General features: G+C 61.5%; 51 protein-coding genes, 2 pseudogenes and 1 riboswitch (1 of these 54 cut by a window edge). Of the genes and pseudogenes, 19 read left to right on the top strand and 34 right to left on the bottom strand.

Annotation, left to right across the window (positions count from 1 at the left end; translation table 11 throughout):
• The 9 genes and pseudogenes from ACREXZ_RS27830 to rfbB all read right to left on the bottom strand — a co-directional run.
• Nucleotides 1-390, bottom strand: a pseudogene (locus ACREXZ_RS27830) (hypothetical protein); the annotation flags it as partial.
• A gap of 53 nt (nucleotides 391-443) precedes the next feature.
• Entirely contained in the window at nucleotides 444-3,161 is a 2,718-nt protein-coding gene (locus ACREXZ_RS27835) for a glycosyltransferase (RefSeq protein ID WP_431767353.1), read from the bottom strand.
• A gap of 25 nt (nucleotides 3,162-3,186) precedes the next feature.
• The gene (locus tag ACREXZ_RS27840; protein WP_431767354.1) at nucleotides 3,187-3,933 is read right to left on the bottom strand and encodes an ABC transporter ATP-binding protein; all 747 of its coding nucleotides are present in this window, start codon (nucleotides 3,931-3,933) and stop codon (nucleotides 3,187-3,189) included.
• An 11-nt stretch (nucleotides 3,934-3,944) separates the two neighbouring features.
• A complete protein-coding gene (locus tag ACREXZ_RS27845; RefSeq protein ID WP_431767355.1) occupies nucleotides 3,945-4,727 on the bottom strand; it encodes an ABC transporter permease in 783 nt (260 codons plus the stop codon).
• Between the two features lie 65 nt (nucleotides 4,728-4,792).
• Nucleotides 4,793-5,713 (bottom strand): glycosyltransferase family 2 protein, encoded by a 921-nt coding sequence (locus ACREXZ_RS27850; RefSeq protein WP_431767356.1) that lies wholly within the window; start codon nucleotides 5,711-5,713, stop codon nucleotides 4,793-4,795.
• Nucleotides 5,695-6,588 (bottom strand): dTDP-4-dehydrorhamnose reductase, encoded by an 894-nt coding sequence (gene rfbD, locus ACREXZ_RS27855; protein WP_431767357.1) that lies wholly within the window; start codon nucleotides 6,586-6,588, stop codon nucleotides 5,695-5,697. Before rfbD ends, ACREXZ_RS27850 begins: the two co-directional genes overlap by 19 nt.
• A gap of 8 nt (nucleotides 6,589-6,596) precedes the next feature.
• Nucleotides 6,597-7,148, bottom strand: a complete 552-nt coding sequence (rfbC, locus tag ACREXZ_RS27860; RefSeq protein WP_431767358.1) for a dTDP-4-dehydrorhamnose 3,5-epimerase — start codon at nucleotides 7,146-7,148, stop codon at nucleotides 6,597-6,599.
• A complete protein-coding gene (rfbA, locus tag ACREXZ_RS27865) occupies nucleotides 7,133-8,026 on the bottom strand; it encodes a glucose-1-phosphate thymidylyltransferase RfbA (protein WP_431767359.1) in 894 nt (297 codons plus the stop codon). The genes rfbC and rfbA overlap by 16 nt, the downstream gene beginning before the upstream one ends.
• Nucleotides 8,027-8,036: 10 nt before the next feature.
• Complete coding sequence (rfbB, locus tag ACREXZ_RS27870; RefSeq protein ID WP_431767360.1) at nucleotides 8,037-9,098, bottom strand: dTDP-glucose 4,6-dehydratase; 1,062 nt, start codon at nucleotides 9,096-9,098, stop codon at nucleotides 8,037-8,039.
• 436 nt (nucleotides 9,099-9,534) lie between these two features.
• Between rfbB and ACREXZ_RS27875 the strand changes: the two genes are divergently transcribed.
• Nucleotides 9,535-10,401 (top strand): symmetrical bis(5'-nucleosyl)-tetraphosphatase, encoded by an 867-nt coding sequence (locus tag ACREXZ_RS27875; RefSeq protein WP_431767361.1) that lies wholly within the window; start codon nucleotides 9,535-9,537, stop codon nucleotides 10,399-10,401.
• A gap of 81 nt (nucleotides 10,402-10,482) precedes the next feature.
• On the opposite strand, the gene ACREXZ_RS27880 is transcribed toward ACREXZ_RS27875, so the two are convergent.
• The 10 genes from ACREXZ_RS27880 to ACREXZ_RS27925 form a co-directional block, all read right to left on the bottom strand.
• On the bottom strand, nucleotides 10,483-11,400 hold the full coding sequence (locus ACREXZ_RS27880) for an NAD-dependent epimerase/dehydratase family protein (RefSeq protein ID WP_431767362.1): 918 nt from the start codon (nucleotides 11,398-11,400) through the stop codon (nucleotides 10,483-10,485).
• An 87-nt stretch (nucleotides 11,401-11,487) separates the two neighbouring features.
• Entirely contained in the window at nucleotides 11,488-12,300 is an 813-nt protein-coding gene (locus ACREXZ_RS27885) for a 2OG-Fe(II) oxygenase (protein ID WP_431767363.1), read from the bottom strand.
• A gap of 63 nt (nucleotides 12,301-12,363) precedes the next feature.
• On the bottom strand, nucleotides 12,364-13,146 hold the full coding sequence (locus tag ACREXZ_RS27890; protein WP_431767364.1) for a lysophospholipid acyltransferase family protein: 783 nt from the start codon (nucleotides 13,144-13,146) through the stop codon (nucleotides 12,364-12,366).
• Nucleotides 13,147-13,151: 5 nt separating this feature from the next.
• Complete coding sequence (locus ACREXZ_RS27895) at nucleotides 13,152-14,429, bottom strand: dihydroorotase (RefSeq protein ID WP_431767365.1); 1,278 nt, start codon at nucleotides 14,427-14,429, stop codon at nucleotides 13,152-13,154.
• A gap of 49 nt (nucleotides 14,430-14,478) precedes the next feature.
• Nucleotides 14,479-15,498 carry an aspartate carbamoyltransferase catalytic subunit gene (locus ACREXZ_RS27900; protein ID WP_431767366.1) on the bottom strand — a complete coding sequence of 340 codons (1,020 nt, stop codon included), beginning with the start codon at nucleotides 15,496-15,498 and terminating at the stop codon, nucleotides 14,479-14,481.
• A gap of 89 nt (nucleotides 15,499-15,587) precedes the next feature.
• On the bottom strand, nucleotides 15,588-16,124 hold the full coding sequence (pyrR, locus tag ACREXZ_RS27905) for a bifunctional pyr operon transcriptional regulator/uracil phosphoribosyltransferase PyrR (protein WP_431767367.1): 537 nt from the start codon (nucleotides 16,122-16,124) through the stop codon (nucleotides 15,588-15,590).
• Complete coding sequence (gene ruvX / locus ACREXZ_RS27910) at nucleotides 16,111-16,551, bottom strand: Holliday junction resolvase RuvX (protein ID WP_431767368.1); 441 nt, start codon at nucleotides 16,549-16,551, stop codon at nucleotides 16,111-16,113. Before ruvX ends, pyrR begins: the two co-directional genes overlap by 14 nt.
• Complete coding sequence (locus ACREXZ_RS27915) at nucleotides 16,548-17,126, bottom strand: YqgE/AlgH family protein (protein ID WP_431767369.1); 579 nt, start codon at nucleotides 17,124-17,126, stop codon at nucleotides 16,548-16,550. The genes ruvX and ACREXZ_RS27915 overlap by 4 nt, the downstream gene beginning before the upstream one ends.
• A gap of 195 nt (nucleotides 17,127-17,321) precedes the next feature.
• Nucleotides 17,322-18,740 (bottom strand): hypothetical protein, encoded by a 1,419-nt coding sequence (locus ACREXZ_RS27920; RefSeq protein WP_431767370.1) that lies wholly within the window; start codon nucleotides 18,738-18,740, stop codon nucleotides 17,322-17,324.
• Between the two features lie 210 nt (nucleotides 18,741-18,950).
• The gene (locus ACREXZ_RS27925; protein ID WP_431767371.1) at nucleotides 18,951-19,121 is read right to left on the bottom strand and encodes a rubredoxin; all 171 of its coding nucleotides are present in this window, start codon (nucleotides 19,119-19,121) and stop codon (nucleotides 18,951-18,953) included.
• A 211-nt stretch (nucleotides 19,122-19,332) separates the two neighbouring features.
• Between ACREXZ_RS27925 and ACREXZ_RS27930 the strand changes: the two genes are divergently transcribed.
• On the top strand, nucleotides 19,333-20,193 hold the full coding sequence (locus ACREXZ_RS27930; RefSeq protein ID WP_431767372.1) for a hydroxymethylpyrimidine/phosphomethylpyrimidine kinase: 861 nt from the start codon (nucleotides 19,333-19,335) through the stop codon (nucleotides 20,191-20,193).
• 442 nt (nucleotides 20,194-20,635) lie between these two features.
• Complete coding sequence (gene cysC / locus ACREXZ_RS27935; RefSeq protein ID WP_431767373.1) at nucleotides 20,636-21,247, top strand: adenylyl-sulfate kinase; 612 nt, start codon at nucleotides 20,636-20,638, stop codon at nucleotides 21,245-21,247.
• A gap of 105 nt (nucleotides 21,248-21,352) precedes the next feature.
• Here the strand turns inward: cysC and groL are convergent, their stop codons facing one another.
• The 5 genes from groL to ACREXZ_RS27960 form a co-directional block, all read right to left on the bottom strand.
• On the bottom strand, nucleotides 21,353-22,993 hold the full coding sequence (groL, locus tag ACREXZ_RS27940) for a chaperonin GroEL (RefSeq protein ID WP_431767374.1): 1,641 nt from the start codon (nucleotides 22,991-22,993) through the stop codon (nucleotides 21,353-21,355).
• 42 nt (nucleotides 22,994-23,035) lie between these two features.
• Complete coding sequence (gene groES, locus ACREXZ_RS27945; RefSeq protein WP_007178996.1) at nucleotides 23,036-23,326, bottom strand: co-chaperone GroES; 291 nt, start codon at nucleotides 23,324-23,326, stop codon at nucleotides 23,036-23,038.
• Between the two features lie 309 nt (nucleotides 23,327-23,635).
• A complete protein-coding gene (locus ACREXZ_RS27950; RefSeq protein WP_431767375.1) occupies nucleotides 23,636-24,013 on the bottom strand; it encodes a hypothetical protein in 378 nt (125 codons plus the stop codon).
• Nucleotides 24,014-24,057: 44 nt separating this feature from the next.
• A riboswitch (SAM-I-IV-variant riboswitch) is annotated at nucleotides 24,058-24,167 on the bottom strand.
• Between the two features lie 93 nt (nucleotides 24,168-24,260).
• Nucleotides 24,261-25,055: an aldolase gene (locus tag ACREXZ_RS27955; RefSeq protein WP_431767376.1), complete on the bottom strand. Its 795-nt coding sequence runs from the start codon at nucleotides 25,053-25,055 to the stop codon at nucleotides 24,261-24,263.
• 18 nt (nucleotides 25,056-25,073) lie between these two features.
• Nucleotides 25,074-25,778, bottom strand: coding sequence for a haloacid dehalogenase type II (locus ACREXZ_RS27960; RefSeq protein WP_431767377.1), 705 nt, complete (start codon nucleotides 25,776-25,778; stop codon nucleotides 25,074-25,076).
• A 118-nt stretch (nucleotides 25,779-25,896) separates the two neighbouring features.
• On the opposite strand from ACREXZ_RS27960, the gene ACREXZ_RS27965 reads away from it, so the two are divergent.
• From ACREXZ_RS27965 to ACREXZ_RS27975, 3 genes are all read left to right on the top strand, one after another.
• A complete protein-coding gene (locus tag ACREXZ_RS27965) occupies nucleotides 25,897-26,754 on the top strand; it encodes a LysR family transcriptional regulator (protein WP_431767378.1) in 858 nt (285 codons plus the stop codon).
• Between the two features lie 108 nt (nucleotides 26,755-26,862).
• On the top strand, nucleotides 26,863-27,489 hold the full coding sequence (locus tag ACREXZ_RS27970) for a DUF2239 family protein (RefSeq protein ID WP_431767379.1): 627 nt from the start codon (nucleotides 26,863-26,865) through the stop codon (nucleotides 27,487-27,489).
• Between the two features lie 31 nt (nucleotides 27,490-27,520).
• Nucleotides 27,521-28,003 carry a DUF1330 domain-containing protein gene (locus ACREXZ_RS27975; RefSeq protein WP_431767380.1) on the top strand — a complete coding sequence of 161 codons (483 nt, stop codon included), beginning with the start codon at nucleotides 27,521-27,523 and terminating at the stop codon, nucleotides 28,001-28,003.
• A 57-nt stretch (nucleotides 28,004-28,060) separates the two neighbouring features.
• Here ACREXZ_RS27975 and ACREXZ_RS27980 read toward each other — a convergent pair whose 3' ends face one another.
• The 3 genes from ACREXZ_RS27980 to ACREXZ_RS27990 form a co-directional block, all read right to left on the bottom strand.
• Entirely contained in the window at nucleotides 28,061-28,726 is a 666-nt protein-coding gene (locus tag ACREXZ_RS27980) for an O-methyltransferase (protein ID WP_431767381.1), read from the bottom strand.
• Nucleotides 28,727-28,757: 31 nt separating this feature from the next.
• The gene (locus ACREXZ_RS27985; protein WP_431767382.1) at nucleotides 28,758-29,162 is read right to left on the bottom strand and encodes a VOC family protein; all 405 of its coding nucleotides are present in this window, start codon (nucleotides 29,160-29,162) and stop codon (nucleotides 28,758-28,760) included.
• Between the two features lie 311 nt (nucleotides 29,163-29,473).
• Nucleotides 29,474-30,295 carry an alpha/beta fold hydrolase gene (locus ACREXZ_RS27990; protein WP_431767383.1) on the bottom strand — a complete coding sequence of 274 codons (822 nt, stop codon included), beginning with the start codon at nucleotides 30,293-30,295 and terminating at the stop codon, nucleotides 29,474-29,476.
• A gap of 371 nt (nucleotides 30,296-30,666) precedes the next feature.
• Between ACREXZ_RS27990 and ACREXZ_RS27995 the strand changes: the two are divergent.
• The 5 genes and pseudogenes from ACREXZ_RS27995 to dapA all read left to right on the top strand — a co-directional run bounded on the left by ACREXZ_RS27995 (nucleotide 30,667) and on the right by dapA (nucleotide 37,137).
• Nucleotides 30,667-32,094 (top strand): annotated as a pseudogene (locus tag ACREXZ_RS27995) (FAD-binding oxidoreductase).
• A gap of 53 nt (nucleotides 32,095-32,147) precedes the next feature.
• Complete coding sequence (locus ACREXZ_RS28000) at nucleotides 32,148-33,245, top strand: ABC transporter substrate-binding protein (RefSeq protein ID WP_431767384.1); 1,098 nt, start codon at nucleotides 32,148-32,150, stop codon at nucleotides 33,243-33,245.
• A 31-nt stretch (nucleotides 33,246-33,276) separates the two neighbouring features.
• Nucleotides 33,277-34,374: an ABC transporter ATP-binding protein gene (locus ACREXZ_RS28005; protein WP_431767385.1), complete on the top strand. Its 1,098-nt coding sequence runs from the start codon at nucleotides 33,277-33,279 to the stop codon at nucleotides 34,372-34,374.
• A gap of 144 nt (nucleotides 34,375-34,518) precedes the next feature.
• Complete coding sequence (locus ACREXZ_RS28010) at nucleotides 34,519-36,198, top strand: ABC transporter permease subunit (protein WP_431767413.1); 1,680 nt, start codon at nucleotides 34,519-34,521, stop codon at nucleotides 36,196-36,198.
• A gap of 33 nt (nucleotides 36,199-36,231) precedes the next feature.
• On the top strand, nucleotides 36,232-37,137 hold the full coding sequence (gene dapA / locus ACREXZ_RS28015) for a 4-hydroxy-tetrahydrodipicolinate synthase (protein WP_431767386.1): 906 nt from the start codon (nucleotides 36,232-36,234) through the stop codon (nucleotides 37,135-37,137).
• Between the two features lie 22 nt (nucleotides 37,138-37,159).
• Here the strand turns inward: dapA and ACREXZ_RS28020 are convergent, their stop codons facing one another.
• Entirely contained in the window at nucleotides 37,160-37,993 is an 834-nt protein-coding gene (locus ACREXZ_RS28020) for an IclR family transcriptional regulator (protein ID WP_431767387.1), read from the bottom strand.
• A 123-nt stretch (nucleotides 37,994-38,116) separates the two neighbouring features.
• Here ACREXZ_RS28020 and ACREXZ_RS28025 point away from each other — a divergent pair, with 123 nt between their 5' ends.
• From ACREXZ_RS28025 to pilV, 4 genes are all read left to right on the top strand, one after another.
• Nucleotides 38,117-39,259, top strand: coding sequence for an alpha-hydroxy acid oxidase (locus ACREXZ_RS28025; protein WP_431767388.1), 1,143 nt, complete (start codon nucleotides 38,117-38,119; stop codon nucleotides 39,257-39,259).
• 79 nt (nucleotides 39,260-39,338) lie between these two features.
• Nucleotides 39,339-40,583, top strand: a complete 1,245-nt coding sequence (locus ACREXZ_RS28030; RefSeq protein ID WP_431767389.1) for an alpha/beta hydrolase — start codon at nucleotides 39,339-39,341, stop codon at nucleotides 40,581-40,583.
• A 360-nt stretch (nucleotides 40,584-40,943) separates the two neighbouring features.
• On the top strand, nucleotides 40,944-41,414 hold the full coding sequence (gene pilM, locus ACREXZ_RS28035; RefSeq protein WP_431767390.1) for a type IV pilus biogenesis protein PilM: 471 nt from the start codon (nucleotides 40,944-40,946) through the stop codon (nucleotides 41,412-41,414).
• A complete protein-coding gene (gene pilV / locus ACREXZ_RS28040; RefSeq protein ID WP_431767391.1) occupies nucleotides 41,393-43,051 on the top strand; it encodes a shufflon system plasmid conjugative transfer pilus tip adhesin PilV in 1,659 nt (552 codons plus the stop codon). The genes pilM and pilV overlap by 22 nt, the downstream gene beginning before the upstream one ends.
• 333 nt (nucleotides 43,052-43,384) lie before the next feature.
• On the opposite strand, the gene ACREXZ_RS28045 is transcribed toward pilV, so the two are convergent.
• Nucleotides 43,385-44,377 carry an alpha/beta fold hydrolase gene (locus ACREXZ_RS28045; protein ID WP_431767392.1) on the bottom strand — a complete coding sequence of 331 codons (993 nt, stop codon included), beginning with the start codon at nucleotides 44,375-44,377 and terminating at the stop codon, nucleotides 43,385-43,387.
• Between the two features lie 62 nt (nucleotides 44,378-44,439).
• Nucleotides 44,440-45,570 carry an alpha/beta hydrolase gene (locus tag ACREXZ_RS28050; protein ID WP_431767393.1) on the bottom strand — a complete coding sequence of 377 codons (1,131 nt, stop codon included), beginning with the start codon at nucleotides 45,568-45,570 and terminating at the stop codon, nucleotides 44,440-44,442.
• A 118-nt stretch (nucleotides 45,571-45,688) separates the two neighbouring features.
• Here ACREXZ_RS28050 and ACREXZ_RS28055 point away from each other — a divergent pair, with 118 nt between their 5' ends.
• The 3 genes from ACREXZ_RS28055 to ACREXZ_RS28065 all read left to right on the top strand — a co-directional run bounded on the left by ACREXZ_RS28055 (nucleotide 45,689) and on the right by ACREXZ_RS28065 (nucleotide 47,976).
• A complete protein-coding gene (locus tag ACREXZ_RS28055) occupies nucleotides 45,689-46,570 on the top strand; it encodes an NmrA family NAD(P)-binding protein (protein ID WP_431767394.1) in 882 nt (293 codons plus the stop codon).
• A 44-nt stretch (nucleotides 46,571-46,614) separates the two neighbouring features.
• Entirely contained in the window at nucleotides 46,615-47,346 is a 732-nt protein-coding gene (locus tag ACREXZ_RS28060; RefSeq protein ID WP_431767395.1) for a GNAT family N-acetyltransferase, read from the top strand.
• A 75-nt stretch (nucleotides 47,347-47,421) separates the two neighbouring features.
• Nucleotides 47,422-47,976: a TetR/AcrR family transcriptional regulator gene (locus ACREXZ_RS28065; protein WP_431767396.1), complete on the top strand. Its 555-nt coding sequence runs from the start codon at nucleotides 47,422-47,424 to the stop codon at nucleotides 47,974-47,976.
• Between the two features lie 535 nt (nucleotides 47,977-48,511).
• Here the strand turns inward: ACREXZ_RS28065 and dsr1 are convergent.
• The 4 genes from dsr1 to ACREXZ_RS28085 form a co-directional block, all read right to left on the bottom strand.
• A complete protein-coding gene (dsr1, locus tag ACREXZ_RS28070) occupies nucleotides 48,512-52,339 on the bottom strand; it encodes an anti-phage defense-associated sirtuin Dsr1 (protein WP_431767397.1) in 3,828 nt (1,275 codons plus the stop codon).
• A 539-nt stretch (nucleotides 52,340-52,878) separates the two neighbouring features.
• Complete coding sequence (locus ACREXZ_RS28075; RefSeq protein WP_431767398.1) at nucleotides 52,879-53,292, bottom strand: hypothetical protein; 414 nt, start codon at nucleotides 53,290-53,292, stop codon at nucleotides 52,879-52,881.
• A gap of 7 nt (nucleotides 53,293-53,299) precedes the next feature.
• Nucleotides 53,300-53,755, bottom strand: a complete 456-nt coding sequence (locus tag ACREXZ_RS28080; RefSeq protein ID WP_431767399.1) for a hypothetical protein — start codon at nucleotides 53,753-53,755, stop codon at nucleotides 53,300-53,302.
• A 164-nt stretch (nucleotides 53,756-53,919) separates the two neighbouring features.
• Complete coding sequence (locus ACREXZ_RS28085) at nucleotides 53,920-54,852, bottom strand: LysR family transcriptional regulator (protein ID WP_431767400.1); 933 nt, start codon at nucleotides 54,850-54,852, stop codon at nucleotides 53,920-53,922.
• A gap of 110 nt (nucleotides 54,853-54,962) precedes the next feature.
• On the opposite strand from ACREXZ_RS28085, the gene ACREXZ_RS28090 reads away from it, so the two are divergent.
• Nucleotides 54,963-56,338, top strand: the 5' portion of a protein-coding gene (locus ACREXZ_RS28090; RefSeq protein ID WP_431767401.1) for an aldehyde dehydrogenase family protein. Its footprint extends 58 nt past the window's final position; only the first 1,376 of its 1,434 coding nucleotides appear in the window; its start codon is at nucleotides 54,963-54,965; its stop codon lies beyond the right edge, outside the window.

A 56,338-nucleotide genomic window follows, 5' to 3' on the forward strand; every position in this document is an offset into this window, starting at 1 on the left:
CAAATTGATGTCGTGAGGGCGAGCTGCACCCAGCAACGCAAAATAGGCCGGCTGCGGCTCCAGATTGATGCCGTGCCACCCGTGATCATAGAAAAGCCTCGTGACCGAAAAATCCACGGGATCAGCGGCTCCGACATCGATATAGAACCCGTTGCGTACGTGCCCAAGCGCACGCCACAGCATGATGTCTTCCTGGTTCTGCGCAAAGGAGATCATTGTCATGAAAAGGAGATCATCGTCATGAACGGTCAGGCCGTAATGTTGGTTGTCCCGTGCAACATAGCTATCACGACTGGCTACTGACGCACAGGTGACGACGAGCGGCCGCACATCTTGATGTACACGGCGGGTTGGACTGCCAGATGCAATGCCCGCACGCGCATACTTCATGATACCAGCTAGGAATTCTCACTTGAATCGGCTCGCACGCGTGTTTGTACCTCTCACGCCAACGGTTCAACGCGAGGCGGCCATGCAAGGCTGAAGTCTTCGTAATCCAACGTCAGGTTCGGGTTGTAAGCTGGATCCCTCATCAACAGATCACCCCAACGTCGCTGCATGTAGGTAATTCCCGCTGCAAACCGAGGCTGCTTTTGAGGATTGTCATCGTAGCCTTGCATTGCCGATTCGTGACGACGAAGTTCGGCGTGCGGCGTCCAAACGTTGCGATAGCCGGCTTCCAGGATGCGCAAGCAAAAGTCGATATCGTTGAATTCGATTGCCAGGTCTTTTTCGTTTAGCCCACTCACTTCCAGATAGATCGATTTGCGTACGACTAAGCAAGCGGCCGTTACCGCGGAATATGAACCGATTAACCCGGTTCTTCCAAAGTAACCATAGCTCGGCCGTTGAGCAAGCCTGTTGGCATGTCCGGCCACTCCTCCGACACCGAGCACAATACCGCCATGCTGCAATCTGTCGTCCGGGTAAAACAGCTTAGCCCCGACCGCTCCCACTCCCGGTTGTATCGCAAGGCTTACCATTTCGGAAAGCCAACCCGGTGAAATGACCTCGATATCGTTGTTGATCAGGCCGACTACCTCCCCTCTGGCCTGCGAAACAGCCGAATTATTCAATGCTGAATAGTTGAAAGGGCCGTCATCACGCAGCACTCGGATGCGGACATCCTGACCTAGCGATTCAAAATAGCGCAGCGCTTCGGGATCGTCTGAACCGTTGTCGACTACGATGATTTCGTAGTTCGCGTAAGTGGTTTTGCCGACAATGCTATCGATGCATCGACGTATCAGGTTCAACCCGTTCCTTGTCGGAATGATGAGGCTAACCAGCGGCAGCGTTGCCGGTAACGAATAACGTGCTCGATAGCCGATCCTGATCCACTCGATGTCCCCTGCCGCCCCTTGCCTTGCAAAGTGCTCACTGAGAGCGCGTTCGCCAGCCAGTGCCGCATAGGGTTTCGCATTCGCACCCGCAGCCGTGCTTTCGGCGTGGACGCGCCAGTGGTACAACACGCGCGGAATGTGATGAATCGCATCGACACCCACATGCTCGATGCACCGCAGTACGAGGTCGTAGTCCTGCGAGCCCTCAACGCCAATGCGGAAGCCCCCCACCGTATCCAACAGGGGCTTATGATAGACGCCGAGATGACTGAAGAAATTCTGCGAGTAAAACAAGTCCAGGTTCCAATCGCACTTGAAATATGGGTCGTGACGACGACCGGAAGCGTCGATCTTGTCCTCGTCTGAATAAATCATCCGCACCGAAGGATTCGCAACGATCGCATTTGCCACGCAGTACAACGCGTGCTCCGGCAACAAGTCATCGTGATCCAGGAGAGCAACCCAGTCACCGACAGCAAGCTGTAGTGCGCTATTGGACGCCGCGGAGATATGTCCATTCTGTTCGCGAAATATCACCTTGATCCGTGAATCTTCGCGAGACAACTGCTCCAACAGAGGACGAATTGCTGGATCGGTGGATAGATCGTCGGCAATGCAGAGTTCCCAGTTGGGATACAACTGGTTACGTATCGATTCGATCGCCTCCTTCAGCCATTCCGGCTTCGGGTTATATGTCGGCATCACCACCGAGATAAGCGGCCTGTCAGACATTGCCGCGATCCGCTGTAGAATCGCCGCGCGCTGCTCGTCGTCTATGCAGTCGTAGCGCTGAATCCACTGATCATAGTTGTTGCGCTTGGCGCTCTCTGGCGATAAATCTCTACGCTGGCGAAGTCCGCTGCGCAAACCCGAAAGCCCCTCCCTACGATACACGCCGAGCACTTTGTGGATTGCGGGCTTAAACCCACCGCTTGCACGCAAGGCGCGCCTCGCAACTCCCGTTAGATGCCATATCCGGAACAGGTTGGTTCCAAGCCAACGCAGCGGCACCGTCGTACGCCAACTGATGGATTGAAGCAAAACATCTATGTCTCGCTGAAGCCTGGCGAGGCTTGCATCGCGTCGGGCAACATCATCCTGTAAGCAAAGAACCTGCCGCTCAAATCCCCTGACGTCTTGCTGCAAATCAGAAATCTCACTCGCCTTCCCAGCAATTTCCTCTTCGAAGCTAGCGACCCGCGTCTGGAAGGTGTCTTGCCCCGCGACAACGCAATGCCCCAAGCTGTTTCGGGCGGCAGGTAACTTACGCACGACGCACATCGAGTTGACGAACTCGACCGAATGAATCGATTCCAGCAACTTGAAAAACGCGATCGAGGAATACGAGTGATACAGATCGCCGTCGAGTTCTTGCCCATAGCTGCGATGGAGATCTTCGACAATGAAGATGCCGCCGTCTTCAAGTTTCGGGAAGTAGCGCAGGAGGGATCTGACAACGTCGCCCGAGGTATGCGAACTTTCGTCAATGACAATATCGAAACGCTCTGCGTGGCTAGCGATGGTCCGTTCGGTCTCGTCCAGATTCGCGTCGCCGACGACCACCGAAATTCTCGGGTCCAGGTAACTCAGGTCTGCACGATCCGGGACAGTATCGCAGCCGACTAGTTTGTTCGCATTTCCAAAGAATTCTGACCATATTTCAAGCGACCCGCTATTCTGGATTCCAATCTCAAGAAGATTGATCGGCCGGTCGCGGTATGAAGCAAATAGCCGATCGTACTCTGAGAGGTAAAGTGACCATTTGTCCGACACCTTTCCACGATGGCGCAGATATAGCTGTTCCAATGTCTTCATCATGGGTGAGCCTCAGAGACCTGCTCGCTCAACCCTGTACTTCGTATTGGGACACCACCTCTTCCACCGGACCGAATGCGCGCACGCGGCCGCCCTCCATCCACAGAGCCTTGTTGCACACTTTGCGGATTTCCGAATTCGAATGCATCGCCAGCACGACGATTTCGGCTCGGCTGTGCAGGTCCGCGAGTCTATCTTTTGCCTTCTGCATGAACGATGCGTCACCTGCCCCCATCACTTCATCGAGCAGTAGAATCTCCGCATCAACTGCGGTCGATACTGCAAAAGCCAGTCGCACGCGCATACCGCTCGAATAGGTACGTAGCGGCAGGTCAAGATAGTCGCCGAGTTCCGAGAACTCCCCGATCGACTGCTGCTTTGCGCGGATCTCCGCATCCGACATGCCGAGAAGCAGGCCCCGCAAGCGAATGTTTTGCATTCCGGTCGAGTTCTCGTCCATCCCGAGACTGATGTCCAGCAATGGCACTACCTTGCCTGCGCTGACAACCGACCCGTACGTCGGAGAATAGATACCCGCCATCATGCGAAGTAGCGTGGACTTGCCGGCACCGTTACGGCCGATCAAGCCGATCCGGTCGCCCTTGTCGAGACGAAGATCGACGCTGTCGATCGCGCGGACGACGACCACACCGTCGGTGTCCTCTGCGATGGTGTTCCTGCGTCCCATGCGCAGCACCGTCTTCTTCAGTGAACGGCCTTGCACGTCATAGATAGGCAAGTCGAGCGTCGCGCCCTTGAGTTCGATATACGCCATGATTTGCCTTCTTAGACCCAGTACGGAATGCGTTTCAAGTAACGGCCAGTCAATGCGAGCGCAAAGAGCCAGCCAAAGACGGCCATGCCGATCGTCACTGCCCATGTCATGGCACTCGGCATTTCACCGATCAGCGGGGCACGCACCAGTTCGATCAGATGCGCGAGTGGATTAAAATCGACGATTGCCGAGAAGCGAGTCAACGCGTTCGGTCGATACATGACCGGTGTCACGTAGAACGCGATCTGCATCAAAGCGGCGACGATTTGCGGCAAATCACGGAAACGCGCAGACAGCAAACCCGCCACCATCGCGATCCAGAGTGCATTGATCATGTAGAGCACCAATGCCGGAATGAAGACAGGCAACGTCTCCCAACTCTTCACCCCGAAAATGGCTAACAGCAACAGGATGATGACAAAATTGTGCACAAGGATCACGAGATTGCGCCATATCACCTGCAACATGAAGATCAGTTTCGGCGTGGCTGCTTGGCGGATATATTGGCCACTGTTGATATACGCGGTGCTGCCTTCGATGATGGTCTGAGAAAAAGTGGCCCACAGCACAAGACTGATAGCCAGAAACGGAAGATAGTCGCTCATCTTCTGGCCGAACAGCGTGCCGTAGACGACACCGATCGAACCGACCAGCACGCCCGTGCTGATGGTCAACCAGAACGGTCCGACCCGTGAGCGCGCGTAGCGCTGCCGGACTTCCAGCCAACCCAACAACATCCAAAGTCGCCAGGATGCGACGCTTTCTTTCAGATCAACAATTGCGAGACTAAACATTGTGGACTTTTAAGTGTTTTCGTTTAAGGAGTACAACGTCATGGTGTGTATGACGCTCGATGATTTCAATGTTGCTCCAGAGCACCCATGCGACCGATCAAGCCGTGCCAGATGCCGGTCAGGGCCATTCGTAAATGACCAAGACGTGGCTGCAGGAATAATCCGTAGATCGCCAGGCGAAACGGAAACTTGACTAGCTCCGTGGACTTCCAGGTGCATGGAACATAGCTACGCTTAATCAACGCAACCGCGTTCCGAAAATGATAATAGTGACGCAGTGGACTATGACTCGGGTACAGCCGGCCGAAAACGCGTACCGGCTCGCCGCCAAGCTCGTGAGCCAGCCGCAACTCAGGTGCGCCGAGCACCGTGAAACCCTTCGAGCGCGCCCTGACGCACCACTCCAGATCGACGAGATCGATGAACAGCGCGTCATCCATTGGGCCGATTTCCCGCCATGCATCCAGATTGATGCACGACCCCGAGCTGATTAAAAAATCAACATCGATAGGTGTGACGCCGGCCGGGGGGACCCGACGCAGCTTCAAGTACCCAAAGCGTACGAAAGGCGCCACGTCGCCGAGTCGCGAATCCTCGTATGCCGGACCGATCAACGCCACACGCTCGTGGCGACGCAACGCGTCTTCGAGCAGGCGCGGCAACCCGTCAAGCAACTGCTTTGACGGGTCACTGTCCTGATCAAAGAGAATCGCGGTATCGAAGCCATCATGGATCAGCGATGCGACGCCCTGATTTATGGCTGTGGCAATGCCGAGGTTTGCGCCGTTAGGTAAATAATTGATAGCAGCGGATAAACCCACCTCGCCCGCTGTCCGCGGCGAAGGGCTGTTGTCGACAACAACACAATGCATCATCGCCGCGAGCCGGTTGGCCCGCACGACACACGCCACATCGGGGTTGTAGAAAACCACAACCACGCCAGCGCGTAAGGGGTGAAGAGCGCCGCTCAACGCGCCGCCATGCATAAACCCAACGCTTCGCGCCAATCAGGGGCGCGCACACCGAACGTACTAGCGAGCTTATCGTTCGAAATGCGCGAGTTAGAGGGTCGCGCTGCCGGCGTTGGATAGGAAGAAGCCGGGATGGGCTTCACCACGGGCTTTTTCGCCAGATCCGAAAACTCGAAAATCGCCTCAGCGAAACCGTGCCACGAAGTCGCGCCCGATGCCGTAAGGTGATAGATGCCAGATTGTTCTTGCCACCAGTCGCCCTCACCCACCGCCGGAGCCTGCGCCAGCACATTCGCGCTTAACGCGGCAATGGTGGCCGACCAGGTCGGCGCGCCGATCTGGTCGGCCACCACGCTCAGTTCCTCGCGCTCCGCACCCAGACGCAGCATGGTCAGCAGGAAGTTCTTGCCCCGCGTGCCGTACACCCAGCTGGTGCGGAAGATCAAATGCGCACACCCTGCCGCCGCAATCGCCTGCTCACCCGCAAGCTTGCTTTTGCCGTAAACATTCTGGGGATTGACTGCGTCGCTCTCGACGTACGCACCATCCTTGGTGCCGTCGAACACATAGTCGGTCGAATAGTGAACGAGTGCCGCCCCAAGCCGCTTCGCCTCTTCGGCCAGCACGCCAGGCGCTTCGGCATTGAGACGCATGGCTGCTTCGACGTCGGTTTCGGCCTTGTCGACTGCCGTATGCGCAGCCGGATTAACGATCAGACCGGGTTTCACTTCGCGGACGACACGCCGCACCTGATCAAGATCGGCAAGGTCCAGCACGTTGCGACCCAGCGCGACCACTTTACCCAGACCTTGCAGGCTGCGCGCCAGTTCGAATCCAACTTGTCCATTCACACCGGTCAGCAGGATGGTTTGCTCTTCACGCCTCGTCATCGAAGACCTCACGCGAAATGCTCGGCTTCCGCCAACCGCTTGCCCGCCGCATCCTTCGCAGCCAGCAACGGCTCAAAGTCGATCGGCCATTCAATGCCAATCTCCGGATCGTTCCAGATAATGCTGCGCTCGTGTTCGGGGTACCAGTAATCCGTGGTCTTGTACAGAAACTGAGCGGACTCGGACAGTACAACGAAACCATGTGCAAAGCCTGGCGGCACCCACAATTGCCGGTGATTCTCTTCCGACAAAGTCACGCCCACCCACTTGCCGAAATTCGGCGAGCTCTTGCGGATGTCCACTGCAACGTCAAACACTTCACCTTCCACGACGCGTACCAGCTTCCCCTGCGCATGTGCGATCTGATAATGCAGACCACGCAGCACACCCTTCGCGGAACGCGAATGGTTGTCCTGAACAAACTCGACATCCGCCTCAACGTGTTCGGAGAATTCACGGCCGTTGAAGCTCTCGTAGAAGAACCCACGCGCATCACCGAACACCTTCGGCTCGATGATCTTGACTTCAGGCAGCGCTGTAGCAGTTACTTGGATGGCCATGCGACTTGGTCCGTGAGAAGGTTTTGCAGATACTGTCCATAAGCGTTCTTGGCGAGCGGCTTGGCGAGTGCCAACAGTTGCTCGCCGTCAATCCAGGCCTGCCGGAACGCAATCTCTTCAGGGCAAGCGACGACGAGTCCTTGACGCTTCTGCAGCGTAGCAATAAAAGTCGCCGCCTCGATCAACGAATCGTGCGTGCCAGTATCGAGCCACGCATAGCCACGTCCCATGATCTCGACATTGAGCGCAGCGTTCGCCAGATAACGGGAATTGACGTCGGTGATCTCGAGTTCACCTCGCGGCGACGGCTTGATGTCCGCTGCGATGTCGCACACCTGGTTATCGTAGAAGTACAGCCCCGTCACCGCGTAATTGGAGCGCGGCTTGACCGGCTTCTCTTCGATCGACAGCGCGCGAAACTCTCTGTCGAACTCGACGACGCCATAGCGCTCTGGATCGTGCACGTGATACGCGAACACCGTGGCACCCTGCTCCTGGCAATCGGCACGCTCCAGTTGCTTCGCGAGATCGTGCCCATAGAAAATGTTGTCACCAAGAATCAGCGCAGAGGGCTCGTTGCCGACGAAGTCGCGCCCAATCACAAACGCCTGAGCGAGGCCATCAGGAGAGGGTTGAACGGCATACTGAATATTCATGCCCCACTGGCTACCATCGCCCAGCATCGTCTCGAAGCGCGGCGTGTCCTGCGGTGTCGAGATGATCAGCACATCGCGAATGCCGGCCACCATCAGCGTTGACAGCGGATAGTAGATCATCGGCTTGTCGTACACGGGCAGCAGTTGCTTCGATACGACGTGCGTGATCGGATACAGCCTGGTACCCGATCCGCCCGCGAGAATAATACCTTTACGTGCCATGACCGTCCCTTTATGCGCGCTGCCCGTAATTGGTCTCGACCCACTTGCGGTAATCGCCTGACGCCACTTCGTCGACCCACTCCTGACTGTCGAGATACCACCGTACGGTCTTCGCCAGACCGGTCTCAAAAGTTTCAGCAGGCTTCCAGCCGAGTTCGCGCTCGAGCTTGCGGGCATCGATTGCATAGCGGCGGTCGTGACCCGGACGATCGGTAACGTACGTAATCTGGTCGCGGTACGAACCCGCCGCCTTCGGGCGCAATTCATCGAGCAGATCGCAAAGCGTGTGAACGACTTCGAGGTTCTTCTTCTCGTTCCAGCCGCCGACGTTGTAGGTCTCACCGGACACGCCTCGTGCAAGAACTTCACGGATCGCGCTGCAATGATCGCCGACATACAACCAGTCACGCACATTCTGGCCATCGCCATACACAGGCAGCGGCTTGCCGCCCAACGCGTTAGCGATCATCAGCGGAATCAGCTTCTCAGGAAACTGATAGGGGCCGTAGTTGTTCGAGCAGTTCGTCGTCAACGTTGGCAGCCCATACGTGTGATGGTAGGCACGAACCAGATGATCGGAGCCGGCCTTGGTCGCGGAATACGGACTATTCGGCGCGTACGGGGTCGTTTCGGAAAACTGCGGATCGGTGGCGGACAGCGAGCCGAACACTTCATCCGTCGACACGTGCAAGAAGCGGAAAGCAGTCTTGTCGTCGCCGTTCAACGTGTTCCAGTACGAGCGCGCCGCTTCGAGCAGCGTAAACGTGCCGACCATATTGGTCTGAACAAAATCAGCAGGACCATGAATCGAACGATCGACATGACTCTCGGCCGCGAAATGCAGCACTGCACGCGGCTTATGCGCTGCGAATAGCGCATCGAGCGCTGCCCGGTCACAGATGTCGGCGCGCACAAAGATGTGCCGGGGGTCGTCCTGCTGCGACTTCAACGTGCGCAGGTTGCCCGCGTACGTCAGCTTGTCGACATTGAGGACAACTTCGTCCGAAGCATTCAGCCAATCGAGCACGAAATTGGCGCCGATAAAACCAGCACCGCCCGTTACCAGAATCATGGAGTTCCTTTCTAAGATATCCGTAACGGATGCAGCCGGAGCATCTGACCCGACCGCCTCACGTTGTGGTTGCGCCGCGTGATTCTTGTGATCGTCTTACCGCCGACGTCCCGAGGTACGCAGACGAGCGTTCACGCGCTTTATTTTCGAAGCCTCGATTATAAATCGGTACAGGGCAAAAACTAGAGCCCTAACAACTTGAAACAGCTTGACAAAATTTACCTCGCAACATAGCCGGAACAGGTAAAAAATTGCCAGACGCATCATTTCACTCGCGCGCGAGGCAGGCGCACTGCGGGCACACCGCACTCACCCAAAGGTCATCAAGCCACCGTACTCTGTGCCCATGAGCGATGCAACAGCAGCCATACAGGCTACTATGTCACGCTACGTTGCCGTGCCGATCGCCTGCGCTATCTGATTAATCAATCTCATAATGACCGTTGCTAACCCGCTGCTTCCCGCCCCAATCGCCTTCGGTGATCTGCAAGGTTGCCGTACCCCGTTCCAGAAACTCCTCGCGAAAGTCGCGCCCTCTCCCGATACGCCACTGTGGTTCGCCGGCGACGTCATCAATCGCGGTCCCGAATCGCTCGCCACTTTGCGCGACGTCATCGCCCTCGGCGACCGCGCCGTGACGGTGCTTGGCAACCACGATCTGCATTTGCTGTCGGTTTCAGCGGAAATCCGCAAGCCGAAGAAGGGCGACACGATCGACGAGATTCTGGCAGCACCCGACGCCGCGGATCTGCTCGACTGGGTTCGTCATCGGCCAATCGCCCATTTCGAGCACGGCATGCTGCTCGTCCACGCCGGGGTCCTGCCGCAGTGGGACGTCGCGCTGATACTGGAGCTCGCAGAAGATCTGCAACGCGCACTGCGCGCGCCGACCTGGAAAGAGACACTCGCGGGCCTGTACGGCAACGAGCCAAACCGCTGGACGAACAGTCTGAAGGGGATCGAACGGCTGCGCATCACTTGCAGTGCGCTCACCCGGCTGCGTTTTTGCGACAAGAACGGTGTGATGGACTTCTCATCGAGCGGCGGACTCGATGCTGCCCCGGCGGGTTGCGTACCGTGGTTCGATGTGCCTTCTCGCAAAACGGCCAATGTCACGGTTGTCTTCGGCCACTGGGCCGCGTTGGGCCTGACGGTTCGTGACAACGTGATCGGCCTCGACTCCGGTTGCGTCTGGGGCAATCAACTTTCCGCGGTTCGGCTGGCAGGCGTGCCCGCCGAACGCACCGTGACGCAGGTTGACTGCTCGAGCTGCCGCGCGGAATCCGACCAGTCCTCGAAATAGCACATGCGCGCCTACGGTCTCGGCCGTTCGCTCATGGAGAGCGATAAACCCTGACTACGTCACGCGCCGCGTCGCCCGGCGTCACCCTTGATCTACTGAACCGACCATCCATCGGATCGTATCGGCGAAGTCGATGGGCTGCACCTCCGGCACGAGGCGGTGCAGCCTGGCCGCGGAACCGACCAGCATCTTCATTTCGTTGTCTCTCACGAAAGCCGGGTTGACGCGGATTTCAAGATCGTGGCCCGAGGCCGCACTCACCATGTCGACGACTTCGTGCAGGGTGCGGGCATGTTCGCTGCAGACGTTCACGACCTCTCCGGCAACGGCGGATTCGAGCAGCGCTCGATACGTCGCGGCCACCGTGCGCACGTCGGAAAAATCGCGCGCCACATCGAGGTTGCCGAGTTCGATGTAAGGCCGCCGTTCAACAAAATGCGTCACGATTTTCGGTACGAGAAAACGTGCGTCCTGCCCCCGCCCCGTGTAATTGAACGGCCGCGTCACGACCACCGGCAGCCGGTCGAACCAGGTCCGAACCAGATGCTCCATCGCCAGCTTGCTGGCCGCGTAATGGTTCACGGGCGCCGGTGCAACGCTCTCGTCTATCACTCCGCCCGCGTTGCCATACACGTTGGCGCTGCTCGCGATCAGGATCTTGTCCGGCCGGATGCCCACATCGATACACGCCTGCAGAAGGTTCAGCGTCCCGAGAACATTAACCCCATACATCGCCAGCGCGTCGTCGTGCGCAACGAAGCTGATGGCGGCCAGATGGACGATATGCGTGGGCCGCACCTCGCCGATCACGCGCCTGCATGCTTCCAGCGACGTAATATCCAGCACGTACTCATTCGGGCCAGCAGTCTCGCTGCCGGCCAGCGTGCCGGTCACCTCGTAACCCGCACGCTGCAATTCGTCGCGGACATAGGCACCCGTGAAACCGCGGGCCCCGGTTATCAGAGCGCGTCGAGTGGTCGGTTCGGAAGAAAAAGACAATTTCAATACTCCTCGGACCCACGTTCGGGATCATGTTGATTCCGGGCCCATCGCTGGATGACCGGATGCTCGATCTGCCGCACCACGCTAGTCCTTTTTGTAGACATGCGTAGCCGCCTTCACCCCTTTCGGAAACAGCCGCCGCACCATCCCGCGCGCGACAGCATCGGCCTGCAGGACGACGTCTCTGACCGGTTCATCGGGCCGCCCGCGGAACGAGGTCGGATGAAAATACTCGGCGTCGCCGACCGGATGATCCGAGAAGTAGTAGTTCGACACGCAGCAGCGCTGCTCGTTGCTCACATTCTTCGAGACGGAGTGCCACGAATACTGGCTCGTGACCATCACGACGAGCCGGTTGAAGTTGCTGACGATCGTCGTCGGTTCGGCCTTCGTACCGTTGGGCCACACTTCCAGATTGCCACCGTTTTCGGCATGCCAGGCTGGCGAAACGTAGTAAAGCAGGTTCAGCACCCGGTAGCGGGCGCGATCCTTGTCATGCGAGTTGTCCAGATGAGGATTCAGGAAGTGGCCGTTACCCATCATCGAAATGCCGCCCGCGTACAGGTGCTCGTCAGGGTACAGCGAGCGCAGCCCGCTGATCTGCTGTACCAGGTCGACCACCACGGGCTCCTGAAAAGCAAAGATGATCTCTTCGAGAATCGGCGCGTGCTGGTTCATCTGCGCAGACACGTACTTCAATTCGCGCAGGCTTTTGCGCAGCATCATCTTCGACGCATCCGGGAAGGCACGCCGGATCTCGTTGGCGAGTTCGACCGGAAGCAGGTCGTCGACGAAGAAGAAATTGACCGGAGCAGCCGATCCCCACTGCTCACGCGCCTCCGCAACGACGGGCGCCAGACGCGCGGCGATCAGTTTGCCTAATTCAGTACGGTTCATGATGGCCAGTTTGCTCGTTCATATGGCGGGTAGTTTACTTCGAACGCTCATGCCGCTGCATGGCTAGCCGTGCCCGGCCGGAAGCGCCGGGACAAGCTGTGCGGACTGCGTAGCCCCTCGCATTTTTTCCAGCGCCCCCATCACCGCCTCTTCCGCCTGCCCCGCCAGCACCCTCCGGTCACTCCCCGGCGCAATCGCCTCCCCCACATACACATGCGCGGTCAGCGGCCCACCACGCAGCAACGCATTCAACGAGTCCCCCAGCGACAGATCGCCGATATACGCGGGCGCAGTCGACTGCCGGCCCTGCGCGTCTTCATACATCAGACACACCGGCTGCACCGGACACGACGCCGACACCGCGGCCTGGAACATATTCGAGTGGAACGGCAGCAGCGCGAGCCCATCGGACGTCGTGCCCTCAGGAAACACGCACATCAGTTCGCCCGCGCTCAGGCGCCCAGACAGCTCGTGCATGATGCGCTTCGCGTCGCTGCGCTTCTCGCGCTGGATGAACACGGTGTCGAGCTGCTGCGCGAGCCAGCCGACCACCGGCCAGCGACGAATCTCCGCCTTCGACACGAACGGCGTCGGACGCCACGCGTTGATCACGTAGATATCGATCCACGAGATGTGATTCGCGACCACCAGCACGCCGCGATCGACGCGCGCCGCGTCGTTGTGCACGACGAGCCGCAGACCTGCGAGCCGCAGCATCTTCAGCGACCACGTGCGGTTCAGCTCAGACCGCTCCGCCGCGCTCGCGTGCGGAAAACGCCGCGCGACGGTCCACATCCCATGCAGCAGATGGGTCACGAGACGGGCCTTGCGGATCAGCAGTTTCATCGCATTCACCGCTGCTCGAACGCCACGTGGCCCGCGACGACGGTGGCCCGAACGCGCGCCGGCAGTTCGTAGCCGAGGAACGGCGTGTTGTGCCCCTGGCTCTTCAGCGCGCGCGGTTCGACGCGCCAGTGCGCGTCGCGGTCGAACACGCAGAGGTCCGCCGCTCCACCGACCTCGATGCGTCCGGCCGCGAGCTTCAGCACGGCGGCCGGCGCCGCGGTGATCCGGTTCAGCGCGGTCGCGAGCGGCACGCCTGCCTCGGTCGCCCACTTCACGGTCAGCGACAGGAATAGTTCGAGCCCGGTCGCGCCCGGCGTCGCTTCGGCGAACGGCAGCAGCTTTTCGTCATCGTCGACCGGCGTATGGTCCGAGCAGATCGCATCGATCGTGCCGTCCGCGAGACCCGCGCGGATCGCGTCGCGATCGCGCTGCTGGCGCAGCGGCGGATCGAGGCGGAACTGCGCGTCGAAGTAGCCGATGTCGACGTCGATCAGATGCACGTGGTTGATCGTCACGTCGCAGGTGATCGCAAGCCCTTCGGCTTTCGCCTCGCGTACCAGCGCGACACCCGCCGCCGACGACACATGCGACAGATGCACGCGCGCGCCCGTCACGCGCACCAGCTCGAAGATCGTATGCAGCGCGATCGTCTCCGCGGACACCGGCACGCCGGACAGCCCGAGCCGCGACGCGAGCGCACCGCTCGCCGCGACGCCGCCCTTCGCGAGATACGCGTCCTGCGGCCGCAGCCACACGGTGAAGCCATACGTGCACGCGTACTGCAGCGCGCGCAGCAGCACCTGCGTGTCGACCACCGGCACGTCGGCCTGCGAAAAACCGATGCAACCCGCTTCGGTCAGCTCGACCATCTCGGTGATCGTCTGTCCCTGGAGGCCGACCGTCAGTGCGCCGAGCGGATACACGTGCGCCTGGTTCAGGTTGCGCGCGCGGAACTTCAGCATCTCGACGAGGCCGGGCTCGTCGAGCACCGGGTCCGTATCGGGCGGGCACGCGAGCGTCGTCACGCCGCCGGCGAGCGCAGCGGCCATTTCGGATTCGAGCGTCGCCTTGTGCTCGAAGCCCGGCTCGCGCAGCCGCGCCGACAGATCGACGAGCCCCGGCGACACGAACAGGCCGCGCGCTTCGACGGTCTTCGCCGCGTGAAAATCAGCGGGCGCGCTGCCGAGCGCGACGACCTTGCCCGCCGCGATGAATACGTCCTGCTGCTGTTCGGTGCCGGCCACCGGATCGATCACCGTGCCGCCTTGAATATGAATCTTCATGCGCTGCCTTTTTGTTCTGTCTGATGTGCCGCTGCGATGCCGCTCGTGTCTAGTCGTGGTTGCCCGCGACGATGCCCATCACCGCCATCCGTACGGCGATGCCGAACGTGACCTGGTTCAGGATCACCGACTGCGGGCCGTCCGCGACCTGCGAATCGATCTCGACGCCGCGGTTCATCGGGCCGGGATGCATCACGATCGCGTCGGGCTTCGCGAGCGCGAGCCGCTCCGGCGTCAGCCCCCAGCTTTTGAAGTACTCCTGCGCCGACGGCAGCAGCGCGCCGCTCATCCGTTCATTCTGCAGGCGCAGCATGATGATCACGTCGACGTCCTTCAGCCCTTCGTCGAGGTTGTGGAACACGCGCACACCCATCTGTTCGAGGCCGCCCGGCAGCAGCGTGCGCGGCCCGATCGCGCGTACTTCCGGCACGCCGAGTGTGGTCAGTCCGTGAATGTCCGAACGCGCGACGCGCGAATGCAGGATGTCGCCGACGATCGCCACGCGCAGGTTCGTGAAATCGCGCTTGTAGTGGCGGATCGTGTACATGTCGAGCAACCCCTGCGTGGGGTGCGCATGACGGCCGTCGCCGGCGTTGATCACGTGCACGTGCGGCGCGCAGTGCTCGGCGATCAGATACGTTGCGCCGCTCGACGCGTGGCGCACGACGAACATGTCCGCGTGCATCGCCGACAGGTTGTTGATTGTGTCGAGCAGCGATTCGCCCTTGCTCGTCGACGACGCGTTGATGTTCAGGTTGATCACGTCCGCCGACAGCCGCTTCGCGGCGATCTCGAACGTGGTGCGGGTGCGCGTCGAGTTCTCGAAGAACAGGTTGAACACCGACTTGCCGCGCAGCAGCGGCACCTTCTTCACTTCGCGATCAGTCACGCTGACGAACTGCTCGGCGGTATCGAGAATGTGCGTGACGATCGCGCGCGGCAGGCCTTCGATCGTCAGCAGATGCTTGAGCTCGCCGTTCTTCGTGAGCTGTGGGTTGCCCTTCAGGAAGCCGTAGCGGAAACGGTCAGCGGCGGCGTTGTCGGAGGGACCCTGAGTAGCGGTGTTCATGGATGTGCCTGCGGATGATGCATGGAGATGTCTTGAATGAGCCGGAACGGGAGCCGGTGTCATGCGGCTCGCGGCATCGCGTCGCACGCTCAATCGACGCGCGCCTCGGTATGAAACGTGAAGCCCGCTGCGTCGCCTGTACCGCGTGCGAGCACAAGCGTCGCGTCGGCCGGCACGTCGACCACGCCGCCGACGAAGCGCGCCGCGACCGGCAGCTCGCGTCCGCCACGATCGGCGAGCACCGCGAGTTCGACCGACGCGGGGCGTCCGTAGTCGTACAGTTCGTTCAGCGCAGCACGCACGGTGCGGCCGGTGTACAGCACGTCGTCGACGAGCACGATGCGACGCCCGTCGACCTCGAACGGCAGCGACGTCGGGCTCGCCTGCGAATGCAGGCCTTTTTTCGCGTAGTCGTCGCGATGCAGCGCGACGTTAACCACGCCGAACGACGCGGCGTTCAGGTCGCGCGCGAGGCGCTCCGCGAGCCACGCGCCGCCGCTGTAGATGCCCGCCAGTGCGACACCGCTCGCAGCGTCGCCGAACGCGCCGCCGAACTCTCCGCCATACGCGGCACGGATCTGTTCGAGCACGGCGCGGTAGAGCGCTTCGGCGTCAATGGAACTCATGGTCTTGAGGAAGTCCGTCTAGATATTGCTGGAGGATGATGCGCGCAGCTTCGGCGTCGACCATGTCCGTGTGCGCGGTGCCCTCGCGAATGCCCGCCTCCGCCTCCACCGACGAATAGCGTTCGTCGACCCAGGTCACCGGCAGATTGAAGCGGCCGTTCAGCTGGTTGCCGAAGCGCTTCGCCAGTTGGGTCATCGTGTGCGGGGTGCCATCCTTGTGCATGGGCAAGCCGACGACGAGCATATCGGGTTGCCATTCGCTGATCAGCTTGCCGACCGCTTCGAAGCGGTGAATGCGATTGAGATTTTGCAGCACGGCAAGGGGTCTCGCGCTGCGTGTCAGCGCATTGCCGATCGCGACACCGATACGTTTCTCGCCATAGTCGAACGCAAGCAGCGTCGCCTCACGTCCGGCCGCACTGCTCATGCGTGACCTGCTTCGCCCGAAAGCATCGACAGCGAAATGCCGAGCAGCGCGAGCGCCGCTTCGAGGCGGTCTTCGGCGGGCACGTCGAAGACGATCTTCGGATCGGCCTCGACCGTGAGCCAGCCGTTCTTCGAAATTTCCTCTTCGAGCTGACCCGCGCCCCAGCCGGCGTGGCCCAGCGTGAGCAGAAAACGCTCGGGGCCGTTGCCGCTCGCGACCGCCTCGAGCACGTCCTTCGACGTGGTCATTTCGAGGCCGCCGGGCACCGACATCGACGAGGTATACGTGCTGCCCTCCGCCGGGTCGTGCAGCACGAAACCGCGCTCGGTCTGCACCGGGCCGCCGAAATAGACGGGCACGTGCAGCAGCGGTTCGATTTCGAGCTTGAGGTCGATGCGGTTGAAGAGCGCCAGCAGGTCGATATCAGTCGGCCGGTTGATGACGAGGCCGAGCGCCCCGCGCTCGCTGTGATCGCAAAGGTAGACCACCGTTCCTGAAAACGTGGGGTCCGCCATGTTCGGCATGGCGATCAGGAACTGGTTGGTCAGATTGATGCGATCGGTACTGTTGGACATAGTTCGGATTTTAGCAAAGACGATGCGCGGCGGCGGCCCTTCGACGCGCATTCGGGCACGCATTCCGGACGACCGCGCCCCGGGGAAACGCGGATCATTGCGCACACTCTATCACGCGCCCCGCCGCCGTCGGCGACGCTGTTCGTGGCCGCGCGAACTATGCTCAAACGCGGTGCAGAAATGAGCGCGGGCGGGCTACGGATTGCCGCGCTCGATCGCGCGCGTCAGATCGGCGAGCGCGCCGCCGCCGTCGCCCGGCGGTATGCCGGCCGCGATCTTGTGCAGCATCGCGCGCAATGCCTCGGCGGCCTGCTCGAGCATGTGCGATTCCGGTGCATCGACGACGAGGTGCGCACGCACCGCCGGCGTCGTGACGCCCGCATGCGCGCGCCGCCGCCACGCGACACCGAGCGCATCCGCCAGCAGGCCCACGTGTCCAAGGCCGAGCGCGGACGCGGATGCGCCCAGCCGGTAAGCGGCATCGCCGGCCTGCAGCGCGGCGGTCGGGTCGGTTTTTTCGGGCTGCACGGCCGCGCGCGCGTGATCGGACAGCGCGGCGATCGATGCGTCCGCGGTCTGCAGGAAATCTTCGAACGCATGGGCGTTCACGGTTAGCACGCCAACCTCGCGAGTGCCTGCGCCGCCCACCGGCAGTGCGGCATCGGCGCCGGCCGCGCCCGCCTCCCACAGCGCTTCGGAAGCCTGCGTGCCGGCGACGTGCCAGTCGGTGGTCAAGCCGTAGTTGCGCAGCAGCTCGACGTGATCGGCATCCTCCGCTGCGGCGCCGAACAGCGCGTAATCGCGCCACAACAACGCGAGCGCCGCGCGCACCAGCGAGCGCGGCGCGAGCGGCAGTCCGTGTACTTGATCGGCGAGCGCGAGATTGCAGCGCGCATGGAAACGCCGCACCTCCGCTTCAGCCGCCGTATGTCCGCTTCGGCGCAGCGCGTCCGCACACGCGGCGGCGAGACGCCAGAAATCGTAGGGGTCGGGACCGGCGAGTTCGGCAAGACAGGCGCCGAGCGTATCGAGCGCCGCGGACGACACACCGTTCTGCGGGGTTTCGCCAGACGGTGCGCGCAGCACCGGCAACAACGCCGCTTCGTAGCGGGCACGCAGATGCGCGACGCGCTCCGCCGACTGCGGGCGCAACGTGACCGGCGGAATCGGCCGGCCGGCGAGCGCCAGATCCTCGAACGCCGCGCTCACGCCCGACGTGCGCTGCGCGAGCAGCGCATTGAGCGCGCGATAGTGCGCGAACAGCGCCGGCGAACAGGACAACTCTCGGAGGTTGCGCCGCACGACGGCCGCGCGGAAATCGTCGAGCGCGGCGCCGAACACGTCGCGGGCACTGTCGCCGGGAGCCGCCTCCGGTTGCACGTGCGCGGCGGCGAGCGGTGACACCAGCACGAGCGCATCGGTGAACCGCTGCGCGGCGAGCCATCCGGCCTCGCGCAACGCATGCGCGGCACGCAGCAGCGGCGCGGCGAGATCCTCGCGCTGCGCGAACGCATGGGCAGCATCGGCGAGCACGGACTCCGCGAAGCGGACCGCTCCGCCGCGCGGATTGGGCAGCGCTTCGAACGACAGAGACGTAGCGGTGGGAGGCATCATGAACAGGCTGCAGGAACGCTGACAGGCCGCACCGCGGCCCACGGTTCGGCCGGCTGCGCCGTTCGGCACACCGGCTCGCGACTATATGTGCGACACACTACCCTTGCTTCCCTTGCGACAAGGCGAGCGCCGACGCCGACGTTCCGCCCCCGAAACCAGCAGCGGCAGCGGCGATGTGCGCCGACCGGCCCGCAAGCCGTCGCGACGCGTTCAGATCTCGACCATCTCGAAGTCTTCCTTGCGCGCACCGCATTCGGGGCATGTCCAGTTGATGGGAACGTCCTCCCAGCGCGTGCCCGGTGCGATTCCCTCGTCCGGCAAACCGGCTTCTTCGTCGTAGATCCAGCCGCAGATCAGGCACATCCAGCTCTTATATTCCATTCTTGTGTCGCGTCGAAAAGTCCGTTGAATCGGGAGCCATGATGGTACCGTGTTGCCGCGCCCGTGCCTAGCAATCGGGCCTCCACGCGGACCCGCGTGAAAAAATGCCCCACCGGAAGATTAGGCCGCATAATTGAGCCGACTGCCGGGTCGTTGCGCACGCGGGGCGCGGCGACTCTCCGATCATCCGCTCATTCCTGCCCCCGATTTCATGCCCAGCGAGACCCCTCCGATCGTATTGACCTTCGGCCTGTCCGACCCGACGGGCGGCTCGGGCCTGCAGGCGGATTTGATGACGCTCGCCAGCATGGGCTGCCACGGCGTGACCGTGCTCACCGGCTACACAGTGCGCGATTCGGCGAACTGCGACGAAGTGACCGGCCTCGATCCGGAGACCGTCGCGACGCAGGCGCGAATGCTGCTGGAAGACATGCCGATCGCCGCGTTCAAGGTCGGCGCGGCGACGCGCGCGGAAGTGGTCAGCGCAATCGCCGAAGTGGTCGCCGACTACGACGACATTCCGCTGATCCTTGCGCCCGACTTCACGCTCGACGACGAGCACGTGCTCGCCGCCGACGAACTCCGCGAAGCAATCGCCGATCTCCTCGCACCGCAGACCACACTGCTCGTCGCCGACCACGCGACGCTGCTCGCGCTTGCGCAACCCGACGGTGACGCCGAGGCACCGAGTCTCGATGCGGCGATCTCGCATCTGCTGTCGCAAGGTTGCGAGTACATCCTGTCGACGCAAACCGGCACGCACCGGCTCGTCAACACGCTGTTCAGCGAGGACGGCCAGTTGCGCGAAGACCGCTGGGACCGCGGCCAGCATCGCATCATGGGACTGACCGACACGCTCGGCGCGGCAATCGCCGCCCTGCTCGCGAACGGCCAGGATCCGGCGGAAGCGGTGCGCGAAGCGCAGGAGTATCTGTATCAGGCGACGCAAAGCGCGTTTCGGCCCGGGATGGGTGCGTATCTGCCGGACCGGTTCTTCTGGGCGCGCAGCAGTGATGACGACGCGCCGGTTGCGAGTGGCAAGGGTGGGGCGTCGGGGGAAGCGCGGCATTAACGCAGAGGCGCCAGACTGAAAAGCTGGCGCCTTCGGTATGGAATCCGTTCATTCTTTGCCATTTCGGTTATGGACGTTGAGCGTCTGTCATACCCGAATGTTGTCCCAATCTTTGACCTATTGCTTCGAATTGAGTTGAGCCCAAAGAGCAAGCACAAAATAAAAATCCGCGTGTTACGGGCGTAATTAAAAATTACAACCCGATTACGTGACTTGCTCTACGATTGGCTCTGTGGAACCCCACCACATCTGCCGCTCCCGTCGTTTCGTTCACGATATCCATTAGTGTTCCGCCGATCATTCAATTGAAGTTTCATCGAATGAATTGCATCGCTCGGCACGCATTGGTCAAGTGACTGGATCGACGTCAGGCCTTTTTTATACCCGGCCATAAAGCGCTGGCAGCCCTCAAAGAACACTCAATTCGACGTCCGATTTTCACATGGGACAACAGGCTCAAACTTATCTGCGACGTGTCAGCGGAGCTATTAGCAACATCGACCGCGCCACGATGCTGCGACAACAGCCCGCTACCATCTGGCTTACCGGTTTGTCCGGTTCTGGCAAATCCACTCTGGCGTATGAGCTTGAACACCGACTGATCGGTGCAGGACACGCGTGCTATGTCCTGGACGGTGACAACGTCAGACATGGCTTGTCTGGAGATCTTGGTTTTGGTACTGAGGACCGACGCGAAAACATCCGGCGAGTCGCTCACGTTGCACAGCTGATGAATGACGCTGGCCTCATCGTTATCACGGCGCTCATTTCGCCGATGCACGAAGATCGTATGATGGCCCGCGAAATAGTGGGATCTGAGCGGTTCGTCGAAACCTATCTTTCCGCATCCGTGGAGATCTGCACGCAGCGAGATCCCAAGGGGCTCTATGCAATGGCGCACTCCGGAAAAATCAGTTCCTTCACCGGAGTATCGGCGCCATATGAAGCACCCGAGAGCCCTGGTTTGCTCGTGGAAACGGCGAAGGAGACCGTAAGCGCGAGCGTTGCCCGCATCTATGATTATCTTCACGAGCGGTACCTCAACCCGTCTTGATCGCCCTATCGGCTGAACAACAAAAAACCCGCATCGCTGCGGGTTTTTCTTTTGAAGAACGCGCTTCGCAGCGCGCCCTTCGCATGTACTCCGGCTGACGCCGAATTACATGTCCATACCCATACCGCCCATGCCGCCCATGCCACCACCAGGCATCGGTGCATCTTCCTTCGGCAGTTCGCAGACAGCTGCGTCGGTCGTCAGCAGCAGACCAGCAACCGATGCTGCGTTTTGCAGTGCGGTGCGCGTCACCTTCGTCGGATCGACCACGCCTGCATCGACCAGATCGACGTACTCGCCGGTCGCTGCGTTGTAGCCGTAGTTGCCCTTGCCTGCTGCAACCGCTGCCACCACGACGCTCGCTTCTTCGCCGCCGTTCGAGACGATCTGACGCAGCGGCTCTTCCATCGCGCGCAGCACGATCTTGATACCTGCGTCCTGATCGGCGTTGTCACCCTTGATGCCGGCGATCGCCGAGCGTGCGCGGATCAGCGCCACACCGCCACCTGCCACGATGCCTTCTTCCACCGCTGCGCGCGTTGCGTGCAGTGCGTCTTCGACACGTGCCTTCTTTTCCTTCATTTCGACTTCAGTCGCAGCGCCGACCTTGATCACTGCCACACCGCCGGCCAGCTTGGCCACGCGTTCCTGCAGCTTTTCACGGTCGTAGTCCGACGTCGCTTCTTCGATCTGCGTGCGCACTTGCTTCACGCGCGCTTCGATGTTCGCGCCTTCGCCTGCGCCGTCGATGATCGTCGTGTTTTCCTTGCCCACTTCGATGCGCTTCGCTTGACCCAGTTCGGCCAGCGTTGCCTTTTCGAGCGTCAGGCCGGTTTCTTCAGCGATGACCTGACCGCCGGTCAGAATCGCGATGTCTTCCAGCATGGCCTTACGACGATCGCCGAAGCCCGGCGCCTTCACGGCAACGGTCTTCAGGATGCCGCGGATGTTGTTCACAACCAGCGTAGCCAGCGCTTCGCCTTCGACGTCTTCAGCGATGATCAGCAGCGGACGGCCAGCCTTCGCAACCTGTTCCAGGACCGGGAGGAGGTCACGAATGTTCGAAACCTTCTTGTCGTGCAGCAGCACGAACGGGTTTTCGAGCACGGCAACTTGCTTGTCCGGATTGTTGATGAAGTACGGCGACAGGTAGCCGCGGTCGAATTGCATACCTTCGACGACGTCCAGTTCGTCCTGCAGCGACTTGCCGTCTTCGACGGTGATGACGCCTTCCTTGCCGACCTTGTCCATCGCTTCAGCAATGCGGTCGCCGATCGACGAGTCGCTGTTTGCCGAGATCGCGCCGACCTGGGCGATTTCCTTGTTGGTCGTGCACGGCTTGCTGATCTTGCGCAGTTCTTCGATCGCTGCGGTCACGGCCTTGTCGATGCCGCGCTTCAGGTCCATCGGGTTCATGCCCGATGCGACGTACTTCATGCCTTCGCGAACGATCGATTGTGCGAGGACCGTTGCGGTCGTCGTACCGTCGCCGGCGTTGTCGCTGGTCTTGGAAGCCACTTCCTTGACCATTTGCGCGCCCATGTTCTGGAGCTTGTCCTTCAGTTCGATTTCCTTCGCGACCGACACACCGTCCTTGGTGATCGTCGGGCCGCCGAAGCTGCGCTCGAGCACGACATTGCGGCCCTTCGGGCCCAGCGTGACCTTCACAGCGTTGGCGAGGATGTTCACGCCTTCGACCATCTTGGCACGGGCGGAATCACCGAATACGACGTCTTTAGCTGCCATCTTCTAACTCCTTGAATTCTGGGAAATAACCGGATGCAAGACTTACTTCTGCACCACGGCCATGATGTCTTCTTCGCGCATCACGAGCAGTTCGTTGCCGTCGACCTTGACGGTCTGGCCTGCGTACTTGCCGAACAGGACGCGGTCGCCGACCTTCACGTCGAGCGCGATCTGAGCGCCCTTGTCGTCACGCTTGCCCGGGCCGACGGCCAGAATTTCGCCTTGATCCGGCTTTTCCGCTGCGGCTTCGGGGATCACGATGCCCGATGCGGTTTTCGTTTCCTGATCCAGACGCTTGACGATCACGCGATCGTGCAAAGGACGAAGGTTCATACACACTCCTCTCTTGATTGAGACTGAAGAACGCTGAGAAACCCGGCTGGCGGGCCAACCGGCGATGTTGTTAGCACTCTCGCGCGGTGAGTGCCAATTATATGGACGAGGGATGACAAATTCAAGAACTGGGTGAATCCAGGGGGTCTCGGGATTCACCTAGCTTGAAACTTTGTTCGTTTGACGTTCGGGGCGGGTCGGGTGGTCGAGCCCCCAATTACTCGGGCGCGGGCGGCTCCGCAGGCACCGATCGAGGGCCTTCCCGGTCATCGGGAGGCGCCATCGTTGCGCGTGGAAGCAGCCTCGATGTCACGAAGCCGATACGCAGGACGTCGATTCCGCACCCGAACTGCGCCGCACGAACCGATGTTCGAGACGAACGCGCAGCACGTCGTCGAGGGTCGACAACTCCTCGCGCAACGCCCTGGCCTGTCGCTCGTCGATATCGTCCAGAACGATTTTCTGTTCCAGGATATTGCCCCGATGGACCATCGTCCAGTGAGTGACCGAAGCGTGCCCGTTCTTCAGATGCACGGCAGCGCGAGCGACGACATCCAGATTGATATCGGAGACGAGATGGATGGTGTGGGTTAAACGAAAGCCGGGCAGACACTGCGACCAGTGGTCTTCCGTTTTCAGTGCGGGGGATGGCTGGGACGACGGAGACGGGGAAGTATCTTGATGCATGGCAACTCCGGATGAAGATTAAATTCGAACCGGTGCCAGCTATGCTGCTCCCGCTTCGTTGCCGACTATCGGCCGCATCGCCTTGAGGCAGCCACCTTGCCCGGGGAGGCAGGTTGGCGTTCGTACCTTTCGGTACCAACTCTGGATGCAGGCGCAAGTCTAGCAGATTGATTCGCGGCGTGCGTCGACCCCGCACCGGACCGCATCCTCAAAACGGAATAAAGCCGCGGCTGGCAAGCACCCCGCGTCACTCGTCGAACGCGATCTTTCGTCTGCGCAATTCGCGCATCGCGCTGTCGAGATGCGCACGCGCGCTGTCCGGATCGCCAACGCGCATCTGCTCGTACGCGCGTTGCGCGACGTCGTGCGGTACCGGCTTCAGCGGCCGGTTCGCGCTCATCGCCTTCAGTTGCACTTCGGCGGCACGCTCGAGGTAGTACAGATCGTCCCACGCTTCGGCGATCGTCGGCCCCGCGATCATCACGCCGTGATTCTTCAGGAACAGCACGTCCGCGTCGCCCATCGCGGCCGCGATACGATCGCCCTCCGATGCGTCGAGCGCGAGGCCGTTGTAGTGCTCGTCGACGGCGGTACGTCCGTAAAACTTCAGCGCGGTCTGTCCGAGCCACAGCAGCGGCGGCCCTTCGAGCAGACAGAGCGCCGTCGCGTTCGGCATGTGCGTATGGAATGCCGCTTTCACACGCGGCATCTGCCGATGCAACCGTGCGTGAATGTAAAAGGCCGTCGCTTCGGGCCGACCTTCGCCCGCGACGACGTGCCCGTCGAAATCGCAAACCAGCAGCCGCGACGCGGTGATCTCCGAAAACGCGTAGCCATACGGATTGACGAGAAAGAGATCGTCGTGGCCCGGCACGACCGCCGAGAAGTGATTGCACACGCCCTCTTCGAGACCGTGCAGCACCGCGAGCTGGAAGCACACGGCGAGTTCGATGCGCGCCTGCGCGATCGCGTCGCTATCCAGATGAAGATGCTGCGAAGGCGACGGCGCAGCCGTGCGGTCGATTGAAAACGTGTGAGCCATGGTTCTCCGCTCCTGAGTTCACCAGCCTGCCGATGCAAACAGCGGCGGCACCTGGTCGAGTGACGGCAACGTCGCGTCGGGCGTGTAGTCGGGCAGCAGCGTGCGGCCCGTTCCACGATCGATCCATACACACCGGAAGCCGATGTCGCGCGCGGCCGCGTGATCCAGATGCGGACTGGCGCAGATATGCACGACGTCGTCCTTCGATACGCCCAGTTGCCCATGCGCGTAATCGAACAACCGCCGGTCCGGCTTGTACGCGCCGCCCTGCTGCGCCGTCACCACGCGATCGATGGTACCGCCCAGTTGCGCGACGTTGCCCGCGATGATGTCGTCGTCGGTGTTCGACACAATGCACAGACGATAGCCGCTTTCCTTCAGACGCCGAAGACTGTCGACCACTTCGGGAAACGGCGGCATCGCCGATATGCTACCGGTCAACAGCGCGGCATCGCTATCGTCGCTGCGCACGCCGAACTCTTCGAACGCGAGACGCAGACCGTCGCCGGCCAGTAACCGGAACGCGCGCTGCGGCCACAGACGCTCGAGCGCATGCTCGTGCCGGTCGTAGGCAGCGAGCAACTGCGCGGCGTCGATATCGTCGCGCCCCTTGTGGCGCAGAATCTCGCGCACCGCGGCGAGCAGCCCTTCGTCCCACTGGATGAGCGTGCCGTAGCAATCGAATGTGAGCCACTGCGGGCGCGGGGTTCCTTGAAGCGACATGCGGGTTCTCCTGAACGTAAGCAGCAAAGAAACGTTCACATTAACGATGCCTCCCGATATCGGGAAATTAAATTAATATCTTGGTATCAGTGGAATATCAAATAAGCGGCGCTCTTTTATGCTCGACCTCGACCTGTTGAATACCCTTGTTTGCGTGATCGACGAGGGCAGCTTTACCCGTGCGGGCGATCGCGTACACCGCACGCAATCGACGGTCAGCCAGCAGATCCGGCGGCTCGAGGAACTGGTCGGCCACACGCTGCTGCTGCGCGACCGCGCGGGTAGCCACGTGAGCCCCACCGAGCACGGCGAGCTGCTGTCGCAATACGCACGACGTCTGCTGGCGCTGTCGTCGGAGGCGCAGGACGCGCTCGCGAGCGACGTCGAGATCGCGCCGGTGCGGATCGGTGTGCCCGAGGATTTCGACGCGCGTCGCATGTCGACGATCCTCGCGGGCTTCGTGCGGAGCCAGCCCGGCGTGCGGCTGGAGACGGTGGCCGGCATGAGCACGGACCTGCGCCGCAAACTGGCCGCCGGCGACATCGAGATCGCGCTCGTGAAGCGCGAGCCCAGCAGCGGCGAGTGCATCGCGAGCTGGCCGGAAACGCTGGTGTGGGTGCGTGGCGCGACGGCCCGCGCGCCCGACGAAACGGGTGACGAGCCGCTTCCGCTCGCGCTGTTTCCGCGGGGCTGTGTCTACCGCCAGCGCGCGATCCGCGCGCTCGACCGCATCCACCGACCGTGGCGCATCGCATTCGGCAGCCACAGCCTGACGGGGATTCAGGCCGCGGTCGCCTCCGGGCTTGGGCTTTCCGTACTGCCGACGACCGCGGTCCTCGCCGAACACCGCGTCTGCAGCGGCCTGCCCGATCTGCCGCCGACAGAACTGGCGCTTGTCGCAGGCGACAAAGCGCTCAACCGAACGCAGAAAGCGCTGATCGAGTTTCTCGAAACGGAGTTGGCAGCGCACGGCTGAGGCGGCGTCTCGTGCTTCGGCTCGGAGCGTCAAAATTTACCCGGATAATATTGCGCATCCATTTATACCCGGGTATTATTCGCCGATACCATTCCGGCGGAGCCTCTCGTGGTCGATCACCTGCAATCCCCCTCCTACACCAGCTTCGACGGCGAGCGGCGCCTCGCGTCCGGGCCGCTACCGACGGTCGCCGTCGCGGTCAAACGGGCTCTCGAACATAGTCCGGCCGGCCCGGTGCTGATCTTCGACGACCGCACTGGCCGTTCAATCGACATCGATACCCGCGGCTCGGACGACGACATGCTCGCGCGGCTGGCCTCGTCGACCACACCGGAAGACAGCAGCCCCGCGCCCGCTGACGAAGCGCAAGCCACGACCGCGCCATCGCGAGGCCGTGGCCGGCCGAAGCTCGGCGTCGTGCCGCGTGAAGTGACGTTGCTGCCGCGGCATTGGGAATGGCTCGCGACCCAGCCGGGCGGTGCGTCGGTCGCGTTGCGCAAGCTCGTCGACGAAGCGCGCCGTGCACGCGGCGACCGCGACCGGGAGCGACACGCGCAGGAACGCGCGTACCACTTCATGTCCGCGATGGCCGGCAATCTGCCCGGCTTCGAGGAAGCGACGCGCGCGCTGTTCGCCGGCAAGACAACGCAGTTCTACGCGCGCATCGCCACATGGCCAGAAGACATCCGCGATCACGCGATCAAGCTCGCGGCCGCGGACGATCCGCAGACCTGAAACGCCGCGACCCTAACAAGGACACCTCGACATGACTTCATCCGACAACACGGCTCGCTATCTCGAGCCGACTCAGGCATCGGGACGCGCATTCGTGACGCGCGGAATGACCGGCTCGATCGTGATGCTCAACCTGCTGCGCTTTCGCGCAACCGCCGACTATTCGGCGACGCCCGAGCTCGCGCCACCGACGCCGATCAGCGGCGTGGCCGCGTTCCAGCGCTACATCGAGCACACGCTGCCGCATCTTCGCGAGACGGGCGGTAACCTGGTGTTCGTCGGCAAAGGCGGTCCCTGGTTGATCGGTCCGCCAGACGAACGCTGGGACATGGCGATGCTCGTGCGTCAGCGCAGCGCCGAGTCGTTCCTCGGCTTCGCTTCGCATGAGCGCTACCTCGCGGGCATCGGGCATCGCACGGCTGCGATCGAGGATGCACGTCTGCTGCCGCTCTCCGGGCTCCCTGCGCCGCTCGCGTTTTCGGAGTTCTTCGCAACACCGGCTGCCGCGACCTAGCCGCTCTTTTTGCTTCGCTTCGTTTTAAGCGCAACCGCCAACGAGCGGGTCCGCCCCCTACCCGACCCGCATCGACACCTCAACATCGTCACCAAACGGCGTAGACAGATAACCGTTCGCAGGCGAGCGCACGTGCGCAAGATACTCGGGGCTAAAGTCCGCGTTATCGGCGACGACGAAAGCGCCCGGCCTGAGACGACTTTCCACCAGGTCCAGGATCTCCGGATACAGTGCCTTGGCCCCATCGAGCAGCAGAAGATCGATCGCTTCCGGAAGATCGACGCTCAGCGTCTGCAACGCGTCTCCTTCGCGAATCTCGACGAGGTCGATCAGACCGCCGGCCGTCAGATTAGCCCTGGCCCGCACCACCTTCGACGGCTCGAACTCGCTGGTGATCAATCGGCCGCCACCGTTGTCGCGCAGCGCGGCAGCGAGGTGCAGCGTCGAGATGCCGAACGAAGTGCCGAACTCGACGATCGTCCGTGCGCCGCCGCTTTTCGCCAGCATGTAGAGCAACACGCCGGTCTCACGTGAGATGGGAAGCGGAACATCCTTCAGACGCCCGTACAAATCGATGTAGTCAGTTTTGCTCTGCATCAGCCGCGTCCGTTCGTCGGTGGAAAGCGCAGCCATTGCGGGGATCGACGCAGGCGACAACGCAGCGGCCTCTTCGAACAGGCGATCAAGCAGCGGTGCAAGCGGTTTAGTGGTGAGGGTGGTCATGCAGATCTCCAATCGAGCGAATGTCTTTCCATCAATCAAACGTGCCGCGATATTCGGGCGCCGCGTCGCTGCGCGTGTTCAGTTCGAACATCACGCCACCGGGCGCACGGCAAAAGAAACGCGAACCGCGGCCGTTGTTGAAGATGCCCGTTTCCATCTCGACACCCTCGGCTGTCAGGCGCTCATACAGCTCGCTGACTGCATCGATGGTCGGCAGCTCGAAGCCGACATGAAAATTCCCGGGCCAGGCAGGACGATCGCCATCGGTGTGGTCGATCACCACATCAAAGCCCGGACGCTTGAGGATGATTGATTTATCCCACGTGCCCGCGGTGGTGAAGCCCAGGTGCCGTTCGAAGAATCCCGCGGTCGCGAGCGCGCCGGCTGAGGGGAAGCTCAGGTGGTTGAGTTTCATGCTGCTGTTCAGGTCGGTCATCGTCGTTCTCGTCAGTGGCGGCAGCCTTATGCCGTGTTCGCTCAGTGACATCAGAATATAAGCAAAAGCTCACATTCAACAACTCGCATTGAACATGCGTGTGAATTGACCGGGAACCCGCATGAGGCAGCCGGTTGCAGCATGCGTAGCCATTTGTCGGGCGACGGTTGCTCACATTCGGGAATTTTTCAGAATGCCCAGCGTGTGCTGGTTTTGATGGAGAAACGAGAACAGCGCATCGACGATAGTCCGTCGAACCAGCGATACGCCAAGCGCATATCGCCGGCCCGATGGACTGTCGAGTGTCTTTATCAGTTGGACAGGAACGCCAGCAGATCGGCGTTGACTTCATCCGCGTTCACCACGCACATTCCGTGCGAGGCACCCGGATAAACCTTCAGCGTCGCATTCTTGACGAGCTTGGCCGACAGCCGACCCGAGTCGTCGATCGGAACGATCTGGTCGTCGTCGCCATGCAGGATCAGCGTCGGTACGTCGATCTTCTTCAGGTCTTCCGTATAGTCGACTTCGGAGAACTGCTTGACGCACTCGTACTGGCCTTTGATGGACCCGAGCATGCCCTGCCGCCAGAACTCGTCGATGATCCCTTGCGACACCTTCGCGTTCGGCCGGTTGAAGCCGAAGAACGGCAGCGCGAGATCCTTGTAGAACTGCGTGCGATTGCCCGCCACGCCCGCACGGATGCCGTCGAATACGTCGATCGGCAAACCACCGGGATTCGCTTCGGTCTTCAGCATCAGCGGCGGCACCGCGCCGATCAGCACCGCCTTCGCGACGCGCGCCGTGCCATGCCGTCCAATGTAGTGCGCGACCTCGCCGCCACCCGTCGAATGTCCGACGAGCGTCGCCCCTTTCAGATCGAGCGCATCGAGCACCGTCGCAAGATCGTCCGCGTAGGTATCCATATCGTTACCGTCCGACGGCTGGCTCGAGCGGCCATGACCGCGGCGATCATGTGCGATCACACGAAAACCCTTCTGCACGAGGAACAGCATCTGCGCATCCCACGCGTCCGCATCGAGCGGCCAGCCATGCGAGAAGACCACCGGCTGCCCGGTGCCCCAGTCCTTGTAGTAAATCACGGTACCGTCTTTTGTCTTAACCGTGCTCATCGAATGTGCTCCCGTGTGACGAGGTTGAAGGAACTTCGCGCCATGTACCCCCGTTGCCGGCCTCCGCACGCGCAGCGGAGGCGAACACGTCTACCGCGGCAACCGGAGCGCCAGCACCTGCATGATGAGCTTGCGCCGCGATTGCGACCAGCGGGTGACTTCGTTTTTTCCGTTCGTGGTGCGCTCCCGCATAGCAAGCGCTCGCATTTGGGGGGTACGCCGAATACGCTGTCATAGCCGTCCCGCAACGAGTCTACGTCCGCGGGCTTTAGTAAATACGCTTACATCGATCGCATGCCGATTAATTGCATTTCAATGCAATTTTTTTGTCCCTATGCTTTTCCCATACACCGCCGCTTCGGGGAACGGGCATGAACGATGTTGCGTCTTTACTGGCTGCACTGAAAACCGCGCTCGGCGATGACGCGGTGATCACCGCCGCGTCCGATCTCGAAGGCTTCACCGAAGACTGGCGTGGCCGCTACAAGGGCCCCGCAACGTGCGTGGCGTTGCCGTCGAATACGGCGCAGGTCTCAGCGGTGGTGCGCCTGTGCGCGGAACACGGTGTTCCCGTATTGCCCCAGGGCGGGAACACCAGCCTGTGCGCCGGCGCAGTACCGCCCGCAGCAGGTATCCCGCCGGTGATCGTCAATCTGGCGCGGATGCGGCGCATCCGGCACATCGACGAGGCCAACGGTTCAATGGAAGTCGAAGCCGGCTGCGTGTTGAAAACGGTGCAGGACGCAGCCGCCGCCGTACAGCGTCTCTATGCGGTAAGCCTTGGCGCCGAAGGGTCGTGTCAGATCGGCGGCACGCTATCGACGAACGCGGGCGGCACCGGCGTACTGCGCTATGGCAATACGCGCGACAACGTGCTCGGCCTCGAAGTCGTACTCGCCGACGGTACCGTGTGGAACGGTCTGCGCGCACTGCGCAAGGACAACACCGGTCTCGACCTGAAACATCTTTTCATCGGTACGGAAGGCACGCTCGGCATCATCACGGCGGCCACGCTGAAGCTGCATCCGCTGCCGACGCATCACGCGCTCGCCTGATTCGCGCCGCGCGACCCCGCTGCCGCGCTGCAGGTCCTCGGTCTGTTCCAGGCGGCCGCGGGTTCGCGGTTGAATGCGTTCGAGATGATCAACCGTCGCCAGCTGGAACTCGTGATCGAACACGTGCCGGGGCGCCGCAATCCGTTCGACGCACCGTACGAATGGGACGTGCTCGTCGAACTCGCGGACACGCAGGGCGGCGACGCGATGACGGAGCTGCTGCAACACACTCTCGAACAGGCCGCCGAAGCAGACCTCATCGGCGACGCGGTGATCGCAAACAACGACACGCAGCGCGCCGCACTCTGGGAGATCCGCCATAGCGTGTCGGAAGCGAACAAGAAAGCCGGCGTGGGTCTGACCACGGATTGCGCAGTGCCCGTATCCGCGGTACCCGCGTTCATCGAACGGGCGACCCGCGCCGTGCACGCAATCGTCGACGGACTGGACATCCTCGTCGTCGCGCATCTCGGCGACGGCAACGCGCATTTCATCCCGTTCTTCAGCTTCGACGCGTGGCGTGATCTGGCCGATCCGGCCGCTATGGCCACCGCGATGCGCCGCTGCATCAACGACGTCGCACACGAACTGCACGGCACCTTCAGCGCGGAACACGGCGTCGGACAGACCGGATTGAGCGAGATGGCGCACTACAAGTCGCCGGTCGAACTCGCGTTGATGCGCGCCGTGAAGCATGCGCTCGACCCGCACGACCGGTTCAATCCAGGCCGTCTGCTGCCCTGACGTTCCGACTCGAACTTAGCGATACAAGCCTTCCTTCTTCTCCTGGAGCCGACATGAAACAGCCGCCCGCGCGCGATCAAATTCAACAGCCCGGCCGTCGCACCGCCATCAAGACAGCTCTTGCCGGCGCAGCGAGCGTCGCTTTCCCGTTCGTCTGGACGCCATCGCGCGCGGCAAACAAACGGATCGTCGTTCGTGACGACGGCGGCATCTACACGAAGGCCTACGGCGCGGTGTTCTATAAACCGTTCACCGAGAAAACCGGCATCGAGGTGATCGGCGTGCAGGCCAACGCGGAGCCGACCGCGCAGATCAAGAGCATGGTTGAAACCGGCAGCTACACGTGGGACATGGCGAAGATCAGCCAGCCGGCGATCCTGCTGCTCACCGGCGGTGGCAAGGAATATCTCGAGAAACACGGCCTCGAAGCCGATCCGATGATCGCGAAGATTCCGAAGCAGTACATGTCGCCGTATGGCGTCGGCACGAATGTCTACACGACCGTGCTCGCGTATCGCACCGACGCGTTCAAAGGCCGCAAGGCGCCAGGTTCGTGGGCGGACATGTGGAACGTGAAGGATTTCCCGGGCCGTCGCGGGCTGCGTAAATATCCGTTCGACACAATGGAAGAAGCGCTGATGGCCGACGGTGTGCCGGTTTCACAGGTCTATCCGTGCAGCTTCGACCGCGGCTTTGCGAGCCTCGACAAGATCTCGAAGCACGTCGATGTGTGGTGGACCACCGGCGCGCAGGTCGAACAGATGCTTGGTTCGGGCGAAGTCGACATGATCAGCACGTGGGTGTCGCGCGCGCAGTCGGCGATCGCGAATGGCGCGCCGGTTGCGATCGTATGGAACCAGAACATCTGGGGCGTCGACAACTGGTCGATCCTGAAAGGCACACCGAATGCGAACGCGTGCCGCGAGTTCATCAAGTTCGCGTCCGATCCGAAGCGCCAGGCTTCGCTCGTCGAATACTTCCCGGCCGGCGTCACGCAACCCGACGCGTTCAGCTTCATCAAGCCTGAGATCGCAAAGAACTGCCCCACGTTCGAAGCGAACATCAAGACGGGTCTGCATATCGATGCGAAGTACTGGCAGGAACAGCAGAGCGCCGCACTCGAACGCTTCAACCGCTGGATCCTGACCTGAGCGTCGCAGTCACTGCAAGGATGCCGATTCCATGTCCGCCTCGAACCTTCTCATCACTGGCCTCGGCAAACGCTACGGCGATTTCGTCGCGCTCGCGCCGACCGATCTCGACGTCGCCAAAGGCGAATTCCTGACCCTGCTCGGACCGAGCGGATCGGGCAAGACGACCCTGCTGAGCCTGATCGCCGGCCTCGCGCAGCCCGACTCGGGCCAGATTCATATCGACGGCGTCGACGTGACGTGGGGTGCGCCGTACGAACGCGACATCGGCATGGTGTTTCAGAACTACGCGCTCTTTCCGCACATGACGGTCGCGCAGAACATCGCGTTTCCGCTGCAGATGCGCAAGACGAACGCGAAAGCCGCACGCGACCAGGTGATGCAGGCACTGGAGATGGTGCATCTGCCGCACGTCGCAGACCGCTATCCGCGCGAGCTGTCAGGCGGCCAGCAGCAGCGGATCGCGCTCGCACGCTGCATGGTCTACCGGCCGTCGATCATCCTGATGGACGAGCCGCTCGGCGCGCTCGACAAGAAGCTGCGCGATCACATGCAGCTCGAAATCAAGCGCATTCACCGCGACCTCGGCACGACGATCGTCTACGTCACGCACGATCAGGAAGAAGCGATGACGATGTCCGATCGCATCTGCCTGATGAACGCCGGATCGATCGCGCAACTCGGCACGCCGGCCGATCTGTACTTCCGCCCGAAGAACGTGTTCGTCGCGGATTTTCTCGGCGAATCGAACCTGCTCGATGCCATCGTGACGGGGCGTGCCGGCAATCAGGTGCAGGTCAGTCTGCGCGGCATCCCGCAGGGCCGCGCGATGGCCTACGACCCGGCGATCGCCGAGGGCAAACCGGTCAAGCTGATGCTGCGTCCGCAGAACCTGAAGGTGCACGACGGCGCCGACACCCGCTCCGACGGCGGCGGCATGCTGTCCGCACGACTCACCGACATCATGGTTACCGGCAGCATGACGCGGCTTTATCTGCAGCCGGGCGAGATCGATACCGCGCCGCTCGTCGCCGCGTTCCCCACCAACCGGCTCGGCAGCCAGTATCAGGTCGGGCAGACGCTCGGCCTGTCGTGGCTCGCCGCCGACGCCGTCGCGATAGCGGGTTAGCCGATGACCCGTTCCGCTCTCACCGCGCAGCCGCCGCGCCCTGCGTCGTCATCAGCGTTGGTCTCCACACCAAAGCCGTCGCGCTGGCGTGCGTGGCTGAACCCCGGCGCGAAAGGCGCACCGATCGTCGTGCTGCTGCTCGCGATGCTCGTCTACCCGGTCGGCCAGCTGCTTCTACTGAGCGTGCACAACGAGAGCGGCTTCACGCTGATCGAGTACCGGCGGCTCTTCGCCTCGTCCGTGTATGTGGACGTGCTGCTGATCACGTTGAAGATCTCGCTGTGGACGACCTTCTTCTCCGTGCTGACCGGCTACCCGATCGCCTATCTGATCTCGTCGCTCACACGCGAGCGCAAGAACCGGTTGCTGTTCTGGGTGCTGCTGTCGTTCTGGACCAGCTTCCTCGTGCGCACGTTCGCGTGGGTCGTGCTGCTCGGGCGCAACGGCGTGATCAACAAACTACTGCTCGCGCTTGGCATCATCGATCAGCCCCTGAGTCTGCTGTATCACTTCTCCAGCGTGATCGTCGGGATGGTGCACGCACTGATGCCGCTCGCGGTGCTGACGATGCTGTCGGTGATGGAAAACATCGACCGGCGTCTGCCGAGTGCCGCGGCGACGCTCGGTGCGCGTCCCGGCACCGTGTTCTGGAAGGTGTACTTCCCGCTGTCGCTGCCCGGTGTCGCAGCCGGCGCGCTGATGGTGTTCGTCACGGCGATTGGCTTCTTCATCACACCAACACTGCTCGGCGGACGCCATCAGACGATGATCACCCAGTTGATCATCGACCAGGTCATGCAGGCGCTGAACTGGGGCTTTGCGGGCGCGATCTCGGTACTGCTGCTGGCCGTCGTGCTGATCGTGTTCCTCGTCTACGACCGGATGGTGGGACTGTCGACTATGGCCGGCGGCTCGGCGACGCGCAAACCCGGACACGCGGGCCAATGGAACCGCCGGCTCGGCGACGCTGTGCTGACCTTGCTCGGCAACCTGACAGATGCAGTGATCAGCGTGTTTCCGCGCCGCCGCCGGCGTAGCGCCGGCAACCACGAAAGCCTGACGCTGCGCATCGTCGTGATCCTGCTGCTCGTGTTCCTCAGCGCGCCCGCATTCCTGATGATCCCGCTGTCGTTCGACGCCGGCTCCGGCCTGGCGTGGCCGCCGCACGGCTTCTCGCTGCAGTGGTACCAGCAGATCGTCGACTCGCCGCTGTGGATGCAGGCGATCACGCGCTCGATGCTGGTCGGCATCGGCACCGGCATCCTGTCGATGCTGATCGGCACGCCAACCGCTTTCCTGCTCGTGCGCGGCGGCATGCGCGGCAAGGCCGCGATGCTCGCGTTCGTGCTCGCGCCGATCGTCGTGCCGCGCATGATCATCGCGGTGGGCGTGTTCTATTTCTTCGCGAAGATCGGGCTCGTCGGTTCGTCGCTGGGACTCGTACTCGCGCATACGACCGTGGCCGTCCCCTACGTCGTGATCACGATGATGGCCGTGCTGCGCAACTACGACACGCGTCTCGACCAGGCCGCGCACAGCATGGGCGCGCGGCCGTGGGCGACGCTGCGCCGCGTGACGTTCCCGATTCTCGGTGCCGGTCTGATGTCGTCGTTCCTGTTCGCGTTCGCCACGTCGTTCGACGAATTGACCATCGCACTCTTCACATCGGGCGGCGTGAGCACCACGCTGCCCAAGCAGTTCTGGGACGAGATCACGATGCAGATTTCGCCGGTCATCGCCGCCGTGTCGACTTGCCTGTTCGCGTTCATCGCCGCGCTGATCTGGGTGGCCGACCGCCTGCGCCGTCGCAGCCTCGCTTCATGACTGCTTCCTGACTTCCTCACATCGAGACACTTCATGCTTTCAGCCCAACACCTCAGCGGCGTTTTTCCGGCGATCCCCACCCCCGTCCATGCCGACGACACGATCGACGTCGACGCCACGCGCACGCTGATGCGTTACCTGCTGAAGCAGGGCATCGACGGTATCGTGCCGCTCGGCGGCACCGGCGAATACGGTGCGCTCGCGCGCGCGGAACGCATCCGGATGGCGGAGCTCGTGGTCGATGAAGCCGCAGGCGCGGTGCCCGTGATTCCGGGCGTGCTCGACCCGGGGTATCACGATGCGCTTCAGGCGGGCAAGGAATTCGCGGCGGCGGGCGTCGACGGTCTGCTCGTGCTGACGCCGTACTACACGAATCCGACGCAGCAAGGCATCCGCGATTACTTCATGCGCTACGCCGACGAATCGCCGTTGCCGATCCTGATCTACGAGATTCCGTACCGCACGCGCATCGCGATCGCGCCCGAAGTGCTGCACGAACTGTCGAAGCACGAACGGATCATCGGCATGAAGGCGTGCAACACGGACATGTGGCATTTTCTGCGCACCGTCGCGGGTGTCGGCGAGTCGTTCTCGGTGCTGAGCGGCGAGGACACGCTGTTTCCGCTGCACATCGCGGCAGGCGCGCGCGGCGGCATCGTCGTCACGGCCACGCTGCTGCCGACCGTATGGCGAACGATCCACCGGCTCGCGACCGAAGGGCGAACCCAGGACGCACTCGCGCTGCATCGCTCACTGATTCCGCTGATCAACCTTGCGTTCGCAGAGACCAATCCAGGTCCGATGAAGTCGGTGATGGATCTGATCGGCGTCCATGCGCCCGCGATGCTCGCGCCGCTGGTGCAACCCGCAGCCGATCTGTCGGCGAACCTGCGCATCGAAGTCGAGCGGCAGCTCGACCGGTTCGAGTGGCAAAAGTGAACAAACGGAGCGAACCGGGCGTTCAGCGCGAATAGCCCGACAGCCGCGCTTTGGAAATCGACGTCGCGGCCACCTGCACGTGTTGCGCGAGTTCGGCTTCGACGCGTTCGCGCGACCAGCGCGAAGTCGGCACCGAGATGTTGATCGCGGCGACGCCGATGCCGCCGTGATCGGTGACCGGTGCCGCCACCGAAATATCGCCGAGCACGGTTTCGTTTTCGATCACCGCGTAGCCGCGTCGCGCGACCTTGCGGATGCGTTCGAGCAGTTTGTCGGGATTGGTTTCAGTGTAGTGCGTGAGCGGATCGAGGCGGGTTTGCGCGAGGACGTCCTGCACGCGCTCGTCGGACAGACGCGACAGGATCGCGATGCCCGCGGCGGTGAACATCGCGGGCAGTCGCGCGCCGACCACGATGTCGATGTTCACCAGATGCAGGCCTGGAAAGCGCGCGACGAACACGATGTCGGGCCCGTCGAGTTCGAGCAGATTGGTCGTCTCGCTGAGACGCCGGCTGATGTCGAGCAGATACGGCGACGCCTTGTCGATCAGTTCGTTTGCGCGGACGTAGTTGTACGAGAACTGCAGCAGCTTCGTCGTGAGACCGTAGTTGCGCGTATCGGGCACGCGGTACAGATAGCCAAGCGCTTCGAGCGTGTGCACGAGACGCTGCGTCGCGCTGCGGTCAAGGCCCGACGCACGCGCGATGTCGACGAGCGTCATGTGACGGCTCGGGCCATCGAAAGCGTGCAGCACCTGAAAGGCTTTCTCGGTCGAGCCGACGAAGAGCGACGAACGAGGGGGCGGCGGAATCGCAGCCCTGGCTTTGCGGGGGGTGCTTGCGGGACGTGCTGCCATGGCGGTACCAGGTGGTCGGGCGTTGTTATTGAGGTTTATTGGGGTTGTTCGGACTGCAGTTGCGTCAATTGTAATGCGATTGAATCGTGCGACAAGCACTGATTCGATAGGCGGGGAGTCTTCATGCTTTCATCTGTTGCGGATTACCGGATTGCCGCGCAAAAACGTCTGCCGCGCCTCGCGTTCGACTATCTCGACGGCGGCGCAGAGGACGGCGATGCGCTGCGGCGCAACGTCGACGCCTACCGGCAGTGGCTTTTCAAGCCGCGCGTGCTGACCGACGTGTCGCACTGTTCGATCGCGACGCAGTTTTTCGGACGCGACGCCGCGGCGCCGCTGATCGTCGGCCCGACTGGACTCAATGCGCTCTTCTGGCCGCGCGGCGACGAGTTGCTCGCGCGAGCCGCGTGCGACGCAGGTCTGCCGTTCGTGCTGTCGACCGCATCGACGTCGCTGCTCGAAGACGTGCGTGCCGCCGCGCCCGATGGCGATCTGTGGATGCAGCTGTACGTGTCCAACGATCGCCGCATCGCCGAGGACCTGATGCGGCGCGCGGGCAGCGCCGGCTTTTCGACACTCGTTCTGACCGTCGACGTGCCGGTGCACGGCAAGCGCGACCACGACACGCGCAACGGTTTCAAGCTGCCGTTGCGCCCTTCGCCGCGGCTCGTCGCCGACTGCATCCGGCATCCGCACTGGTGCTGGCAGATCGCGCGACATGGCTCGCCGCAGTTGAAGAACATTGCGCGCAGTGTCGGCGAGCGCGCCGACCTGGCTCGCCATGCGGCGATGCTCAGCCGGCAGATGGATTTGACGCTGGCCTGGACCGACCTCGAATGGGTGCGGCGGCACTGGAGCGGCAAGCTGATCGTCAAAGGCGTGCAGGGTCTGGACGATGCGCGGCTCGCGGCCGCTCACGGCGCGGATGGGATCGTGCTGTCGAATCATGGCGGCCGGCAACTGGGCAGCACGCTCTCGCCGCTCGAGCTGTTGCCGGAGATCGCCGCGGAGCTGGGCGACCGGCTCGCCATTTTTATCGACGGCGGCATACGGCGCGGCAGCGATGCGTTGAAAGCAGTCGCGCTGGGCGCTCGCGGTGTGCTGCTTGGGCGAGCGCCACTATATGGCCTCGCCGCGCGGGGCGGTGCTGGCGTCGAACAGGTGCTCGTGTTGATGACCGACGAGATGCGGATCACGATGCGGCTGCTTGGATGCAGCGAGCTGACAAAGCTAGGAGCGGAGTTCGTCGGACGGGGATCGTTTTGATGTGAATGAGGCGGTTGACTGCCGCGCATGCACAGGCGACGATTCGAGCTCCGTTTCTCCCTGCAAGGAACGCTCCCCGATGTCGCGAACCTCATTCAGGCCACTCCCCGCGCTGGTCGTTGCGATCGTCATCGCCACGTTGACATCAGCGGTCTGCGCGCAATCGTCGGCCGTCACCGAAGACGGCGGCGTCCCCGCGTTCTACACGTGGACCGACACGTTCCCGTCGACGCCTGGCCACATGCTGCGCACCGAACCGCTGACGTCCGAACAGAGTCTCGCGGAAGCCGGGCAGAACATCCGCATCCTGTACACGTCGACCGACGGGATCGACACCCGCACGCCGATCGTCGTCTCCGGCGCGCTGTTCGTGCCGAAGGGCACGCCGCCGCCAGGCGGCTGGCCATTGATGGCATGGGCGCACGGCACCGTCGGCAGCGCCGACGTGTGCGCGCCGTCGTTCACGCGCCGTAGCCCGCGCGACACGCGCTATCTGAACTACTGGCTCGCGCGGGGCTATGCGATCGTCGCGACCGACTATCAAGGACTTGGCACGCCCGGCCTGCATCCGTACGGACTCACGCGTCCGCTCGCGTACGGCGTCCTCGACAGCATCCGCGCGGTCGTGGGCGGCAGCTTCGATCTGTCGTCGAAGGTCGTCGTGTTCGGGCAGTCGCAAGGCGGCCGAGCGGCGTTCGGGACGGCCGTCTACGTGAAGGACTATGCGCCGGAGTTGAACATCGTCGGCGTGGTCGCGACCGGCACGCCGTACGCGACCACTCACGACGAGGCGAACGATGCGGAGGTGACGAACGCGCACAGGTCGGTCGTCCCGACCTTCGCGTACGACATGCTGCGGCTGAGTACCATAGCGATGCTCGATCCGTCGTTCGCCCCCGCCGACTACCTGAACGCGCGCGCGATGCCCGCCTTCGAACTCAGTCAGCACGCATGCCTGCATGCGATCGAGCAGCGCATCGTCGCGGATGGGCTGACGTTCGATACCAGCTTCAAGCGCTCGCCGAAGCGCGCACTCCACAGGGTCAACCTCGAAGCGGCCTACCCGACGCTGAAGTCCGACATCCCGGTCTTCGTCGGCACCGGCGGCAAGGATCTCGACGTGTTCGTGCCGGGCCAGGTCGCGCTCGTGAACCACGCCTGCGAAGCCGGCGACCGGATCGAATGGCATCTCTATCCGGCACTCGATCATTCGGGCACCGTCAACGGCTCGCTGCCCGATTCGACGCAGTTTGTCGCGAGAGCGTTTGCGGGTGAGCGCATCGGCGGCAACTGCGCGTCGCTGCCGAAGTATCCGGCGAGCTAGCCGGAATAACCGGTCGCGCGATTCACAAACGATTCGCCGTTTTGAATTTAACTTCGCGTGTCGGGATGAATCGCTTTTTGAGTCGCGCTATAAAAGAACAGCGCGCGAACGTGTCGATCTTGCCTATTGGACTATCGCAATCGGTAAGATCGAACGGAGTGCGGTTGAAAGCGGTCGCATTGAACGGTCTGTATGCGCAGTAGCCTCTCGATACTTTCGTCTTGATATAAAACGGATGCGCTGGCAGGCTATGCGCCGGGCGCGCATTAACCGGAGCCCTTTGCTGCAGCCCATATTATCGTGACGGCAACGCGTGCCTAAGCTTGCCTAAGCGAGATCACCAATCGAGGAACATCCAACATGTGGGCAATCTGGGTATTGATTGCCGGCGCGGCGCTCGCTTCTTTTTATGCGCTATTGCCGGATGCTCATTTAAGCGGCCCACCGCCCGATATGCCCGCCGCATTGGCGGGCGACATGGCGACTTACCGCAGCCAGCTCGAGAACTACGTGATCAACAATCACACGGCCAACGGCGTGGTGCCGCAAAACGTATTCGTTCATTCGGGCAACTGGAATTACACGTCGCTGCGCTGGCAAAACTATGTCAACAACGGGATCGTTGTCGTCTATCCGTCGACAAGCGTAGCGCCGTTGCCGACCGGATTTCTGGGCGCAATGCTTAAGCAGGCCAGCTATTCTGTCGAAGCCGGCGCCTCGCAGAACGGACAGATCATCAATCCGGCGAATACCAGTGGCAACGTCTCACTGCCGGCCGGCATGCCTCCTCTTCCCGACGGAACTCCAGTATGGATCGCACAAGTCTTCTGATGCGCCGCGCAGCCACGCGGCTAGCTCGCCGGCAGCGCGGCGTGACGCTAATCGAAACGCTCGCCGCGTTGCTGATCGGCGCGCTGGTGATCGCCGGCGTCGCCTCGATGATCAACAGTTCGTTGAACGACAGTCGCGATCAGCAGGTTGCTGAATATCAGCGGCAGCTTGCGAATGCCGTGAACCAGTCGATTAATCTGAACTACGCGTCGTTCGTCTCGTCGATTCCAGTCGGTACGACGAGCACCACCTACTCCGTCGCCAATATGGTGACGAGCAAGCTGATTCCGGCCAGCTACGCGAACGCCAGCAACGCGTTTGGGCAATCGTTCTGCCTGCTGGTGCAGCAGCCGGCCGCCGGACAAATCGACGCGCTGCTGATCAGCACCGGAGGCACCGCGATTCCCGCCGTCGATCTCGGTTATATCGCTGCGAATTCGGGTGTCGGTGGCGGTTCGATCGGCACGGCCACGCCGGTCGCCGCAGTGGGCGCGTATGGTGGTTGGAGTACACCGGTCGCGAGCTGGAATACGGCGAACTGCACAGGTACGCCGGGTCACCTGGCCAATCAGGTGTTCATGAACGGTCCGGGAAATCAGCCAGCCGACGATTTTCTGTATCGCAACGCGGTGCCGAATCGGCCCGATCTGAATGCGATGAATGTGCCGATTGGGTTGCTTATGGTTAATGCCGGGGCCGCCTGCAGCAACTTCACGACCACATCGGCGCCTTTCGCCGCCGACACGAGCAATCACCTGCTGACGTGCATCGGCGGATTCTGGACACCGACGTCGTGGCGTGAGCCGGTAGCCAGCGCTGCCGCATTGCAGGGGCTGACAGGCCAGGTGCCGGCCGAGACGCGTGTCACGCTCGACAGCAAGCTGCCTTACACATGGAACGGGACTACGTGGGTACCGGTCGCGGTCGACGATAACGGGGCACTGAATTTCCCGAAAGTCGTCACCCTCGGCGCGAAGTGCGGACTGGGGCTCGACGGCCAGACCCAGACGAACGCGGCTGCATTGCAGCTCGGCGTTGACTCGGTCGGCGAGGTGCTGTCGTGCCAGCAGAGTAATCAAGGTCTTGTCTGGACGAACGCCTCGTCCATCACACTCAACTCGTCGGATACCGGCTGCATGTTCATCATCCCGCCTGCCGCCGGCACGACGCCGTACGACTACAACTGCTACGCGCCCTCCGGCACGGACTCATGGGACACGACGTCCCTAACGACGAACGACGTGGTCTTCCGATCCGTGTCACTCTCGCGTAATGCGCTGGTCGCTGTAACAAGCTACGCGCACATGAACTACGCGCAATGCGGCTCTACGGATTGGGAGGGTCAACTGGCGCAGTACCTGGAAATCTGGGATTCGAACAACAAGGTGTACGCGCACACCGAAATGCAGACACCGAATATCACCAATGCTTCCGGAGGCGTGAGCATGTCGCTGAATCAAGCGCTACCGCCGGGCGATTATCGGATCATGATCAAGACGAACTGGGGGATATTCGGCGGCCCGGCCAGGGGCCAGGGAGGAACATGGACTTCCAACTATTGCCCTGCGGGTCCGACGGGTCAGATTGTTATCAATACGCCGCTGATGATGGGGTGGAACGTGAGTACGTTGTATTGAGAAACGGCGCAGGCATATTGGCATGCGCTGGGGGGCGGGTGCCACGGATAGTGAAAAATCCGACTACTCGTCGCAAACAAACGCCCGGCATGACCGGGCGTTATCTTTGATGCGCTGCTCGACTGCGTCGAGAGATGGTGCAACCCGACGACGCCGACCAATCCCGTCCGAGTGATCGGGCTGCTCTCGGTCCAACTCGGACAACCGGTGTCCTGTTGGTCCGATGTCCGTTCTTTGAGTGCAAGGGTCATCGAAGATTCTCGTGAGCCTCGGTTACGCTGCCAATGAGACGGAACTTGGAGCCGGGAGTAAGCCGGGCAGTGTATGTAACGATCATGCGAGATCAACGGTACGCAGGAACTTCAGCAGTTGGTCGCTGACCTCGGCGGCGGCCTCATGTTGAACCCAATGCCCCACGTTATCGAATTCGAGTCCCCCAGCAAGGCCCGGTAAGCCGGCACGAAGGTCCTCCAGGCTAAGCGGGTATAGCTCTTTCAGACCATCCGCTTTGCCCCAGATAAAAAAAGACGGCTGAACGACCTTCGCACCCTTCCACGCAGCGGACAAAATAAAATAGGGCTCCGCCGCGCGGTAGTAATTCAACCCTCCGTGGAAACCAGTACGCCGAAATTCCGCGATGTTATGCGCGACGTAGTCCGGTGGCGCCCACGAAGGCAACGGTTCGGGGGCCGCACGATGAAGGCTTCGAGCCGGATCCATTGGACTCCACCGCTGGCCGGCTGGCGCAGTACCCGATGCCCAATACAGAATGCCGGGAATGGTCACCGCGGCGTTGGCCCAGATTTCGTCGGCGTCGGCCCGAATTTGCTCGAACATATAGAACTTGTCTTGATACCCCGCCTTTCGCATCCTGTCGAAAACACTGACGTCTCCGCGCGGCACGAAAGGGACACTGAGGCAGAATACCGCCGCAAATCTGTCCGGGCGCATCAGCGCCGCGTTCCACGCATGCGTCGCCCCCCAGTCATGACCGACGAGGACGGCGCGGGGGATCTCTAGCGCATCGAGCAAACCAACCAGGTCGCCTGTCGTGTGCAACGGTGTGTACAGGCTTGCGTCGGCCGGAGCCGAGCTTCGCCCATAACCACGCATATCCGGAGCAATTGCTCGATATCCCGCCGACGCAATGACCTTCATCTGCCGGCGCCACGTATAGGAGGTGTCCGGAAAACCGTGGCAGAACAGTACTGCTGGCCCCTCCCCTTGCTCCGTCACGTGCAAGGTAATGCCGTTGGTCGCAATGTCATATTGTTTGATGCTATCGCTTGAATCTGAAATCACCTGATCGTTGTTCGAGGCGCTCATTTCATTCAACTCCTTTACTCGATGTGCAGGACCCGATGCGGGAGAAGATGCGTCCGTGATCGCTACGACAGCCCCTTCACCCCGAGCCACGAGCGGATTACCTGGACGAGTTCAGCCTTGTGTTCGAGCGGAAGCCAGTGGCCTGCGCCCAGAGTCGCCACAGACAGATCCGCGCAGGCATTTCGCATGGGCTCGCCGAGAGCGCTGCGGGTGATGTCGCAGATGCCATCGAATTCACCGTTCACGAACAGCACAGGCTGGCTCAACCGGCCGCTGTCGGGTGCGGTTCGAGCGTAGGCGATGTTGGCCTCATCGTTCAGATACCATGCGTTACCCGGACGAAAACCGGTCACACGGAACGCATCGACCAGCGCGTCGAAGTCGGCAGATGGCCAGAGCGCCTCGTCCGGCGCCACCATCGGCGCACGATGTGCCGAACCGAACCAGCCTCCATTGCGCGAAACCAGCGCAGAGCGATAGACCCGGTCCACCGACTTCGGGTCTCCAGACCGGTAGATCGCCGCCAGTGTCGCTGCTATGTCGGCATTGAACTCGGTAACGGTCTGATCGAAATGCGTCAGATAGAAGCGGTAGTAGCCCCATTGCCCGTCCGGATACTGGTCGGCGGGATAGAGCGTCCGATCGACCAGGGGCAGCAGACTGCGCAACCCGAAGCTCTCAGGCATATACGGAACGGAGACGAACACAACCGCGCGGCTGCGCTTCGCGTGATGCGCAGCGAGCGCCCCGGCCACCGGGCTTCCCAGGTCGTGGCCGATCCATATTGCCGGACTCGCGCCCAGATGGTCATGAAGCTCGACCAGGTCGTCAACCACCTCTTTGAGCGCATAGGCATCGGGCGAGCCTGGTGTCGACGAGCCACCGTATCCGCGCATGTCCGGCGCAATGCAGCGCCAGCCCTCTGATGCAAAAGCTTCGATCTGCGCACGCCACATCAGACCGACTCCTGGCCAGCCATGAAGGAAGATCATCAATGGCCCCTCGGCGGGGCCGGCCTCCCAATAGCGCGTGGAATGACGGGGTGAGGCGAAGGTGTGGGCGATCATGGCAGGAACGTTCTCCGATGTACGGTCGTCCGGGAAGGACGCGGTCTTCGAATTCCATTTGCAGCGTGCGTTCGCGAACGCAGCCAGACGGCGCTTGCCGGCTGCGTCGAGGGCGGCATTCTGCAAAAGACTGGTACGAGATTATCATCAATCCTCGCTCAGGATTACGACTATACTCCAGTTAAAATCCGGTGACTGAAGCGTTGATCACCTTACCAATTAATGAACTGAGTGGAGCTTTCAAATGGCTCATCGTAAATTTTTTGTTGCAGGCGCGACTGGCGACACGGGCGGAGCAGCGACAACCGCCCTTTTGGCTGCAGGTGAACAGGTACGAACCCTGGTGCGGCGCGAGGACGACCGCTCAGAGCGGCTGCGCGCGCAGGGCGTCGAGGTGCTGGTTGGCGATCTCTCGGATATCGACGACGTCGCACGCGCTCTTCAAGGCATCTCATCGGCCTATTTCGTTTATCCGATCGAAAGCGGTGGAATAGCGGCCACCGCTTCGTTCGCACAGGCTGCCCGTGAGACAGGAATCGAATCCATTGTGAACATGTCGCAGATTTCGGCCCGCCGCGAAGCGAAGAGCCATGCCGCGCGAGACCATTGGATCTCCGAGCAGGTGTTCGGCTGGGCTGGCACGCCAGTCACGCATCTGCGCCCTACGTTCTTCGCTCAATGGCTGACCTATCCGGGTCAAGTCGCGAGCATCAGAAAGGACGGGGTGCTGCGCCTGCCCTTTGGCGAAGGGCGCCATGCGCCGATTGCGGCCGAGGATCAGGGTCGCGTGATTGCCGCCATCCTTCGCGATCCGGCGCCGCACGCGGGCAAGGTCTATCCGCTCTACGGGCCGGTCGAGATGAATCACCACGAGATTGCGGCCGAGATGAGCCAGGCGTTGGGTAGGACGGTGACATATCAACCGGTCGATCTCGAGTTGTTCAAAAAGCGCCTGGATACGGATGCAAAATTCAGCGATACCTTCACGCAGCATCTGCTGTCGGTTGCCGTCGATTATCAGGAAGGCGTTTTCGCCGGCACCAATTCCTTCATCGAGGATTTGACCGGGACTCCTCCGATGACGGTCCAGGCATTTATCAGGAAGCACGCGGCGCGGTTCGACTGACCGCGATCCCACAGCAGAGAAGATGAACAAAACAGGAGCTTGTCATGCAGTCCTCCCACATTGATGCAGCCAGTGAGATCGCAACCGAGGAATACCTCGCCAATCCCGTATGGATCGCTCTAACCGAAGCATCTCCGGCCTTCGTCGAGCGTCGCGAAGGTGGTGCCCGGTATCGCCCGGAATTTGCGCCGTTCGGGGCCGCGCAGAATTACACCGCGCAAGGCGTCTCACAGGTTGCAGCGATGCTCCAGCCAGGACAGCGCCTTTCATTCTTCACGGCGGTCAAACCGAACTTGCCGCCCGGCTTCGACGTGGTGCGCACGGCTGTTGCAAACCAGATGGTTGCCGCCAACAGGTTCACCGTATCGGCCGATGAGCGGATTGTACGACTCGGCGTCGACGACACACCTGATATGCTCCGACTCGCCGAAATGACGGAGCCCGGACCGTTCAATCCCCGAACCAACGAGCTTGGTCACTTCTTCGGCATCAGGGAGGACGGCCAGCTGGTAGCGATGGCGGGCGAACGAATGACTGCCGGGAAGTACGTCGAAATCAGCGCCGTGTGCACGCACCCGGAGTGGCGTGGCCGAGGGCTGGGTCGACTGTTGATGGAGCATCTGTCGGCAACCATCCAGGAACGCAACAAAGTACCGTTCCTTCATGTGTTCACCAATAATGTTTCTGCTGTTCGTCTGTATCGGGAGCTCGGCTTCCGCATTGCCAGGACCTTGCAACTGACGGCAATCGTGAGGTCATCGGTTGACGCAGCGTAATCGCTGCGGCGGACGGGCCGGGCGAGCGGCACTGCCGATAGACTCGCAAGACAATGCATCTTTGAGATTGAAAAAATGGGGCACTCACAAGCTGAGAAACTGGCCACGCATCAGCGGATTGTGCAGGTCGCCGCACGGCGTTTCCGCGAGCGCGGCGTTGACGGGATTAGTGTCGGCGACATCATGAAAGAAGCTGGCTTAACCGTCGGCGGCTTCTACAAGCATTTCGAGTCACGCGATGCGCTTGTGACGGAGGCTTTCACAATGGCGTTGCAGGACATCGCGCATATTCAGGACGCGCTCAAGACGGCGCCTCAGCGCGCCATAAGCACATACGTGTCGGAAAGTCATCGAGACAACGTCGGCCGGGGTTGCCCTCTTGCTGCCCTGGTCAACGATGTGGCGCGAACCGCCGATGCGACCCGCGAGGTATACACCGAAGGCGTCCGCGAAATCATCGGATTGCTAGCGCAGTCGTTTTCGGAAACAGAAGGCGCCCAGGACAAGGCGGCGCTGGTCTTCAGCGCCTGCGTGGGTTCAATAGCACTTGCTCGTGCAGTGAGGGACCCGAATCTATCAGCCAGGATAATCGAAGGAGCGCTGGCACAAGTGCTCAGAATGTACGAATGATGCCTGGCGGAGATATTGGGCCTCGTCGCGCGTTCCCCTCATAGCGACTTCGTCGGTGAGAAACTCGAACGCGGCTCGGCTCGGCTCGCAATAATCGCCCGCGCTACGGCGCCATCAACGATTTAGGAAACGGTACCGATGATGGCGTCCAACCGCCAGTAGCTGCAGTTCCAGGTCCCCTCCCGGAGAAGCGAAAGCTTCCGCACGATAAGATCGTGCCGAGATACGTCGCATGGATTTCGCGATGACAGGATTGCGGCGGTAAGCCGATGTCTGGTTGTCCGGGAGGGAATCCCGCGAATGTCGCCTCGTGGCCGGACCCGGAAGTTCGGCAAGCACCCGTCGATGATCTAACCCAAACTCGGCGCGAACTTCCCTTGTCAACCCGTTTCGGCCATTAAGGAGGCGTCATTTCAACGGCAGGTATCTGAGTGGAACGGCCACATCGTGCCATGGTCCGCGGTGGCTACCATCCGTTCTCGCCCGTTGGATCGACTTGCAGAACCACACAGCGGAGGTAACGAAAATTACGGCACTACGCCCCTCCTCGTCTCCGCGAATACTCTCGAAGCCGCAGGTAACGAACATCTTGCTCGAGCCGTGGCGAAACTTGCACGATCGCGTCCAAACATTGCCCTAACTCCTCAGGACCCCATTGTTGGTCCGCAATTACTGTGTCCAGGAGAAGCAGAGCATCCGCTGGGAATCGGGAGCACAAACCCGATTGGTGCAGCAGATGTACGACGTAGTACGGATGTTCAATTGGTCGCAACCAGTCTTGCATCGCAACCAAAGCAGCCGGAAATTCAGATCTGGCAGCAATGATGAGCCGGATCAATGACTCGGCGATTCGCGGCGTGGCAAAGTCACGTGACTTGGGCCAAACGAACTGCCAGAACGGCTGAACACGGTTTTTCCAATAGTCCTCGCTCTGATCGGCAGCCCCCTCAAGAGCCTGAGAGAGCGCCTGTGCGGACTCCTCGAGCCCTTCCTGAGGCAGCGCTCCAATGGCCGATCGGTACTCATCGACGGTGTAGCCCTCGGTCGGCCCTAACGCCGCGTAAGTCAGGAACGCTGCGAACTGCTGGCGGTGTTCACCTAAGTCGGCGTAGTAATTCGCGGTCTGTAGGAAGTGCGGTTTGAATGCAATCAACAACGGCTGATACAGGCGCGGCGACCACAAAAAGCCTTCCCACACCGCTTTCGCTTCAGCCTGAACGTCCCAACTGAACAACGGCAACAGGTTTTGCTCGGTCCAAGTTCGATCAACACGAAAAAGCGCAATTAGTTGAGAACCCAGCAGAACCCGTCCGTGACGGAATCGATCCACCTGCACGTCACAGAGCTCCGTGAAGAAGGGCTCTATCTCGGCGGGAAGCTGATCGTTGTCGTTCGGATTCCGTTTGAACCACAGGTTGATCAGCGCCTGCGTGACGTGCCCCACCGGGTGATTGATGGCATTGGTAACAGGTTGGTCAATCGGCTCGCCATTCTGCGTCATTCCTGTGCCTGCTTCAAGCGGCAGGTCAAGGATGCGACGGCACAGGTTCAGCAGGATTTCCTCGTGTTGATTTACAGATTTCGAAACGTTTTCGATCCACCACGTAACAGCGTGGACAGTTTCCTCAATGACGGCGTCTGGCATGGTTTGGACCAATGGCGCAGCATATCGCCACGACCTAAGTACCATTCCTTCCTCGCTCCAAGCCTGCAGGGCCTCGCGCCATCGTCCGGCCGGCCATGTTCCATCACGCGATAGATCGCACAGCGCATACAGGCTGTGGAAGAAGCGGCTGCGGCAAACGTCGCGCCACGTATCCTCGTAGAACGGTCGTTGTTCGGACGGTGGCTTTGTAAGCCACTGGACGAGTTCATGCCGCTTTCGAGGCGCGATGTCGACATCCCGGCTTTCTTCATAGTCCGGATCACCGGTGCCGCTCATCCAGTGGGAGAACTCGTCACGCTCATTGTCCGCCAACTGCCATTGCGGGTACGTGTCGGAGAGTTCCGCCAAACGCGCCGCAGCGATTGAGCCTTGCGCGAGGCCCGAGGCATTCAGTTTGGCCAGATGCAGCCAGACTGAGCGTGCCACCAACTCTTCCCACCGGTCTGGTTCGAGATCGTCCCTGTACATCTCGCGTGGTGGACCAGCTACGATGGCGCCCTCCAGACGCTCCTGTGCAGTACCTGACAACTGGCAACCTTGCAGAACCAACAGCCGGAAAACTTCTCTCCCCGTATCCGTTGACCATAACCACCAAGCGCCATCTGCCAACAGCCAATCCACCCACTGTTCGGGCGCGATGCAAGCATCTTGGCTCGCAGCAAAAAGGGCTAATCGTTTGAACGTAGGGTAGGGTAGATCGAACCATGTCTGGGCAATTCGCGCTGAACGAGCGCGATCAATGTCGTGAACCGCCAGCCAGGCATCTCGCAGTAATTCAATCAGGCTCACCCAGTCATGAAAGCCACGGTTCTGCCAGTGCGGACTGATCGACGGCAAGTCCCAGTGCGAATGATCTCTGTGATCATCCGCTTCGCCCAACTCGCGTAGCAAGTCCAGCGCATCACGCAGGAGCTGCTGGAAGTCCTCAACTAGCAGGGGCAAGGCAGATGCCCAATGCTCGTCGGCAAGATCGCGTAGAGCTGAACGCACGTGGTCGGCGGCTAGCACAAGCTCCCAGTGCACCAATTGCTTGATTCGCACAGGCTCGGCAGTGCTTGCTTCGTCGTCTCCCCAACGGAATGGTTGCTTCAATGCCACCAAGGGCGCGAGTAGATCGCGCAACTCCAAGCGCAATGTGCTGGTCAGCCCTTCCCGCTTCAGCCGACCTTGCCAGCGGTACAGGCTCAGCTCACGCCATGATGATTTCACTCGACCGCTGAGCAGCAGGCTCCACAGCTTGCGCATCAAGGGGCTAGGGATGGCCTTTGGCGCCTGTAGGCGGATTTCATCCAGCTCGACAGTTTTGCCTTCGCGCTCCTTTGAGGCAAAGTCATTCAGTTTTTGTTCGATCAGCCACGACCAGCGATCATGCAACTGGCCACCGCGTTGTGCGATCCAGATGATCAGCCTCGGATCATCCAGGTGACGTACCAGCCAGCATGCCACTTGGAACATTACATCGTCCCACTGGCTGCTCGTAGTGCCACCAGCAGCCAGTAACATTGGCATTGCGCGGTTGTAGGGCGCTGGCCGGCGAATCAGACTAAAGCGCAACTTGACGTCCACCTCGTCGCCTGAGGGCACGCCAAAGCGGACCAGATCGCTATGCTGAAAACGTTCGTCCTGGAAGGCCTCCAGTAACCAGTCCAGCGACGGAACGGGATTGAAGTCGGCAAAGCGCTTGGCCGGCAATCCTGATTTGTCCGACAGAGCCCATAACATTCGTCCAACGAAGTCGTCTTGCTGCGTGCTCGCCGATGGCCGTGCCAAGGCGTGACTGACTACGATGCGCTCCTTGCCAAGTACGCCATCGCGGTATGTTTCCGCCCAAGCGTGCAAAGTTTTATGGAGCGCTGAATGGTCGTGGCTGCCGGGGGGTACTTCGTAGAGAATGGGCGTGACACCCTTGGCTTCCCACTCGATGGCCTTGCGATGCTCTTGCCCACGCTCGCAATCGCCCAGTGCCCAAGCCTGCGGCGTGACTTCTCCAAGCATCCTGTCAGCAGCCAGCGCATCCATCATGTAACGCAACACCGGATCGTTGATGCTATAACCTACGAAACAGACGACATAGTTGCGAAATAACTCGCTTACGAAACGGGCTGCCCAGCGTTCCGTGAGGTAGGCCAGGCCGAAGTCCCCGCTTGTAACTACCAACCGGTTTAGCGCGGTATCGTCCATCCCTTCTGGAAGCAGACCGTGCAGGAAGACCACCCCGTTCCAGCGGCTGTTCTTTGGGATAGGTAGCATCGGCGCGGCATACGTTTGGAAAGCTTGGCCAGTGCGTTTGGCTGCTGCATGGAACACACGGTCAAAATTGGTGGAGACCAGCCGCAGCGACCCCTCACGGCTGCGCGCCAGCCGCAACAGCGCGGCCTGTGTATCGGTGGCACCCCTACGATGTAACTTAGGTTTGAGTGCCTGCGCCAGAGCACGACGTACTGCCAAGCGCTGCCCTGGCAGACGTCGCTCTAATAGGTCCAGCGTGGCGTCAAATTGCCAACGGTCGAAGGACCCGCGTTCGATCTCCGAAAGCGCCGTGCCGTTCAACCGGTAGATCTCTTCCACCAGGCCCTTAAAGCCGGGCAGGCCCGCGGGATAGGAAATACCTGCGCCGCAGAAAAACACTACTCGCCCCTCCTCATGTGCTTGCAAGAGCGCATTCGGTATGTCGGGTCCGTCGGTAATGAATTGCAAAATAGGTCCCCGTTGTCATCTTTTAAGTCAGCAATATCTTATTCCGCAATCAGACTGGACGACTATCCCGGCTAAGATAGCCGCCCCCGGCGCAGCCCCCCGCTTTCCGAGAGGACATTCGATTGTGATCGTGGCGCGTTTGCTCTCGTCTACAGGTGCTCATAGAAGTATGACGGACGGGACACGCGCAACCCGCACCACGCGACGCAAACTCGCGGAGCATAAACAGCACTCGAAGTATTGGGGAACGCGGGAGCGCCGAAATACGGACGCCAATTGGTGCCCTATGAAAGGCGATCGCCATCGCACTATGAAAGGCGGCCTCAATCGCGCGGTGGCGGAAAAAGGCTGTTGCCGGGAGCGGAGCGGCCACTCGAGCGTCCGTTTGTCGACGATGGCGAACGTCGCTTCCTGGCCGCATCCCGACGCTAAACCGTGTAATGGCCCCGAGTCGCCGGTGTCCACGCGCAGGCTTCGCAGTGGTGACGCACAAGCAAACCGGCGCGCTTCTTTCCGCTCGCTCGGGACCGCTCAGAAAGTCAACGGACAAGCCATCCAAAAGCCCACACCCATGCCTCGCGAACGCGACGCGCGCGGTCTTCGAAGAGATATGACGCAACCAGCGTCAAGAGACCTGAAGTAACACCCGCCACTATGTGCTCGATATAGGGGATGCGGTAGCGACTCTCGTGCGAGTAGGCGTCGCCTAACATTGTCAGGAAGCCGACGACCAGCGCATTGCCATATCGATGTCCGTAGAGTTTCGCCGCAGGCGTGAAAGTCAGAAGCACGGCCAGGAGTCCGGTGAACAGACCTGTCCGGAATGCAATCGTCCAGTGGACAAGACTCATGACATTTCCCCAGCTCCCCGACATGCAGGTCATACACGCGCTGGTCGGTTGCCAGAAACGCTGGATAAACAGCCTGACGCGGCGCTTCCACTCGCTTGACATGATCAATCTAGTCCTGGGGATTCGCCACTCGCCTCACCATCACAGGAACCGGCTTGGACGTAGTTAAAGCAAAAATGATGTGGCCATTCCTGCCCGGGTCGGATTTGCCGCTGTAGGCGCAAAACGCCTGCGCGTCATTCTGGATGCAGGAGATATTTGCGTTCGCGAGCCAACTCTCTGGGAAAAAGCGCTTTAAATCGTCGGCGCTGCTGTCACGGTATTGACAGCCACGATCGCAACTGATGCCGCGCCATTCCTGATTCGGAAATTTTCCTCGTGCAATCCATTTGTCAGGTCCGTCTTTCGAGTAGCTCAGTTGATACAGGACCCCTGAGGGTTGGCCATTGGGTTTAAGCCATTCATAGGTGCCTGCATCATCGGGAGTAAGTGCATATGCCGCCTGATGGGACGTGGCAAGTAGCACCACCACAATCAGCGCCCTTCGGATGCTCAAGGTATTCATCAGATCCCCGAATGATGTCCTGATATCGAACGGCCGAAAGTGACCGGCGGCGGCCGAACAGGATGATATTAACGCGTCTGTCCACGACGAGAATTTCTACTACCTTTGAGGAAGCGGCGAGATTTTTTGCATCACGAGGCAGGCGCGTATCGCTGTAGCATCGCTCACTTCTTGAGCGACGCAGCCGCGGAGCCCCGGCCACCCCGCCCCACCGTCTCCCGCAACAACTCAATAAACGCCCGCAATGCCGCCGGCACGTTCCGCCGGTCCGGGTAATACAGACACAAGCCCGGCGAAGTAACGGTCCAGTCCTTCAGTACCGCGACGAGCCGCCCCGCCGCGAGATCGTCCGCGACCTGTTCGTCCCACAGATACGCGATACCCGCCCCCGCGAGCGCCGCGTCGCGCATCAACAACGGCTCGTCGAGTGTCAGGTCGCCGGGCACGTCGAGCGTGAATTTCTCGCCGCGCCGCTCGAACTCCCAACGGTATAGCGGACCACTCGGCCAGCGCGCGCGGATGCATCGATGCGACATCAGATCGTGCGGCGTACGCGGCTTCCTGTGCTGCGCAAAATACGACGGGGTGGCGACGATGGAAAAACTCAATGCGCCGCCGAACGGGACCGCGATCATGTCGCGCGGCACCACATCGGCGGTACGGATGCCCGCATCGAATCCTTTACCGACGATATCGACGAAGTGCGCCTCGGTGACGACATCGACACTCATCGACGGAAAGCGGTGCAAGTATTCCAGCACCACCGGCACGAGGATCACACGCGCGGCACCGACCGCGCAGTTCAGTCGCAGCGTGCCGGTCGGCGTCGCGCGACTGTCGTTGACAGCGACCATCGCCTGCTGGATCTCCAACAGCGCCGGACCGACCGCCGCGACGAACTGTTCACCGGCTTCCGACAGCGCGACGCTTCGCGTCGTCCGGTTGAATAGCCGCACGCCAAGCCGCTTTTCGAGTTGCGCGATCGAGCGGCTCAGCGCCGTCGACGACATGTCCAGTTCGCGCGCAGCCGCACGAAAACCACCCAGCCGCGCGACGGCAAGCACGACCTCCAGTTCGATCAAACCTGATTTGTACATTGTCCCGATTTCCGGATCACGTCGTGCAAGTTTATCCCTCTTATCAAAACAGAGGCAATTGACTACGCTGCATGCATCGACCACTCATTGGCCGCACAAACGGAAAAATCATGCACAGCATCGAGCAGATCTATATCGACGGCCAGTTCGTCCAACCCCAAGGCGACGAATGGTTCGACCTCTACAACCCGGCGACAGCTGAGGTGATCGGCCGCGTGCGTCTCGCCGATGCACGCGACGCGAAAGACGCGGTACGCGCAGCACATCGCGCATTTCCCGCGTTTTCGCGCACGAGCAAGGCGCAACGCATCGCGTGGCTCACGAAATTGCACGCGGCCGTGCTGGCCCGCGTGGATCGTCTGGCCGCGGCGACGACAGAGGAATACGGCGCCCCCGCGAATCGCGCAATGTGGGGTGCGCGCTATGCCGCGGAATCTTTCCTGACCGCCGCGCAGACGCTCGAAGCGTATTCGTTCACGCGGCGCATCGCGTCGGCGGAAGTCACGATGGAGCCGGTCGGCGTCGCCGCGTTGATTACACCGTGGAACGCGAACGCGGGCTTCATCTGCAACAAGCTCGCAACCGCGATCGCCGCGGGCTGCACGGTCGTCATCAAACCGAGCGAGATGAGTGCGATCCAGACGCAGATCGTCACCGAAGCGTTGCACGAAGCAGGCTTGCCGCCCGGCGTGTTCAACATCGTGACCGGGCGCGGCGATACCGTCGGCGCCGAACTGAGTACGAACCCGCATATCGCGAAGGTTTCGTTTACGGGATCGACAGCAGTCGGCAAATCGATCGTGCGCGCGAGCGCCGACACGATGAAGCGCGTCACACTCGAACTCGGCGGCAAATCGCCGACGCTGATTCTCGACGACGCCGATCTCGACACGGCCGTGCCACTCGCGGTCAAGGCGGGGTTTGAGAACAGCGGACAGGCGTGCATCGCGGGGACCCGCATTCTGGTCCCTGAGAATCGTCTTCAGGATACCGTCCGGCTGGCGAAGGATGCGGTCGCGGCGGTGAAAGTCGGCCACCTGCAGGACGCCGATTCGGCGATCGGGCCGATGGTGAGCCAGCGGCAATATGAACGCGTGCAGTCCTATATCCGGCGCGGCGTGGAAGAAGGCGCGACGCTGGTCATCGGCGGCGAAGGTCATCCGGACGGGCTCGGCGGCTATTACGTGAAGCCCACCGTGTTCGCGAACGTGACGAACGACATGACAATCGCGCGCGAAGAAATCTTCGGACCGGTGCTCAGCATCCTGACCTACCGCACCGAAGAAGAAGCGATCGAGATCGCGAACGATACCGTCTACGGCTTGCAGGCTTACGTGATTTCGTCCGACCTGGAGCGAGCACGCGCGGTGGCGTCGAGACTCGAAGCGGGTCGCGTGATCATCAACGGCGCGCCGCACGAACCGCTCGCGCCGTTCGGTGGCTTCAAGCAATCGGGGATTGGTCGCGAGTACGGCGTGTTCGGGCT

It is taken from the genome of Paraburkholderia sp. (assembly GCF_050742655.1).
Taxonomy (GTDB): Bacteria; Pseudomonadota; Gammaproteobacteria; order Burkholderiales; family Burkholderiaceae; genus Paraburkholderia.

What these genes read in the sequence shown, in the direction of transcription:
- ACREXZ_RS27835 (WP_431767353.1), bottom strand. Translation starts at nt 3,161, where the DNA reads ATGATGAAGACATTGGAACAGCTATATCTGCGCCATCGTGGAAAGGTG.
- ACREXZ_RS27840 (WP_431767354.1), bottom strand. Translation starts at nt 3,933, where the DNA reads ATGGCGTATATCGAACTCAAGGGCGCGACGCTCGACTTGCCTATCTAT.
- ACREXZ_RS27845 (WP_431767355.1), bottom strand. Translation starts at nt 4,727, where the DNA reads ATGTTTAGTCTCGCAATTGTTGATCTGAAAGAAAGCGTCGCATCCTGG.
- ACREXZ_RS27850 (WP_431767356.1), bottom strand. Translation starts at nt 5,713, where the DNA reads ATGCATGGCGGCGCGTTGAGCGGCGCTCTTCACCCCTTACGCGCTGGC.
- rfbD (WP_431767357.1), bottom strand. Translation starts at nt 6,588, where the DNA reads ATGACGAGGCGTGAAGAGCAAACCATCCTGCTGACCGGTGTGAATGGA.
- rfbC (WP_431767358.1), bottom strand. Translation starts at nt 7,148, where the DNA reads ATGGCCATCCAAGTAACTGCTACAGCGCTGCCTGAAGTCAAGATCATC.
- rfbA (WP_431767359.1), bottom strand. Translation starts at nt 8,026, where the DNA reads ATGGCACGTAAAGGTATTATTCTCGCGGGCGGATCGGGTACCAGGCTG.
- rfbB (WP_431767360.1), bottom strand. Translation starts at nt 9,098, where the DNA reads ATGATTCTGGTAACGGGCGGTGCTGGTTTTATCGGCGCCAATTTCGTG.
- ACREXZ_RS27875 (WP_431767361.1), top strand. Translation starts at nt 9,535, where the DNA reads ATGACCGTTGCTAACCCGCTGCTTCCCGCCCCAATCGCCTTCGGTGAT.
- ACREXZ_RS27885 (WP_431767363.1), bottom strand. Translation starts at nt 12,300, where the DNA reads ATGAACCGTACTGAATTAGGCAAACTGATCGCCGCGCGTCTGGCGCCC.
- ACREXZ_RS27890 (WP_431767364.1), bottom strand. Translation starts at nt 13,146, where the DNA reads ATGAAACTGCTGATCCGCAAGGCCCGTCTCGTGACCCATCTGCTGCAT.
- ACREXZ_RS27895 (WP_431767365.1), bottom strand. Translation starts at nt 14,429, where the DNA reads ATGAAGATTCATATTCAAGGCGGCACGGTGATCGATCCGGTGGCCGGC.
- ACREXZ_RS27900 (WP_431767366.1), bottom strand. Translation starts at nt 15,498, where the DNA reads ATGAACACCGCTACTCAGGGTCCCTCCGACAACGCCGCCGCTGACCGT.
- pyrR (WP_431767367.1), bottom strand. Translation starts at nt 16,124, where the DNA reads ATGAGTTCCATTGACGCCGAAGCGCTCTACCGCGCCGTGCTCGAACAG.
- ruvX (WP_431767368.1), bottom strand. Translation starts at nt 16,551, where the DNA reads ATGAGCAGTGCGGCCGGACGTGAGGCGACGCTGCTTGCGTTCGACTAT.
- ACREXZ_RS27915 (WP_431767369.1), bottom strand. Translation starts at nt 17,126, where the DNA reads ATGTCCAACAGTACCGATCGCATCAATCTGACCAACCAGTTCCTGATC.
- ACREXZ_RS27920 (WP_431767370.1), bottom strand. Translation starts at nt 18,740, where the DNA reads ATGATGCCTCCCACCGCTACGTCTCTGTCGTTCGAAGCGCTGCCCAAT.
- ACREXZ_RS27925 (WP_431767371.1), bottom strand. Translation starts at nt 19,121, where the DNA reads ATGGAATATAAGAGCTGGATGTGCCTGATCTGCGGCTGGATCTACGAC.
- ACREXZ_RS27930 (WP_431767372.1), top strand. Translation starts at nt 19,333, where the DNA reads ATGCCCAGCGAGACCCCTCCGATCGTATTGACCTTCGGCCTGTCCGAC.
- cysC (WP_431767373.1), top strand. Translation starts at nt 20,636, where the DNA reads ATGGGACAACAGGCTCAAACTTATCTGCGACGTGTCAGCGGAGCTATT.
- groL (WP_431767374.1), bottom strand. Translation starts at nt 22,993, where the DNA reads ATGGCAGCTAAAGACGTCGTATTCGGTGATTCCGCCCGTGCCAAGATG.
- groES (WP_007178996.1), bottom strand. Translation starts at nt 23,326, where the DNA reads ATGAACCTTCGTCCTTTGCACGATCGCGTGATCGTCAAGCGTCTGGAT.
- ACREXZ_RS27950 (WP_431767375.1), bottom strand. Translation starts at nt 24,013, where the DNA reads ATGCATCAAGATACTTCCCCGTCTCCGTCGTCCCAGCCATCCCCCGCA.
- ACREXZ_RS27955 (WP_431767376.1), bottom strand. Translation starts at nt 25,055, where the DNA reads ATGGCTCACACGTTTTCAATCGACCGCACGGCTGCGCCGTCGCCTTCG.
- ACREXZ_RS27960 (WP_431767377.1), bottom strand. Translation starts at nt 25,778, where the DNA reads ATGTCGCTTCAAGGAACCCCGCGCCCGCAGTGGCTCACATTCGATTGC.
- ACREXZ_RS27965 (WP_431767378.1), top strand. Translation starts at nt 25,897, where the DNA reads ATGCTCGACCTCGACCTGTTGAATACCCTTGTTTGCGTGATCGACGAG.
- ACREXZ_RS27975 (WP_431767380.1), top strand. Translation starts at nt 27,521, where the DNA reads ATGACTTCATCCGACAACACGGCTCGCTATCTCGAGCCGACTCAGGCA.
- ACREXZ_RS27980 (WP_431767381.1), bottom strand. Translation starts at nt 28,726, where the DNA reads ATGACCACCCTCACCACTAAACCGCTTGCACCGCTGCTTGATCGCCTG.
- ACREXZ_RS27985 (WP_431767382.1), bottom strand. Translation starts at nt 29,162, where the DNA reads ATGACCGACCTGAACAGCAGCATGAAACTCAACCACCTGAGCTTCCCC.
- ACREXZ_RS27990 (WP_431767383.1), bottom strand. Translation starts at nt 30,295, where the DNA reads ATGAGCACGGTTAAGACAAAAGACGGTACCGTGATTTACTACAAGGAC.
- ACREXZ_RS28000 (WP_431767384.1), top strand. Translation starts at nt 32,148, where the DNA reads ATGAAACAGCCGCCCGCGCGCGATCAAATTCAACAGCCCGGCCGTCGC.
- ACREXZ_RS28005 (WP_431767385.1), top strand. Translation starts at nt 33,277, where the DNA reads ATGTCCGCCTCGAACCTTCTCATCACTGGCCTCGGCAAACGCTACGGC.
- ACREXZ_RS28010 (WP_431767413.1), top strand. Translation starts at nt 34,519, where the DNA reads ATGCTCGTCTACCCGGTCGGCCAGCTGCTTCTACTGAGCGTGCACAAC.
- dapA (WP_431767386.1), top strand. Translation starts at nt 36,232, where the DNA reads ATGCTTTCAGCCCAACACCTCAGCGGCGTTTTTCCGGCGATCCCCACC.
- ACREXZ_RS28020 (WP_431767387.1), bottom strand. Translation starts at nt 37,993, where the DNA reads ATGGCAGCACGTCCCGCAAGCACCCCCCGCAAAGCCAGGGCTGCGATT.
- ACREXZ_RS28025 (WP_431767388.1), top strand. Translation starts at nt 38,117, where the DNA reads ATGCTTTCATCTGTTGCGGATTACCGGATTGCCGCGCAAAAACGTCTG.
- ACREXZ_RS28030 (WP_431767389.1), top strand. Translation starts at nt 39,339, where the DNA reads ATGTCGCGAACCTCATTCAGGCCACTCCCCGCGCTGGTCGTTGCGATC.
- pilM (WP_431767390.1), top strand. Translation starts at nt 40,944, where the DNA reads ATGTGGGCAATCTGGGTATTGATTGCCGGCGCGGCGCTCGCTTCTTTT.
- pilV (WP_431767391.1), top strand. Translation starts at nt 41,393, where the DNA reads ATGGATCGCACAAGTCTTCTGATGCGCCGCGCAGCCACGCGGCTAGCT.
- ACREXZ_RS28045 (WP_431767392.1), bottom strand. Translation starts at nt 44,377, where the DNA reads ATGAGCGCCTCGAACAACGATCAGGTGATTTCAGATTCAAGCGATAGC.
- ACREXZ_RS28055 (WP_431767394.1), top strand. Translation starts at nt 45,689, where the DNA reads ATGGCTCATCGTAAATTTTTTGTTGCAGGCGCGACTGGCGACACGGGC.
- ACREXZ_RS28060 (WP_431767395.1), top strand. Translation starts at nt 46,615, where the DNA reads ATGCAGTCCTCCCACATTGATGCAGCCAGTGAGATCGCAACCGAGGAA.
- ACREXZ_RS28065 (WP_431767396.1), top strand. Translation starts at nt 47,422, where the DNA reads ATGGGGCACTCACAAGCTGAGAAACTGGCCACGCATCAGCGGATTGTG.
- ACREXZ_RS28075 (WP_431767398.1), bottom strand. Translation starts at nt 53,292, where the DNA reads ATGTCAAGCGAGTGGAAGCGCCGCGTCAGGCTGTTTATCCAGCGTTTC.
- ACREXZ_RS28080 (WP_431767399.1), bottom strand. Translation starts at nt 53,755, where the DNA reads ATGAATACCTTGAGCATCCGAAGGGCGCTGATTGTGGTGGTGCTACTT.
- ACREXZ_RS28085 (WP_431767400.1), bottom strand. Translation starts at nt 54,852, where the DNA reads ATGTACAAATCAGGTTTGATCGAACTGGAGGTCGTGCTTGCCGTCGCG.